Below are 57671 nucleotides of genomic sequence, written 5' to 3'. Positions count from 1 at the left end.
TTACATCTAAGTTAGAAAATCTACTTAATAGTTTTGTGTTATAATAATACAAGCACAGAATTAAAATAGTTCCATACAAACCAATAATGGTTTCCGACAATAATATTCCTCCAATAGCTACAATTCCTGCCATTGGTAATAGACCTTTATTATCAAATTCATAGGTTCTTTTAATTTTATTCACTATCGATTTTGATTTCTGATTGTATAAATTATTAATCCTAGGAGCAATTAAAGATTGTTCATCTACAAAAGCTTCATTCCATATCTTTTCAATTGATTTTTCCATCAAGTAATACTTTTAATTGTTTTTTAATTCTATTAATTCGAACAGCAATATTGTTAGCGCGAGTTCCAATAATTGCAGCAATTTCTTTGTAAGGATTTTCTTCAAGATGCAATAAAATAATAGCTCTATCTACTTCAGAAAGTCTTTTAATAGCATCGTATAGTAAATTTAAATGTTCGTTCTCAAAAGCTTTGTTTCCTTCAGATGGTTCCAAAAAATGATCACTATTTAAATGTTTTCTCTTATTCTTTTTTGTTAAGGTTAAACAAACATTTAAGGTAATTCTGTACACCCAAGTAGACCATTTCGATTTCTCTTGAAATGAACTTCTACTTTTCCAAATTTGTAAACAAGCCTCTTGATAAAAATCTTCAAAATCTTCTTCAGAGTCTGTATAAGCTCTACAGATTTTAATTATGATTCCCGAATGAGGTAAAATTGACGTTATATAAAAATCGTTACTCAAAAAATATATTCTTTATCTGATTAGTATTTTTAGTTTTAAAAATATTACACGAATTCAAAAAAAAATAGAAATTAATATTTAAAAGATAAGAATTGAGTTATTGTATAAAAATCGATAAAACGCTTTTTAATTGAGTGTTTGCAGATATATATTGGTAAAATTGGTAATAGGAAAAAAAACTTTTTTTTGAAGAAAATTTTTAAAATATAAATTAGATAGATGAATAGAATATTAAAAATCGGTATAAAAATTAATAGGTTCTTTATGGTAGTGTCTGGAATTTTATTTTTCTTTTTTATTTTAGATATAAGTTTAGAATTACAAATTCTAGCATTATTGTCTGCTATCGTACTAGGAGGTTACCAAGTACTTTTTACTTTCGTTTTATCCTTGTCAAATAGCGATCTTAAACCTGCAAAGTCGGTGTTTATATTTTACTTTTCTTCCATTATTCTTTACTTTATTTTTTACCTAGCGGCATTAAAAAACTATTTTAGATTCTATAATGATTGTGTTTTTTCGGGAGTTGCAATATTCTTAGCTCTATATTTAACTTGGTTTTTAGAAAAAAGTTACCAGAATAATCAGAATTGAAAATATTTAATTTTCAATAATTTTTGAAAGTTTAGAAAATATCTATATATTTGTCTCATGAAGTTAGAAGACGCAAAAATAAAGTACATACAAACTTGGGGTAGTTTAGCAACAAGTTGGGGAATAAATAAAACTATGGCTCAAGTACATGCGTTATTATTGGCGACAAATAAAGCTTTATCTGCCGATGAGATTATGGAAGCTTTAAAAATTTCCCGCGGAAATGTAAACATGAATGTTCGTGCATTAATCGATTGGGGAATTGTAAGAAAAGAGTTTGTAGTAGGGGAGCGTAAAGAGTTTTTCGTTGCCGATAAAGATATTTGGGAACTATTTAAACAAGTAACCAAAGAACGCAAAAAAAGAGAGATCGAACCTGTATTAAAAGTCTTAGAGGAATTACAAAACGATGTAAGTGAAGATTCTGAAGATGCTGAGGTTTTTAGAAAATTGATGAAGGATATTTTATCAGTAACAGGTATGTTTAACGGTTTATTAGAAAAGGCAATTAAAGCAGACGAGCACTGGTTGCTATCTAATTTTACAAGATTGATTAAAAAATAAAAAAATTTAAAAACAAACTTTCAATAATTTCTGAAACTATGAAACATATAAACAGAATACTAATGTTAGTTTTTACGATTTTATTACTTACTGGTATTTTTGATCGTAACAATTTAGGTTTTGCAGCTTTGTTTGCTATACCACTAGGATTTGTACAATTATTATATTGTATATCACAAGGAATTCAGTGGGAAGTGCTTAAAATTAAGAGTAAATATTTTATAGGGAGTTATTTATTGATAGTAATCACTTATTTTATTTTTTGGTCAGAAGTATATAGTATTATTTCCCAAACCTATTTAGCGAATCCAATTCTCTTTGGATTCCCCATCTTTTTAGCTTACAGTGTAACAGCATTTTTAGAGCTAAAAAAATTTGACTATTAACTTTCAATAATTTTTGAAAATATGAAAACTTTAAATCAACATACATTATTATACGATACCGATTGTCCGTTATGTAATTTGTACACTAGGGCTTTTATTAAGGCTAAAATGTTAGATACAGAAGGAAGAAAATCATTTGAGAAAATCACATCAAAAGAGAAATCATTTGTAGATATAAAACGAGCTGTAAACGAAATAGCTTTAATTGATAGAGAAAATAAACAAGTGACTTATGGTATCGATAGTTTATTAAAAGTAATAGGGAACTCATTTCCAATTGTAGAAAAAATAGGAAACTTCAAGCCTATTAAATACGGATTATCAAAGTTATATTCTTTAATTTCTTACAATAGAAAAGTAATTATCCCTTCAGATAAAAAAGAATCAGAAGAATTGGAATGTATTCCAAGTTTCAATGTGAAATACAGATTATTATTTATTGTTTTAGGAACTTTAATAACTTCAATAACCTTATTTCAGTTTTCACATATAATTCAAGCATTACCAAAAGCAAGTTTTATAAGAGAAATTTGGTTGGCATTAGGTTTAATCATCTCTCAAGTCGTTTTTGTAATCAATAAAGATTCTAAAACCATTTTGAATTACGTCGGAAACATCATTACTGTTTCTTTAATGGGCTGTATTGGGTTGTTCCAACTCATGTTACTAAACAGTATGATCAGTTTTCCACAATGGTTAATCTTATTTGCTTTTTCTGGAGTGGTTGGTTTCATGTTTTTTGAACATAAAAGAAGAATCAAATTATTAGAGTTACCAAGTTATTTAAGTTGGACTTGGATCGGATACAGAGTGATTATTTTATTTTTCATCTTAAACGTATAATCCTATGGATATTGTAACCTACATAGTTTACATCCTCATCTCTGGAATTACCATAGTTTATGTTGGAAATGAATGTTATCAAAACGGAAAAACATACATCACTAATTTTTTTCCAAATGATTTAAACTTCGCAAATGGAATTAATAATGTTTTAAGAACAGCCTATTATGTTTTGAATTTAGGCATCGTAATTTTTACACTGAATTCATTAAATAACATAGAGACAATCCAACAATTAATAGAAGAAATAACAAAGCGATTGAGTTTTATTTTATTACTGATTGCCTTTTTACACGGAATTAATTTAACCACAATTTATATATATCACAAACAATTTAAAAACAAGTCATTATGAGTACAACATTAATATTAATCGCCTACGCTATTTACTTACCAATCAGTACAGGATTAACAACTTTTGTTTCGCAACATTTATTTAAAAACAGTAAAATTTTTATGCTAGATATTTTCAATCAGCAACAAGAAATAGCTATGGCAACCAATAAGTTATTTAAAATTGGTTTCTATTTGGTAAACATTGGTTTTGCGTTAAAAATCATTAAAATTTATTCGCTAACAGATTACAAAGATTTAGTAGAAACATTAAGTGCAAAAATTGGAGGTTTTTCAGTCTATTTAGGTGTAGTAATGATTGTATTTATCATGTTCTTTTTAAAAGGAAGAAAAGCAAGTAAAAGAGAAAATTTAAGAACACAAAATTAGGGTTAGTTATGAAAATCGTTATCGCTGGAGGAGCTGGATATTTGGGGAAGTTGCTTACCGAATACTATAGAAAAAAGAAAGAAAATCAGATTTACATTTTAACTAGAACACAACAATTAAATGTTGAAAATGTAAACTACTTACAATGGGATGGAAAAACAAAAGGTTATTGGACTAACTTTTTAGAAAACACAGATCTATTAATCAACTTAACAGGCAAATCGGTAAATTGTAGATATACAGCTAAAAATAAAGCTGAAATTTACTCAAGCAGATTAGAAAGTACAAAAGTATTATGTGAAGTTATCCAAGAGCTAAAGTTTCCACCTAAAGTTTTTATTCAGTCTTCTTCAGCAACGATTTACAGACATTCAAAGGATAAATTAATGACTGAAGACGAAGGAGAAATAGGAATCGATTTTTCTATGGATGTATGCAAGAAATGGGAACAAGTTTTTAATGCTTTTGAATTACCAAAAACTAAAAAGATAATTACAAGAACATCAATTGTTATTGGAAATAAAGGAGGAGCATTTCCGATAATGAAAAGAATGACAAAATTAGGATTAGGAGGAAAGCAAGGTGATGGAAAACAATTTATCAGTTGGATTTCAGAGCAAGATTATATAAATGCTATAAATTTTTTAATCACTCAAAAATCGGGAGTTTATAATCTGTGTGTTCCAAATCCAATTGAGAATGAAGTATTTCAAAAAGAATTAAGACAAAAATTAAAAGTTCCTCTGGGTTTACCATCACCAAAATGGATGTTAAAATTAGGAGCAAAATTTATTGGAACAGAAACAGAATTATTATTAAAAAGTAGAAATGTGTATCCGAAAAAATTATTGGATTTAGGATTTCAATTTCAAACAGATAATTTTTACGAATTTAAAATATGATGAAATAAGAAAAGAAGTAAATAGAAGTTGAACAATTAAAAATAAAATTATGCCAACAATCATGTTATTCACTAAAATAAAAGCACCGAAACAATTAGTTTTCGATTTATCAAGAAGTATCGAGTTGCATAAAATTTCAACTCAAGAAACAAACGAAAGAGTAGTAGCAGGAAGGAAATCAGGATTAATAGAATTAGGAGAAACTGTTACTTGGCGAGCAAAACATTTAGGAGTTTATCAGAATTTTACATCTAAAATTACAGGATGTGTTCCATCGAGCTATTTTGCAGACAAAATGATAAAAGGAGCTTTTAAAAAATTTAGGCACGAACATTTTTTCTCATACCAAAATAATACTACTTTGTTAGTAGATGTTATGGAGTATATTTCACCTTTGGGAATACTAGGAAAGTTTGTCGATTATCTTTTCATGGAAAAGTATATGACGCGTTTTTTAATAGAAAGAAATCATACAATAAAATCTTATGCTGAGTCTGGAAAATGGAAGGAAATTATAACATAATTTGAAGTATGAATAAAACAATTGTAATAACTACATGGTTAAATAGAGTTTTTATGCTGTTAATTTTTGGTTCATTACTTATTGGACTATTTTTCTCACTGTTTGAATATGCTGTTTGGAGCTTAGTATTAGCTATTCCTTTAGGAATATTTCAAGTTATAGCAGGAATTAATCTTTACTACGTAATCAAAGAAGAAGATCAAAAAAGTTACAAAAGAATCAACTATTACACGAATTCAGTTGGAATATATTTTTTAGTATGTTTTATTCTCTATTTTACAGCAGAATCTATCCCATTTAATATCGATTTTTTAGGATATATTTTAACAGCGATACCTATTATTTTAGCTCTATTTTTCACGTATTTAATAGAGTGTCTTTATAAATTAGAAAAACAAGAAATATGAGTTTTTTAAAAGCAGAATGGCGAAAGTTAGTTATGATTAATTATGCAATTAATCCAGAAATATTAGAACCATATGTACCTAAAGGAACATTGTTAGATTTTTTTGAAGGTAAATGCTATGTAAGTGTAGTTGGTTTTATGTTTTTAAACACGAAATTGTTAGGTATAAAAGTTCCTTTTCATGTTAATTTCGAAGAAGTAAATCTTAGATTCTATGTAAAAAGAGAACACGAAGGAGAAACAAAAAGAGGTGTTGTTTTTATTAAAGAAATTGTACCAAAATCAGCAATTACTTTTGTTGCAAATACAATTTATAATGAACATTACGAGACGTTGCCAATGCAACATCATTGGAATATTACTGAAGAAAAGATAAATGTAGAGTATAAATGGAAAAAACATAAAAAGTGGAATCGTATTGCTGTAAAAACTACAACTGAGCAACAAGAAATTTCACCAAATTCTGAGATAGAATTTATTGCTGAACATTATTGGGGATATTCTGACAAAGGGACAAAAACAACTACAGAATATGAAGTAAAACACCCAACGTGGCAGTTTTATCCGGTAATTAGTTCAGAAATAGAGGTTGATTTTAAAGCAAATTATGGAGATGATTTTGAGTTTCTAAAAGACGAAAAACCAACATCCATATTTTTATTAGAAGGATCAGAAGTTTCTGTGGAAGGAAAACGTTCTATAGTAGACTATATTTAATATATTTGTTTGAGTTTATACTTGAACATGAAAAAAATTCATATTACTGCTACGACAACAGAAGGAACTGTACAACAAATTCAAGAAGTAATTGGAGGAGAAATTACAGAAAGATGGGGAGAATATATCTTAAGTGTCAATAATGATAAAGCTTTTGGTAAAATTACTTTCATAACTTTTGAGTGGGGAGGAAGCCTTTTAGAATATGATATCACTTTCTTTGATGATATTCATTTAATAATGGATACAACCATGTATAACCCTATTCATTTCGTTTATACTTTAGAAGGATATTCCTTACATCGATTCGAGTTGGAAGATATTAAACGAAAAGTAGATCAATTTCAACCAGTAATTATAACAAGTAAAAAAGGAGGATATAATTACGGATACTTTGAAAAAAATGTAAAAGTCTTCATCAATTTAGTTCAAGTAAGTAGAAAAGAATTTATAAAAAAGAGGCTAAATGATGCTTCAATTTTGAATCAAAAACTATATGAAGTTTTTCATGATAAACAACATGAAAACACCTTTGCTTATTTCGGAACATATAATTTAAAGTTGTCTAACCTTGTAAAGAGGCTAAATAAGATAAAGCAAAAAGGAATGATTCGTATCCTAATGAAGGAGGGAATTATTTATCAGATTTTATCTGAGCACATGTTACAGCATAATAAAGATGTTAAAAAGAAAAAAGAGATTGTAACAGATCTTACCAAAAAAGAAATCAAATTAATTCGAAAGTTAGCTGCGAAAATTACAAAAGATGTTTCTGAAGATTATACTGTAGAGCAAATGGCCAATGAAATCGGGCTTACTCAAGTAAAACTTCAAGAAGGATTTAAATTATTATTTTCTAGAACTGTAATTGAATATTTAAGACATGTTCGTTTAGAAAAAGCAAGAGATCTATTAAACAATACAGATTATAATATTTCTCAAGTAGTTTATACCATAGGTTTTAGTAGTAGAAGTTACTTTTCTAAAATTTTTAAACGAAAATACGGTTTAACTCCTAGTCAATTTTTGAAAAATAAAAAAGAGTCTAAAATAAAAATTGCTTAAGTTTTAAAAACTTAAAAAAACACCCAATACAATAAAACCAAGCAAAGCAATTATACCTAATATAATTATAATGTTATTGGCTTTATAATATTTCTGGTTAATAGGTTTAGATCGTTTTCTTCTGATATTTAAAAATTTATTCACTTTTCTCATATTCTATAAATTAATTTCTTTTAAGCTAAAGAATTAAAAGAATACATATGATCACAAAAGAAATTTTTATTAGCTCATATCATTTGTTGTAATGGTTTGATAGCTAGGTTTTTTTGTGTTTATCAAATGAGTTAATAAAGAAATCAAATGAGCAAAGAAGCAAGGAACTCTCTCCCTAATTTTGTAGTGTATTTGTTTAAAAGCATAAATGCAGATGTTAATTAGTAAGCATCTAAAAAGTAAGTTACTACTAACTTAAAAACACATACATTATGAAAAAAGTATTAACAACAGCATTAATTTTTAGTTTAGGATTCTTGTTTGCACAACAAGATGTCATTAAAACAGATTATATCAAAACTGTTGAGGAAGGAAAAACAAAAGTTTATTTAGATGGTGAATGGATTCACAGAAATGTGAAAATAATCACATTAAAAGAAGAAAAAGTAAAGTTTGATCAAAAAGACCGTTACAAATTAAATCAAGATCGAGTTGAAGCACCTATTGAAGTGACAAAGATTGTAATGACAGATAACGATCAAGATCAATATTATGATGATGCATATTTAATTTCTTATAGATTGAATAAAGACAACGCATTATTATCTCAAAGTACTGTGTTACCCACAAGAATTTCGTTAGATACAGATTCATTTAAGAATATTGAAAATTTCACAGGAGAAGTTATACTAACGGATGAAAGAGATTTCAAAATTACAGCTTTAGACGATAGCGAAGAGGAATTCGAATTTATATTAACTTACTAGTGCAAGGGATTAGAAAGCATTCGATTTTCCCCAAATCGTCGGAGTAATCTTACTCCAGAATAGGCTCTGTATTCAGTGCAGAGCCTCATTATAAAGCTAATACAAATCAGCAAAAAGATTATAAGTTGTACGTGTGTTGTTAATTATTTAATCTTTTTGCTGTGAACAGAAAGAAGAGGGATTCAATTAAAATAATTATTTACCAATAAAGATTTTATCAACATAGAAAGTTTGTTTCCCCCGACAATTGGAGTAAATACCATTACTCTATCATAAGCTCTGTACTCAGTGCAGAGCTTTTTCAAAAAGAATTACGAATCAGCAATCATTATTACAATGATCGCTACAAAAACATTTAAGAAATGAATTATTTAACAAGAAATAAAGAAGAAAATTTACTAGTAGCAAAACAATTAAATCAATTGTTAGCAGATTATCATGTGTATTATCAAAAATTAAGAAATTTCCACTGGAATATTGTAGGAGAAAACTTTTTTGAATTACATGAGAAATTTGAAGAAATGTATACTGATGCAAGAGGAAAAATAGATGAAATTGCAGAGCGAATACTAACATTACAGTTTCACCCGGTAAGTAGATATAGTAGATACTTAAAAATATCTTCAATTTCAGAAACATCTCCGTTTCAAACCGATAGAGATATGATTTTAATTTTATTAGAAGATCACAAGAAGTTATTATATCAAATGAATGTAGTAATTAAAAAAGCAGAAAAAGTAAGCGATGAAGGAACAATAGATTTAATTGGAGGCTACGTAAAAGATTTAGAAAAAACAAGTTGGATGTTAAATGCTTGGACAAAAAGTAAAGTATCTCAGTTAAAAGCAGATATCGTATTAGCATAGATTCTAACCACAAAATTTAAAAAATATATGAAATTACTACACATAAAAAGAAAAACTAAGCTAGAAAACAGGTTTTCTCCCAAAATGGGAAGATTACTTACAAAAGTAACATATATAAAAAAGTATTTTCTGTTCCTTCCGATAGCAACGTTGCACAAGTACAGAGAGACATATTATGGAGAGGTGAAAATGTGTGACGATTGCCATTTATATATTTAAAAAGAAAAACTTCACGTTGAAAAGCGTGAAGTTTTTTTATGAAATAAAATTATCTAAATTTTCTTCCCAAGAATATGGAGTGAATTTTATAGTGTATTTAGAAATATCTTTATTTAACTGTGTTTTGTAAATGTTACGAATCCCTTTAAAATTACCAAAATCTTTCAAAAACCATTTGAATAACATGGTCACGTGAACTTCTTTTTTATCATGAAAGAAGATAGTTTCGTTTTCTAAAAACGATTGTGTAGCTAAATCAAGTTGTTCATTTATTTTTTCAGCATTATAAAACGCAATTGGTGGACAGCTTTTTGCACCACAATTCAAAGCAAAGTGAATTCGATAATCAATTATTTTTACAGCTAAAGATTTAATTAATTTAGAAGCAAAGAAATTAGCTAAGAAACCTAAAGAATACTTATACCTATACTTTCTTAAAATACCATGTTCTATGTCATCTAGGCTAAAGTAATGCTCAGCTATTTTAATAATTTTTTCAGTATAAATTTTAGGTTTTGTAATGTGTAGCTCTTTTCTTAAAATTTGGAAATAAGCATTGTAAATATTAATCCAAAATACTTTCTTGTCGGTATCATTTTTTAACTCATTTTTAAATTCTTCGAAAGGAGTAAACGATAGTGTTAATTTTAGTTTTGTAGTATCTTTATTTTCTTTTATTGTCAATAAAAGTTGTTCAGAGATATCAAGTAAAGAAGCATGAGTCATAACTCTAGTTTTAGATCAATTACTTAATTAGACTATATTTTTTTATTTGCTTACAATGATGTACGATTTATTCACCAATACTACCAAGTTCTACACCTTCTGAATATGCCACTTGAATTTTATGATCACTAAAAGCTTTTTTAACCGTTTCATGAGTATCGAAAGTAACTTGCCAAAAATCTTCAGGATGTACATAAGGACGAATAGTTAATTCAATACTATGAGAGTCAAAAGTTTCAATCCCAATTTCAGTTTCAGGCTCTGTTAGTATATTATTTACATTGGCTAAAGCAGTTTTTATAATCTCTTTTACCTTTGGAAAGCTTTCAGCATAAGGCATAGTTACATTAATTTCCAAACGAACCATTCCCTTTTTAGAATAATTAGTAACTACACCATCAGTAATTTTTGCATTAGGAATAATTAATGTTTTATGACCAGGTGAAACAATGGTTGTACTAAAAATCCCAATTTCTTCTACCTTTCCAAATTTTTCTTCAACTTGAATCCAATCTCCAGATTTGTAGGGTTTTAGTGTTAAAATCAATATCCCAGACGCAAAATTTCCTAAACTTCCTTGTAAAGCCATACCAATAGCAAAGCCAATAGCAGCGAGTAATGCAACTAAACTAGAAAGATTTACACCCAAAATAGAAGCTACGATAAGTAATAAAGCTCCTTTTAAAATAAAGCTGAGCATCGATACCAAAAACGGACGAATCGTATCATCAAAGCCAGCTTTCTCAAGAATTTTTGATAGAAAGTTAATTAAACGATTTGCTAACTTCATTCCTATCCATAAAATAAGACCTCCTAAAAGTAATTTAGGAACATACACTATGGCTTTTTCTTGAATAAGTTTTAAGATCTCATCGAAATCAATAGTTTTCATACATTGATTTTTAATAATTACAGATTAGTTTACTGCTAAATTTAATGAAATAAAACTTTTAATTCTTTAGAAATGAATAGATGTTTTTAGAAATCAGTTTATTATGGTTGTTTTAGTTAGCTATTAATAATCCTAACAAAAGTCCCATTCCGATACCACCACCAATAAATCCGAAGTTTTTCCAAAACTGTCTACGTTGAGCACTTTCAATTTGTCTCATACTTAATTCTATCGAAGTATTGGCATTGTCTAGAGATTTTTGAGTTAAGTTTAGTGTTCTATCAGTTTCATCTAATGATTTTTTTAGTTCACTAATAGTCTTTTTAAATAAGTCAGACTGTGCTTTTGATTTTTGTTCTAATTGATCAAATAGCTCATTGTTTTCTTCAACAATTCGTTCATATTTTAAAACAATGTTTTCGATATCTTTTCCGAAATCATTTTTAAATAATTCTTTTCTTAATTCTTCATAATAGTGAAATCGAATCTGATTTACTAAATGAAGTGAGTCAATCTGATTTATGATTACAGTTCCTTTATTAACAGTAATTGGAAGCTTACGAGAACGAGCATATTCTTTACCAATTACAATGGTGTCTTTTACTTTCTTTTGAGCATAAACAGTATTAAAAACAGAGAGTAATATTGTTATGATTAAGGTTAATTTGATGGTGTTTTTCATTATTCAAATTCATTATTTTTTTGACGTAAATATTCTAGTCTGGCAGTAATTTCTTGTTGTTTCTTCTTTATGCTTTGGCGTTCTGCCCAATCTTTAGGAGCCTTTGCTCTTTTATTTAAAACAATTGAATCAATTTCTAGTTGTAAAGCTTCATTTTGAAATTCATATTTTTCTACCACGGTTTTTAAACCTTGTATTTCTTTTTGTGCTTTACTGTTGAGTTGTTGAGCATTCTCTACTTCATCTTGAGCTTTTTGCAAAGATTCTTTAGCATTTTTCAAATGATTATCTAAAGTAAAAACTTTAATAAGATTAGAGACTCCAATAATACAAAGTATAATGAGAAGTATAATATTCGTTTTTTTCATATTAGATAGGAGCTTTGGTCGTTTAAATTGAGGGTTAAATTACTTAAAAAACTTGAAGATGTATACTATAAAACTAAAATTTTAAACTTGTTTTTTTCGATACAAGAGTAATATTAAAATAATTAGAAAAGGAATAAACACACAGATAATTACAGAAGCTTGTATGTAATTTAAACCTATGATTTGAAACCAGTTTAAAAAGTTTACAGATTTTTTAAAAAGATGATCAGAGAATAATTTAAAATTTTTAATAAAAAGTAGAGTTGTAAAAATGAAAACTAAAAAAGATAAAATTATGGTATAATTCTTTACTATTCTACTCAATAAATAAAGAAATAAAGAAGGAATAATGATATAATAAACTATAACGTTGATCTCATTATAGCTAAAGCCTGTAATTTTAGCTAACCATTTTAAAAGCTCATATATCCATTTAAAAATTTTATCCATCAATAATTGGTGCAATAAAAATAAAAAATCCTGAGTAAGATATACTCAGGATTCAATTTTATAAGTTTCTAAAGGTTAGTTGTGTTGTTGTATTATAATGTATTTTGAATTTTATAATTTTCAACATAAGCTTTTAGTGAATAACCCACTCCAAAACCTAATAATAAACCTGTTATACTACCAAGTAAAATACCTACTGAAAGATTTCCAGTTAAAGTTCCGAAATTAACTCCTAAAGAAGTTCCTAAGCCTGTTGCGAAGATTAAACTAAAAATAAAATACGTTTTACTCATTTATGTTTTTATAATTTTGATTACACATATAAGAAGAGTAATAAGTCTTTTTGTTACAGTGTTTTACAAAATATTTTATTTTTAGTTATTCTCTAGGTTTAAATTTTATCAGATTTTACAAGGCTTCCAAATCTATTTTTTGATATACAATTTCTATAGATAATTTTACCCAATTTTCAGTTTCTGTATCAAAATATTCCTTCTCAATATTAGTTTTTATGTTGTCATTTGATAGTATTTCTATATTTTTAATAGTGATAAAATCATTGCTGAAATTTTCCAATTGAATTTTATTGTCTGAAAATTCATATGAAGTTCCAAATCCTTTTTTACAATAATCAATAGAACTATTTTGGTCATTCGGATCATCAAACAATAAAATTTGATGAGGAATTGAAAAAAGAATCAACTTCGCATCAGATTCGGTATAATTATGAGGTCTAATCTCCAAATCATATACTGTATTTTCAAAATAATAAGGAACAATCTCATTCAAAAGATTTGTTGAAGCGATTCCATCTTCATTCAAATCTACAGAAGTATCGGAAGTCATTTGTGAAATTTCGTAATGTCCTTGAAAAGAGAAGTTTTGGTTTTCATCTTCTGAACAAGAATAAAGCAAAATTAGTGCTAAAGCAGCTAAACTGTAATATAGTTTTTCCATAGTATTTGATTGATTTTAATAGACAATTTTGTCAATCAAAAATGATACCAGTAAAGTTTTGAGAATATTCTAATTTTTTATCGATTACAGCAGGAAGTATGTATTCTTCCATCATTTTATCAACATTAGAATGAGCATTTGGAGCATTATATGCCGAAGCAGTAATAACAACAACAAAAGGAATATCTTTAAAAATGAAGATTTTATTTCCGCCTCTACCACTACAATATGAAACTTCATAAGTTTTGTTGTTTACAGTATATGTTTTATTCCAGAATAGAAAACCGTAATATTCATTTTCTAATCCAATATTAGCTAGCGACACTTGTTTAGATAAGGTTTTTTCTACCCACTTTTCATTAAGAATTTGCTTGTCTTTCCAAGTTCCTTTGTTTTTATATAGCTGTCCATATTTCGCAAAGTCAATGGCTCTTAATTGAATTCCTCCAGCTGTATTTCCCACTTTTTGGGGTGTATATTGCCATTTGTAATTAGTAATTTCGAGAGGTTTAAATAATTTTTTGTCAGCATAAGAAACCAATCCCTCAGGAACAGATTTATGAATTACATCTCCTAAAACAACAACTCCAGCAGTAAAATAACTGAAATCAAATCCTATTTTTTTATCTTTTTCCATGGGTAAGTTCAATGTAAAATCAACCCAATTTTTGGTTGGATACATTTTTTCTTCATTTCCTGGACTATTATAATTTGTGTCGTCGCCAAGAAAACCAGAACTCATAGTTAATAACGATTCTAAAGTGACACTGTCTTTCTTTTGAGTATAGTTTTTAAAAGACCTTAAGTTGTAAAAATCTTTTAAAAGAGCTTTTTCATTATTAATATGATTTTCTTGAATTGCAATTCCTAATAGAGTAGAAGCAAAAGATTTCCCCACAGATCTAACATCGTGTAAACTATTTCTATTGGCTCCATTAAAATATTCTTCAATTAAAAGTTCATTGTTTTTTATGACTATAATTCCATTAATTTGATCAAATCTTTTCTCAGCTATTTTTCTGTTTAAAGCTTCAATCTTATTTGTATCGTAGTTAACCTTTGAAATTTTCCAATCGTTAATTGGTTTTATTTTTTGAACAGGGACTAATTGTTCGTTAATTTTAATTCTTGCAACTTCAATTTTTAAAGTTCCTTTAGATAAAATAGGTCCTGTTTTTAATTTTTGATCTTTCAAATACGATCTTACTTCTACAGTCAGCGAATGTTTTCCTTCAGTTAAAATATCTTCTCCACCACTTAATTTCATAAATTTTAACCACATAAACCAACTCCAAAAATCAATTTGTTCAGGATAAATTAAAGGAAGTTTATAGGTAAGTTTATTGGTTTTAGTTTCTAAAGTACCAGCACCTTTATTTAAATTTTCGATATGTACTTTTTTACCATTTACTAAAAAAGTAAATTGAAAATTTCCACTGTTTAATAATTGCTCGTCAGTTAAATGAGGAGCTAATGATTTAAGACTTTTTACAAGTGGTTCTTTTAGCGTAAAGTGAATATTTAAAAAGGGGTCTTTATGTAATGTGAGATCATTTGTATAATTATCGGACGTGATTTTATTGGTTTTGAAATCAACCTTAGAAAAAAACAAGGTGTTTTCTGGTGTTTCTAATTGATTTTTTTTCTGAGAAGAACTTATAGTATTGCAAGCAATAAAGAGATAAACAATACACAGTAAGTTAAAATTTAATTTCATGTTTATTAGTATTTTATTGCTAACAAACATAGATTTAAGAAGGATTTCAAACGCTCCAATTTATAAAATGGAACGTATTTAATACTATTTAGAATTGTTTTCTATGGATTTTTTATACTGCAAAGGAGTAATTCCTTTTATATTTTTAAATACCCGATTAAAAGTCGTTTTTGAATTAAAACCGCATTCAAAAGACAATCCTAATAAAGTAATATGATCGTGATTACCACTCTGTAATTTTTCTACAATTGCATTAACACGATATTCATTAATAAAGTCTGAAAAATTCTTATTTAATCCGTCATTAATTACTTTAGATAACATGTTAGGATGCATATTAAGATTATCGGCAAGAGATTTTAAGGTTAATTCAGAATTTAAGTAAAAACGATTTTTTTTCATTTCTTCTTTTAGCCAAGAAGCTTTTTCAAGAATTTCTTCAGTTGGGTATTCTTTTTTATGGTGAACCTCTTTTTTGTTTGCTTCTAAGAAAACAATTTCAGGTCGTAAAAAAGCTTCAGCGCTAATCCAAATTGTAATTATAGAAAGTGCTATATACATAGGATAATAATCACTAATACCTAACTGAAAATTAAATACTAAATAATCTATAAAAGTATATGGAACCCAAAGTATCCAGATTATAGCGAATATGACGATTAATCGATATAACCATCTTAAATTATATGCATTGTTGTCACTATAATTCTCGTTAAGCCAAGTTTGATAAATTCTGATTTCTTTTAAAGCATAAATACTGTACGAAACAACGGAAATAATAGCAAGGAATTGAATAATTGGAATTATTTGATAAAAAATACCTGTTTCAATACTAGTTTTCTGAGTTGTAAAAGCTTCTCTAATAATAAGAAAATGAACGCTGAGTTCTAAAATTACGGGTAAGAAATGAAGGAGTTCTTTTTTAGAAAAGTGAAAACTAAAATTAGTCATTCGTTTCACATAGAAATATAATAATGGACCAAGAACCAAAGAGTAGTGTAACGGAATTAAATAAAAGTAAGTGAAATAATGAGTGAACTGAAAATCTATACTTACAACCCAAATATTCCATAAAACAATAATAAATACAACTAAGCCAAGAAGGGAATTAGCTTTTCTATTGATACGTTTGGTAAAAATGAGTAATGATCCAAATGTAGTGCCTATAAAAATCGACGCAATTATAACAAGATTAAAGATGTTTAAATTTAGTTCACACATTAATTTATAGGTTTGGATTGCATTTTAGCTCAACAATATAATTTCTTTATAGAAAAAGAGCAGTAAAAACTTAACATTTCTACTGCTCTTTATTTTATATTAGAATAATTGGTTTTGCGTCATTTCGAATTTATTTCGGAATCTCATAAAGCTATTTAAGAAACAGTTTACAATGAGAACCTGAAATTACTGAAATGAATTCAGCACATGCAAGTTTAGGTTGACGTATATAATTATTACATATTTCTTCTGTATTGCCCACCAACTTCAAATAATGCTGAAGTAATCTGACCTAAAGAACAAACTTTAGCAGCTTCCATTAAACATTCAAAAATATTTTCGTTTTGAATAGCAGCTTGCTGTACAATCTTTAATTGATTTTGTACTTCTTGTTTGTTAGCTTCATTTAAGTTTTCCTTTGTTTTGATTTGGAATAATTTTTCCTCTTCTGTTGCACGAATAACTTCTTGTGGAGTAACTGTTGGAGAACCTTTAGAACTTAAGAATGTATTTACACCAATAATTGGGAACTCTCCTGTATGTTTTAAAGTTTCGTAATATAAACTCTCTTCTTGAATTTTAGAACGTTGATACATGGTTTCCATTGCTCCTAAAACTCCACCACGTTCTGTAATTCTATCAAATTCTGTTAGTACAGCTTCCTCAACTAAATCAGTTAATTCTTCAATAATAAATGAACCTTGAATCGGGTTTTCATTCTTAGCTAATCCTAATTCTTTATTGATAATTAATTGAATTGCCATTGCTCTACGTACACTTTCTTCTGTAGGTGTAGTAATCGCTTCATCATAAGCATTTGTATGTAAAGAATTACAGTTGTCGTAAATTGCATATAATGCTTGTAATGTAGTTCTAATATCGTTGAAGTCAATTTCCTGTGCGTGTAAAGAACGTCCAGAAGTTTGAATGTGATACTTCAACATTTGTGCACGTGGATTTGCTCCGTATTTATATTTTAACGCTTTTGCCCAAATCTTACGAGCTACACGTCCGATTACAGCATATTCTGGATCGATACCATTTGAGAAGAAGAACGATAAGTTTGGTCCAAACTTATTAATATCCATCCCTCTAGATAAATAATACTCTACATAGGTAAATCCGTTAGCTAAAGTTAAGGCTAACTGTGTAATTGGATTTGCACCAGCTTCGGCAATATGATATCCAGAAATAGAAACAGAGTAGAAGTTACGTACATTTTTCTCAATAAAATACTCTTGAACATCTCCCATTAAACGTAATGCAAATTCTGTAGAGAAAATACAAGTATTCTGCGCCTGATCTTCTTTTAAAATATCTGCTTGAACTGTACCACGAACTTGTGCTAATGTATTCGCTTTAATTTCTGCATATACGTCTGTTGGTAAAACTTGATCTCCAGTAACACCTAAAAGTAATAAACCTAAACCATCATTTCCTTCTGGTAAATCACCGTTGTATTTTGGTCTAGCGATACCTTTATCGTCGTATAACTCTTTTAATTTAGCTTCTACTTTCGATTCTAAGCCGTGTTCTTTAATATATTTCTCACAGTTTTGATCAATTGCAGCATTCATAAAGAATCCTAATAACATTGGAGCCGGACCATTAATTGTCATCGATACAGAAGTCATAGCATGACTTAAATCGAATCCAGAGTATAATTTCTTAGCGTCATCTAAACAGCAAATAGATACTCCAGCATTTCCAATTTTTCCGTAAATATCAGGTCTATGTCCAGGATCATTTCCGTATAAGGTTACCGAGTCAAAAGCAGTAGATAAACGTTTTGCTGGCATTCCTAAACTTACGTAATGGAAACGTCTGTTTGTACGTTCTGGTCCACCTTCTCCTGCAAACATCCTTGTTGGATCTTCACCAGTTCTTTTGAAAGGATATAATCCAGATGCATAAGGGAATTCTCCAGGAACATTTTCTTGTAAATTCCAACGTAATAAATCACCCCAAGCTTGATATTTAGGTAAAGCTACCTTAGGAATATCAGAATGAGAAAGTGATTTTGTATGCGTTTCAATTTTTATTTCTTTATCACGTACTTTAAACGTGTAAATAGGATCTTTATATTTTTGAACTTTAGTTGCCCAATTTAAAATGACTTCCCAATTATAAGGGTCTAAATTCATTTTAACACGATCAAATTCAGCGATTAATAATTTTAAGAAATCACTGTTTTCGTCTGTTTTTTTAATTGAAGTTTCATCAATTCCTGATTTATCTAAAGCGACAGTTCCTTCAGAAACACTTTCAATGGTTTTGAAGATTCCATATAACTTTTGAGCAACCTTTTCTTGGTCATCTACTTTTTTATCGTAAGCTCTGTTATTTTCTGCAATTTCAGATAAGTAACGTGTTCTAGCTGGTGGAATTACAAATATCTTTTCAGACATTTCTTTAGTAATTTCAAAAGTAGATTTTAAATCAGCTCCTGTTTTTTCAACAACTTTATCCATAATCGCTTTGTATAGCGAGTTCATTCCTGGATCGTTGAATTGAGAAGCAATAGTTCCATACACAGGCATATCATCCATGTGTACATCCCAAAGATTATTATTACGCATGTATTGTTTCTTAACATCGCGTAATGCATCTAATGCACCTCTTTTATCAAATTTGTTAATCGCAACTAAATCAGCAAAATCAAGCATGTCAATTTTCTCTAACTGAGTTGCAGCTCCAAATTCAGGAGTCATAACATATAAAGAAGCATCAGAATGTTCTATGATTTCAGTATCAGATTGTCCGATACCAGAAGTTTCCAAAATAATTAAATCAAATTCAGCAGCTTTTAAAACTTCAACTGCTTCATTTACATATTTAGATAACGCTAAATTAGACTGGCGTGTTGCTAAAGAACGCATATATACACGTTCGTTATTAATAGCATTCATACGAATACGGTCACCCAATAAAGCTCCACCAGTTTTTCTTTTAGACGGATCAACAGAAATTAAACCGATAGTTTTTTCTGGGAAATCAATTAAGAAACGACGAACTAATTCATCTACTAAACTAGATTTACCAGCACCACCAGTTCCTGTGATACCTAATACAGGAGTTTTAGAAGTTTCATTTTTTTTATGAATAATATCCATAGTTTCTTTTGAAACTTCTGGGAAGTTTTCTGCTGAAGAAATGACACGAGCAATACTTCCTATATTTTTTTCGTGTAAATGCTTTACTTCATCGTTTAATTTGTCACCAATAGCAAAATCAGATTGTTGTACAAGATCGTTAATCATACCTTGTAATCCCATTTCACGACCATCGTCTGGAGAATAAATACGCGTAATTCCGTAATCCATTAATTCCTTAATTTCTTCAGGAAGGATTACTCCACCACCACCACCAAAAATTTTGATATGACTAGCTCCTTTTTCTTTAAGCAAGTCGTACATGTATTTAAAGTATTCGTTATGACCACCTTGATAAGAAGTCATAGCAATTGCATTAGCATCTTCTTGAATAGCACAGTTTACTACCTCTTCAACACTTCTATCATGACCTAAATGAATTACCTCTACACCAGTAGACTGGATAATTCTACGCATTATGTTTATTGCAGCATCATGACCATCAAATAATGAAGCAGCAGTTACAATTCTTACTTTATGCTTGGGTTTATAAGGAGCTATTTGTTCCATTCGTAAATTTAGTTGTTATTTTGAATTGCAATTTACGAAAATCTCAAAAAAATTAAGCAATGTTTAAGAAAAGCTTAGGGCTTATAAGTCAATATTTTTGGGTTTATTCCATTGACATAATTGGTAATCATGTCAATGTCTTTTGCAAACTGTGAACCTTGAAATCCTGTAATGTCTTGATGTGTAATGTTTTGATTGTAGAATTCTAGGTAAATTGAAGATAATGGAGCATAAGACCAGTGCCATTTTTCTTCGTTGTATCCAGTTCTTCCGTTATCTTTTGACGTATAAACTAAGTAGAAACCAAAACTGTTTGCGTGTTTCATTAACCATTCATATTCTTTTTTACCTTTTCCTTGTAAAAAATATTCATCTTCTAAATCATTAATATCAACATCAGTTCCCCAGTGATGTCTTGAAGTTCCTGGCATAGAACTGTATTCTAAAATTTTTAAAGCGCGTTTGTCTTCAGGATATTTTTTGTATTTGTCAGTCCATTTATAATCCCAAATTCTTTTTTGGTGTGGAAAATTTCGAGTTGCAGAAACCGCTTTTAATTTGATACCTTCTTTTTCTGCAGCATTTACCATATTAAGGAATTGCTCTAACACTTCTTTTCGTAAATACATTTCACTAGAAGACAAATTCTTTGGGATTTTACCAAAGTCAGGATGTGTTTTATAATCAAATTTCCCTAAGACATATTCTTTTGTTAAATAATTTGGATATTTTGGTGTAGTATCTTTTTTAATTATAGCTACTTCAGCTATTTCGATAACTTCTTCTTTTTTAATTTTCTTTTCAGTTTTGCAGTTAAAGAAAATGCTTAAAAATAGTATTGATGAAAATTTTATAGATGTTTTATAAATGCCCAAAATTTCCTGTTTTTTAAATAATTGATGTCTGTTTCAAATGTGTAAGCTTCTCGTTCAAAGCTTAAATTTCGATAAGCAAGATAACTATTTTTATATTTTAAAAATTTAAAAAACCATTCAATTACATAGAAAATATAAAAAGGAATAACAAGCATTTCTATTTGTTGTCGCAGATGAATTTTCTCATGATTAATGGTGATATTATCATTTTTAATCGAAGAGTTTTTCAGAAAAATAAACGGATATAAAGTAATACCCGTAAAACCTTTAGGAACGATATATTTAGAGATTATAATCAAATCAGTTTTTTAAATTTACAATATTGGGTAAGCTACCGAATAATCTCCATTCGACTTATAAATAATTAATTCTTTATTGTTTTCTTTTTTAGGGAATTTAATTAGTAATGGTTTTTCTTTTAATAATAAAGTTCTTTTTCCTACAGGGATAAGCTTAAAGCGTTCATTATTTATGTTTATAAATGCAGAATTATTTTCTTTTGATAGTAAAACATAATTATTTTCCCAATTATATTGCCTGAAGTATTTAGTGAAATTGTTCAGATTAACAGAGGATTTGATATAGGGTTTTGATTTTAAATAAGCCCAATCGTACGCATCTGGCACGGCTCTTTGTATATAATCTTGAAGTTTTTGAGCATTATCAGAATTAGTCATTAAAACAACAGCTTGTTGTTTTTTTATTGAACCAAGCATAAAGCAATTGAATCCGATATTGCTTCCTGTATGTCTAAATATAATATCTTCATCTCCATTCCAGAGTGTAAACCCTAATTTATCCATTTCTCCTCCCTGATTGAATATTTGATTAGTCATTTTTTGAGACAGTAAAATTTGTTTGCCTTTTACATGGTCGTTGAACAAGGTAATTAAAAATAAACCTAAATCATCAGGTGTAGTCCATATACCGCCAGCGCCTTTAAATGGGTATATTTGATATGGGTATGGCATTTTATTTTTTGAGTATCCAGTAGCTTTTTGTTTTATTAAATCTTTAGGAATAGGTTGCGAAAAAGTGCTGTTTTTCATGCCGCAAGGTTTAAAGATTAAAGAGTCAACGACTTTTTCAAAAGGAATTCCAGTAGCATCTTCAATTAATAGTTCAATAACTTGGTAGCCAGGGTTTGAGTATTTATAAGAAGTATTTGGAATATTTATCATTTTTGTCCTTGGTTGTTTAGGATCTTTTTGATTTAAAATTTCGGCATTTGTATAAAGCTTTTCATTGGGGGAGTAACTCATCCAAAACGAACGATTTAATCCAGATCTATGACCAATTAAACTTCTAAGTGTAACTTTGCTATTCTTTGTGAAATTATTTTCAGGAATTTTCCAGCGCTTCAAAATCTTATTTATATCATCATCTAAACTTAAAATTCCTTTTTCAACTAACTTTAAAGCTGTTACTGTAGTAATTGGTTTGCTCAAAGAAGCCCCACTGAATAGAGTGTTATTACTAACTTTTATCGTATCTTTTATGTTGGCATAACCGTAATTTTTACTCCAACTAATTTTACTGCTATCTACAAAAATAATTCTTGCACCAGTAATATTGTCTTTTTCCATAACTTCTTTTATTGTGGTAATTGGAGTTTGATCTTCTAAATAATAGTATGGAGTTAAGTTATTGGTAATTTTTTCTTGTGGAGTTAGGTTACCTACGTTGTTTTTTATTTGTTTTTTAGATTCTATTTTAGAATTACAAGAAAGTAATATATTCAAACATAAAAAAAGATAGAAAAGGTAGTAGTCTCTAAATTCAAATGATGTATTCATACTATAAAAGCTTTGAGCAAAAATAGAATAATAAAGATTTTTTAAAATTGTAAAAAAACGAACTACTCTATGTGTGATAAGATGTAATTGTCTGGATTAAATTTGCTTGGAGCTATTTTAGAATATTGTTTAAAGTTTTTAATAAAGTGGGATTGATCGTTGTATCCAGATAGATAACTAATAGATGTTAAAGAGTTCTGTAAATTGTTGAAAGTTATGTTGTTTACAGAATTTCTAAACTGAATTATTTTGCAGAGTTTTTTAATTGTTAATCCTGTAGTTTTTTTAAATTTAGCTTGGATCCAACGTTTTGAACAATCATAATTATTTAAAACCTGAGAAACTTTAAGTTCACCAGAATTTAAAATAATAGTATTACATATTTCTTCAATCATATTCTGATTAGGGTTGTCTTTTTCAAGTTTTAAAGAATGTTTTTCTACGGCTTGAATTACTTCTTGTAAAATATTAGAAGATTTAAGATTGATGTTACTATTAAATATTCGATCGTTTGTATGGCTTTCAGAAATAAGATCAATAAAATTATTAAAATTTATATTTTGATAATAGGAAAAGTACCACGGATGTAGTTGAATTAAAATTATTTTTGAGTTTTCTAAAAGTGTAAGATTTATAACTTCTGTAAGTTGCGAACAAAGATATATTCCTTCATTAAAATTAAAACTATTTTTTTTAAAATAGGCTGTAGCTCCTTTACCTATGAGTAAAGCAAAATTAAAACAGCCATTAGGTAAAATATTAAGATTCTCAATTGCTTTTTTTTCGAAATAATTATCTAAAACCCATATTTTATTGACAAATCTAGATTTATGATTTAATTGATGTTCAGAATATAAGTTTAAAGTTTTCATGTAATTTTTATTCGTTATTAATAAATGACTCTACTGCTATTTCGTTTATTAATAAATGTAATATCGGATTTCTATTTTTTTTATTCCAAACAATTGATAAGGTTGTGCGTTGAGATATTTCTGTTAATTCAATAAATTTCACATTAGAATCGTAACCTTGTTGTAATGATTTAGGAACTATAGATAAACCAAATCCGTTTTCAACTAATTTATAGATGGAAGCTGCATGAATTGTATTGTGCGATACGATAGGAGCAAATCCACTTTCATCAAATATTTGTAAAACTTTTTCATAATAAGACGGACTATAAGATGGATCAAACAAAATAAAAGATTCATCTTTTAGCTGTAATAAATTTTTATAATTCGATTCATTTATAGCATGTTCTTTTGGTAATACTAAACAAAAGGGTTCTTTTAAAATCGGTGTAATCGCAATACCTCTCGGAACACGATCTAATCTCACAAAACCAATGTCTATTTCTTGAGAAAGCAAATGTTCAATTTGCTTTTGATTATCCATTTCTTTAAAACCAAATTTCACATCAGAAAGTATTTCTTTAAATCGAACTAAAATATCAGGAATAATACGTTGCATAGCAGAACCTACATAACCAAATCTTAATTCACCTAATTTACCATCTTGTAAGAGTTTTGCATATTTTAAACTATTATCGATGTTTGTTAGGTGTTGTGTAAATTCTCGTTGTAAATAACTCCCAGCTGAAGTTAATGTAACTTTTCTATTATTACGAATAAACAATTGAATTCCTAAATCATCTTCCATTTGCTTGATTTGTCTACTTAACCCAGGTTGAGAAATAAACAAGCGTTCAGCAGCTTTTCTAAAGTGAAGATCTTCAGCAACTGCCAAAAAATATTTGATATGTCGAAATTCTAATTGATAACTCATGGTTATTAATTGTTGATTTAAATGATGTTGTTGGTTATCAAAAGTAAAAATAACTTTGTAAATAGAAAACGATTAGGATGTTTAAATACGGTATAGATAATTTAACAGTAGCTACAGTAATTTCAATAGCAAAGGGCGAATTGAAAGCTGTAATTAACGATGAAGCTCAAGCTAAAGTACAGTCTTGTAGAGCTAAGGTAGAAAAAATGGCAAATTCTGATGTTGCTGTTTATGGAATAAATACAGGATTCGGACCTTTGTGTGATGTACAAATCACACCTGAAGAAACAAGTAAACTTCAAGAGAATTTATTAATAACTCATGCAGTTGGAGTAGGAGAGCCAATAGATGGATTCTTATCTAAAATCATGATGATTTGTAAAGTTCATGCGTTGTGCCAAGGTTTTTCAGGTGTTCGACTAGAATTAATTGAAAGAATTATTTATTTTATTGAGAATGATTTGTTACCTGTAGTTCCAAAACAAGGTTCCGTAGGTGCTTCTGGAGATTTAGCACCACTTTCTCATTTGTTTTTACCATTATTAGGTGAAGGAGAATTTTGGATTAATACTAAAATTAAATCGTCAAAAGAAGTTTTAAAAGCGCACAATTTAGCTCCGCTACAGTTACAGGCTAAAGAAGGTTTAGGATTAATAAACGGGACACAATTTATTTTAGCACATGCCATTTTAGGTTTACAGAAAATGGAATATGTGTTAGATCTAGCCGATTTAGCAGGAGCTATGAGTTTAGAAGGTTTTCAAGGAAGTGCTTCGCCATTTAAAGAGGAATTGCATAAAATTAGACCTTTTAAAGGAAATTTAAAAGTTGCAGAACGTATGCGAATGTTTTTAAAAGATTCGCAAAATGTAGAGAATCATTTCGAGTGCGAACGTGTTCAAGATCCATATTCGATTCGTTGTATTCCTCAAGTACATGGAGCTTCTAGAAATGCATATCAGCATTTAAAAGAATTGGCAGAAATAGAAATGAATTCAGTAACAGATAACCCAATTGTTTTGAGTGAAACTGAAGCAATTTCTGGGGGTAATTTTCACGGGCAACCATTAGCGATGGCTTTAGATTATGCTTCAATTGCAGCTTCGGAGTTAGGAAATATTTCAGATCGTCGTAGTTATTTATTGTTAGAAGGAAAGTATGGGTTACCAAGATTATTAACAGAAGCAGGAGGTTTAAATTCTGGATTTATGATTCCACAGTATACAACAGCTGCTTTGGTAACCGAAAATAAATCATTGTGTTTTCCTCCATCAGCAGATAGTGTTCCAACATCTTTAGGTCAAGAAGATCATGTGTCTATGGGAAGTATTTCGGGAAGAAAATTTAATCAGATTTTAGGAAACGTAGATAAAATTTTAGCTATTGAATTAATGTATGCGGCACAAGCAATGGAGTTTAGAAGACCGAATACATTTTCAGAAATAGTTGAAGAAAACTTTAAGCTAATTAGAGAGAAAGTCGCTAAATTGGAAGAAGATCGTGTATTAAAAGATGATATTAATACATTGGTGAAAATGGTGAAAGCACAACAATTTATAGTGAATTAAAAATAGGAAGATGACATTTAAAGAGCAAATAAAACAAGGTATTCCTTCAGTTTTACCTTCAAAAAAAGAATATGATTTAACTATAAATCACGCACCAAAACGTAAAGAAATTTTATCTGAAGAAGAGCAAAAATTAGCTTTACAAAATGCGTTACGTTATTTTAAAAAAGAGCATCATGCAGAATTACTTCCTGAATTTAAGGAAGAATTAGAAAAATATGGTCGAATATACATGTATCGTTTTCGTCCAGATTATAAGATGTATGCTCGTCCTATTGAAGAATATCCAGGAGAATCTACTCAAGCGAAATCAATTATGTTGATGATTCAGAATAATTTAGATTATGCTGTAGCACAACACCCGCACGAATTAATTACTTACGGTGGAAATGGTGGAGTTTTTCAAAACTGGGCGCAGTATCTGTTGACTATGCAGTATTTATCTGAAATGAATGATGAGCAAACATTGGTAATGTATTCTGGTCATCCAATGGGATTATTTCCATCGAATAAAAACGCACCAAGAGTTGTAGTAACTAATGGAATGATGATACCGAATTATTCGAAACCAGATGATTGGGAAAAGTTTAATGCTTTAGGAGTTACACAATACGGACAAATGACTGCTGGAAGTTATATGTATATTGGTCCGCAAGGTATTGTTCACGGAACTACTATTACGGTTTTAAACGGATTTAGAAAGTTAGGAAAATCACCAAAAGGAAATTTATTTGTTACAGCTGGTTTAGGAGGAATGAGTGGTGCACAGCCTAAAGCTGGTAATATTGCAGGTTGTATCACAGTTTGTGCAGAAGTAAATGAAAAAGCTGTTCATACGCGCCATTCTCAAGGTTGGGTAGATGAAGTTTTTTCTAACTTAGATGAACTTGTAGAAAGAGTTCAAAAAGCAAAAGATAACAAAGAAGTAGTTTCTATCGCATATCTAGGAAATGTTGTTGAGGTTTGGGAAAAATTCGATGAAGCAAATATCCATGTAGATTTAGGTTCAGATCAAACATCGTTGCATAACCCTTGGGCTGGAGGATATTATCCAACTGGATTATCTTTCGAAGAAGCAAATCAAATGATGGCAAATCAGCCTGAAGAATTCAAAGAGAAAGTACAAGAATCTTTACGAAGACACGCTACAGCTGTAAATAAACATACAGCAAAAGGAACATATTTCTTTGATTATGGAAATGCATTCCTGTTAGAATCGAGTAGAGCAGGAGCACATGTTCATAAAAATAACCATAATGAGTTTTGTGCTGTAGATAATTGTAAAAAGGGAGGCGAAGCTTTCGCTTATCCGAGTTATGTACAAGATATTATGGGACCAATGTGTTTTGATTATGGATTTGGACCGTTCCGTTGGGTGTGTACTTCAGGGAAACCGGAAGATTTAAAGAAAACAGATGAAATCGCTTGTAAAGTATTACAAGAAATTATGGAAGATTCTCCTGTAGAAATACAACAGCAAATGGCGGATAATATTCAGTGGATTAAAGGAGCACAAGAAAATAAATTAGTAGTAGGTTCTCAAGCAAGAATTTTGTATGCAGATGCTGAAGGAAGAATTAAAATAGCTAAAGCTTTTAATAAGGCAATTAAGAAAGGAAAAATTGGACCAGTTGTTTTAGGAAGAGATCATCATGATGTATCTGGAACAGATTCTCCATATAGAGAAACTTCTAATATTTATGATGGATCAAGATTTACTGCAGATATGGCAATTCATAACGTAATTGGAGATAGTTTTAGAGGTGCAACTTGGGTTTCAATTCACAATGGAGGAGGAGTTGGATGGGGAGAAGTAATTAATGGTGGATTTGGCATGCTTCTTGATGGAACTAAAGAAGCATCAAAACGTTTGAAGTCAATGCTTTTCTGGGATGTAAATAATGGAATAGCTAGACGTAGCTGGGCAAGAAATAAAGAAGCTATATTTGCAATAGAGCGTGCTATGAAAACTGAGAAAAAATTAAAGGTTACATTGCCTAATATCGTTGATGATGCGCTATTTGATAATATTTAAACGTTTACTATTATGAAGTTAACTAGACTCTTTTTACCACTACTTTTTTTAATTTTTACTTCATGTAATTCTATACGAGTTGTTTCTGATTATGATACAAAAGCAAATTTTGATGACAAAAAAACATTTGCTTTTTACAAGCCAGGTATAGATAAGGCTGAAGTTTCAGATTTAGATAAGAAAAGAATTATGCGAGCTATTGAAGCAGAATTGATAGCTAAAGGAATGCAAAAATCATCAAGTCCAGATGTTTTAATAAGTTTATTTACCAAATCACGTGAACGTGTTAATATAAATGATAACCTTAACTGGGGGTTTGGTTATGGCTGGGGATGGAACCCATGGATGTGGGGCGGAGCAGGTCGATTAAATGTAAATCAATACACAGAAGGAACATTGTTTATCGATGTTATTGATGCTGAAAAAAAAGAATTGATATGGCAAGGTATTGGTTCAGGGGCATTATCGTTAAGAAATGCTGAAAAAAGAGAAGAACGTATTAATAAATTTGTAAAAGATATACTTGCTAAATATCCTCCAGGAAGCAATAAAAAATAATGTTAAATAACCATGAAGGGTGGAACGTCAAATTAAGAATTTTCTTAGTTTGACGTTTTTTTTGTAACAAATTGTCATTTAATTCTACTTATTATAAAAATTATCATAATGAAACTAACCATTAAAAATTTAACTAAGACATATAAAAATGGTGTGAAAGCCATAGATAACTTAAACTTAGAGATAGGTAAAGGAATGTTTGGATTACTAGGTCCTAACGGTGCTGGAAAATCTTCTTTAATGAGAACCATTGCTACTTTACAGAGTCCAGATAGTGGATCTATCACTTTTGACGGTATTAATATTTTAGAGGATAAAATAGCACTACGTAAAGTATTAGGCTATTTACCACAGTCATTTGGTGTGTATCCTAAAATGTCTGCAGAAGAATTACTTGATTATTTTGCTACTTTAAAAGGAGTCGCTTCCAAATCAGATCGTGAAAAGTTAGTGAGAGAAGTTTTAGAAATTACCAATTTATATGAGGTTAGAAAAAAATATGTTGCAGGATATTCAGGAGGTATGAAGCAACGTTTCGGAATAGCTCAATTATTATTGAATAATCCGAAATTAATTATTGTTGATGAACCAACTGCAGGTTTAGATCCAGCTGAAAGACGTCGTTTTTTAAATGTTTTAAGAGAAGTTGGAACAAATAGTACCGTGATTTTTTCTACACATATTGTTGAAGATGTAAAAGAGTTATGTAATGATATGGCTATTTTAAATGGAGGAAAAATATTAAATCATGCTACTCCAGAAAAAGCTACTAGTGCAATAGAAGGTACAATTTGGACTAAAATAGTCGATCGAGATGATTTAGAAACGTATGAAAAAGATTACAATGTGTTGTCATCGAACTTCAATCAAGATAATACATTAAATATTCGTGTACATTCAATAGAAAAACCTTCTGAAGATTTTGAACCAGCAAAAGCACAGTTAGATGATGTATATTTCATCGCGTTAAAAGAAGATGAACCTAAAGTTACTTTAGCTTAATATTTAGAATTATGTTTTATACAATATTTAAGCATGAAGTAAAGTACTGGTTTAAGAAACCAGCTTTTTACATTTATTTAGCTATTTTTTTAATAGCTTCTATTTTCTTTTCTGCCGATAGTGCTGGGATTTTTGATAGTATTTCTGGTATTACTGGAGGAAATGAAATAGTCAATTCTCCTATAGAAGTAAATCGTTGGTTTAACACAATGAGTGTACTTATATTCTTTTTATTACCTTCTATAATAGGAGTTACTATTTTTAGAGATTATAAGAGTGAAATGCACTCTATTTTATATTCTTATCCATTTACAAAAACCAATTATTTATTTGCTAAGTTTTTAAGTGGTTTAACCATTGTGACTTTGATTTTATTTTTTGCAGGTTTAGGAATGGTAATAGGGTTTAGATTACCAGGGACAAATCCAGAGTTGGTTGGAGCATTTCGTTTTAGCTCATATTTGCATGCGTATTTGGTATATGTAATTCCTAATTTGTTATTTTTTGGAGCTATTGTTTTTGCAGTGGTAACTTTTGGTAGAAATATAGCAGCAGGTTTTATTAGTGTGTTGGTAGTTCTTTTTTTTCAAGGATTAATTGCTTCAATGATAGGGCAACAAGAAAATAGAGTTTTAGGAGGTTTATTAGATCCATTTGGAAGTTCAGCATTAAGTTATTATACACGTTATTGGACTATTGCAGAGAAAAACGAATTAACTCTGCCTTTAAAGGATATAATTATTTATAATAGATTAATTTGGTTGGGAGTTTCAAGTTTTATTTTTGGAGTTGTATTCAAGAAATTTTCTTTCAGTCAGAACGGAATAACTTTTAGTTGGTTTAAAAAAGAAAAAGAAATTCGTGCAATAAAAAAGAATTTTGGAGGAATTACCAGAATTAATCTTCCTGAAGTTATTTATAGTTATTCTTCACTACATAATCTAAAAAGTTTATGGAAGCTTTCAAAGATTAATTTTGTATTTGTAGTTAAATCATTACCATTTATTGCAATTGCTTTAGTTGGAATTCTTTTAACAATTTCAGGATTATCGCAAACAGGACGTATTTTTGGTACAGAGACATTACCAGTAACTTGGAAAATGTTACAGACCAGTATGGCGACATTTTCATTATCTATGGTAGTAATTACTTTTTTATATGCGGGTCTGCTAGTACACAGAGGAAGAATGGTAAATGCTAATCATATTGTAGATGTAACACCAATGCCAAATTGGGTGTTTTGGTTATCGAAGTTAACAGCACTTTTAAAGGTACAATTAGTTGTGCTATTTTTAGTAATGTTATCTGGTATTATTTATCAAACCTACAAAGGTTTTTATAATTATGAATTCGGGCATTACTTTTTTGAATTGTTTGTGTTGGAATTTACATATTATGCTTTGTGGGCTATTATGGCATTATTTATTCAAACATTATTTCGAAATCCTTATGTTGGTTTGGTCGTTTTATTGGTATTAAATATAGGTTTTCCACTTTTAGGTATTATTGGAGTGGAACAATCAATTTTTAAATTTAATCAAGGTCCAGGCTTTAATTATTCCGATATGAATGGTTACGGGTCTTCATTAAGAGGTTATTTTACTTATAAAACATACTGGGCTCTTTTCTGTACTATTTTATTAGTCTTAGTAAGCTTATTTTGGGTTCGTGGAATTCCGCATTCATTTAAAGAGCGTTTATCAATATTTAAACAACGATTTAGTTTAAAGAGCGGATTAGTTTTAGCCGTGTCTTTAGTAGCTTTTATAGGTTTAGGAGGAAGAATTTATTATGAAAATAATATAAAGAATGAACGTACTTCTAGTAAAGAAAGAGAAGAATTACGAGTAAAGTGGGAAAAGGATTATAAGCAATATCAAGGAAAAGCTCAACCGAGAATTGTTGCTGTTAACGTAAATATGGATTTATATCCTAGTTCTTATGATTTTAAATCTTCAGGAACATATAAAATGATTAATAAAACAGATGAGGTGATTGATAGCCTGTTTTTAAATCATAATAATTATCCAAGTACTTTTAAATTTAATCGAGATACAGATTTAGTTCTTGAAGATACTATTCAGAATTTTGATATTTATAAGTTAAAAACTCCTTTACAACCAGGAGATAGTTTAGAGTTAAATTTTACCGTGAAAAATAAACCAAATACATTCTGGAGAAAAAATTCACCAGTTCGTGAGAATGGTACCTTTATGAATAGTAGTATTTTCCCATCATTTGGTTATTCGGATGGAGGAGAATTAAGAGATGATAAAACTCGTGAAAAGTACGGTTTACCAAAAAATGATTTAAAACCGCACCCTTCAGATAGTACGGCGCTTGGAGATACTTATATTTCAAAAGATAGTGATTGGATTGATTTTGAAGCTACTGTTTCTACTGCTGAAGATCAAATAGCAATTGCTCCTGGGTATTTACAAAAAGAATGGGTAAAAGATGGCCGTCGTTATTTCCATTATAAAATGGATAGTAAAATTTTAAACTTCTATGCGTTTAATTCTGCGCGTTATGAGGTGAAAAAAGACAAGTGGAAAGATGTAAATCTTGAAATTTATTATCACAAAGGTCATGAGTATAATTTAGATCGTATGTTTGAAGGAATAAAAGCTTCCTTAGATTATAATTCAAAGAGTTTTAGTCCGTATCAGCATAAACAGGTTAGAATTATAGAATTTCCAAAAACAGGAGGAACTTTTGCGCAATCATTCCCAAACACAATTCCATTTTCTGAAGCAATTGGATTCATAGCAGATGTAGATGAAGAAGATGAAGGAGTGAATTATCCTTTTTCTGTAACAGTTCATGAATTGGCACATCAATGGTGGGCACATCAAGTAATTGGAGCAGATGTGTTAGGTGCAACAATGCTTTCTGAAAGTTTATCTGAATATGTTTCATTAAAAGTATTAGAACATAAAACAGGAAAAACAGAGATGCGTAAGTTCTTAAAAGATGCTTTAGATGGATATTTAACGCAAAGAACTTTTGAAAGAAAAAGAGAAAAACCGTTAATGTATAACGACGGTCAAGGTTATATCCACTATCAAAAAGGATCTTTAGTGTTTTATGCATTAAGCGACTATATCGGTGAAGAGAACTTAAATAGTGCTTTACAAGCATACGTAGAAAAAGTGAAGTTTCAAGATGCTCCGTATACAACATCTTTAGAAATGGTAGATTATATCAATCAAAAAACACCAGATAGTTTAAAGTATGTAATTAAAGACATGTTTGAAACGATTACATTGTATAGAAACAAAATAGTCGAAGCTTCATCAAAAGAGTTAGATAATGGAAAATATCAAGTAGATATTACATTTAACGTTAGTAAGTATCGAAACGATGATTTAGGTAAACGTTATTATGGAGAAAAAGCTGGAGATACGATTTCATATCAATCTGAAAAAATGAAAAAACCAGTACTTTCCGTTCCATTAGCGGATTACATCGACGTTGGGATTTTTGCGGAAGAAGAAGTAGATGGAAAAAACAAAAAAGTAGAATTGTATTTAAAGAAACATAAGATTACACAAATACATAATACTGTTTCTATAATTGTTGACAAAAAACCAGTAGAAGTTGGTATAGATCCATACAATAAACTGATTGATACTAAGTCAGATGACAATCGAAGAAAGTTATAAAGCATAAAAAAACCTCCTTTTTAGGAGGTTTTTTTATGAAGAAATACCGCCTTTTCTGCGAATCAAAATAATATATTTGTAATATGACGAAGATTTTAAAACCAGAGCCGCATGAGTATTATACAAATGAACAAGGATATCGAGTTTTTAAGGAAGAATATCATTTAAGAAGAGGTTATTGTTGTAAAAGCGGATGTAAGCATTGTCCTTACGGATATGATAGAAATACAGATAGCTTTAAAAAGTAGTGACTTTACAGAAAATACAGGTTCTAATAGAGAAATAAATAAATTCAATAGATATGATTAAAAGACTTTTAATAGTATGTATCGCGTTACAATTTGTAGGATGCGATGAATTACAAAAAATAGCAAGTCAGTTACCACAAGGAGGAGCATTAACCCAAGCGCAAATTGGTGAAGGTTTAAGACAAGCTTTAGATAATGGAATTCAACATCAGGTAACAAAACTTACAGCTAAAGATGGTTTTTACAGAAATGAACTGGTAAAAATACTATTGCCAAAAGAACTTAAGTCAGTAGATAGCGGACTAAGAAAGATCGGGTTGAGTAAATTAGCAGACGAAGGAATAAAAGCTTTAAATAGAGCAGCAGAAGATGCAGTAAAAACATCGACTCCAATTTTTGTAAATGCAGTAAAAGGAATTACTTTTAATGATGCTAAAAATATTTTATTAGGAAATGATAATGCAGCTACAAGTTATTTAGAAGGAAGAACAAAAACTGCTTTATATTCTAAATTCAATCCAGTAATTAAAAGATCTTTTGGAAAGGTAGGAGCTGATAAAATATGGGCGAATTTAATTTCGAAATATAATGCTATTCCTTTCGTAAATAAGGTAAATCCAGATTTAACAGATTATGTCACTACAGAAGCATTACAAGGAGTGTTTACAATGATTGCTGTTGAAGAGAAAGGAATCAGAAATAAAATAGGATTGCGTAATACAGATTTGTTAAGAAAAGTATTTGCTTTACAAGATAATAGATAGTGTTAAATATTTGTTTTTCAGTTTTTTATTATTATATTTAATGGAAATATGAAGAGCCATGTCACGTTTAAATCAACTATCACGTTATAAAAAACATCTAGAAGAACGCTATCGAAAATTGATAGAACAATCTAATGATTATAAGTATGTTGATGAACCTAAAAGTGACATGGCTTTTTATAAAGCTATGAAAGTTTTAGAAAAAATTAATCGAGTGAATTATTTAGACAATTCTTTGGTGTAATTTTTTAAAATAATCGAAAGATTTTAAAAGTCTGCTACCGTACCAAGAAAACAACTCTCCGTCTACAAATACAGTTTTCGCATGGTGTGTAAATCTTCCAATTTCAAAAGCGTGTTCTTCCTTAAAAGGATAAGGTTCAGATGATAAAAAAACTAAGTCAGGATCTCCTTCTAATCGTATTTTTTTAAGCTCAATTTCTGGATATCGATCTTTATTTTTGTAAATGTTTTCAAATTTATTTAGTTCTAAAATATGATTGATAAAAGTATGATTTCCAGCAGTCATCCATGGATTTCTCCAAATAAAATAGGCTACTTTTTTTGGTGTTACATCTTTAATAAACTCTTTGAAGTCAGAAATTTTGAATTCTAATTTCTGAATAATTTTTTGGGTTTCAGTTCTGCAAGAAAATAATGTACCGTATTGATGCATCAATTCTATAGTATCATTTAAATTAAAGATATTTGAAACATGAACAGGTGCTATTTTTTCACATGCTTCAACGATTTCTTGTGTGTTTTCCTCTTTGTTACACAAAATAATGTCTGGAGCTAATTCCTTAATTCGTTCTAGCTTTACATTTTTTGTTCCACCAACAATAGTTTTAGATTGCTTTAAGTGATAAGGATGCACACAGAATTTGGTGATGCCAACAATATATTCTTCTAAACCTAAATCAAACAGCAATTCAGTTTGACTTGGTACTAATGATATAATTCGTTTTGGCTTCTTATCCAGTATTATACTTCTATGAAGCTGATCGGTTACCTCAAGTTTCATTAGATCGAAATTAACAAATAATTTATATTATTTAATTCCTATTAATTCTTGAAACTCTTTTTTGTATCCTTTACTTACTCTAAAAGTAGTTTTTACTCCTGTGATTTTTACATCAGTTTCACCATAATTAGAAACTATAATTTCTTCAATAAAATCAGAGTTAATAATAGTTGATCTATGTATACGCATAAACTTAGGCGAGTTCAATCTTCGTATTAAACTAGATAATGATTCCCTCAATAAATGCATTTTATTATCAGTTGTAAAAATTTCAACATAGTAACCAGACGCAGAAATATGTTTTATAGTATCTGTTTCTATAAACAAAATCTTATTTCCAGATTTAATATTGATTTTTTTATTTTCAGAAATCTCTTTTTGCTGAATCAATGACAAGATATCTTTTATACTAGATTGAATGTTTAGTAATTCATCTTTTTTCTTGTGATTGATAATGTTATTAATAGATTGGTGTATTCTATTGTCACTGAATGGTTTAACGATATAATCGAAAGCTAAATAATCAAAAGCTTTATGAGCAAAGCCTCCATCCTCAGTTATAAAAACAAATAAAGGTCTTGTACTTGGGGAAGTACGCTCAATAATATCAAAACCCGACATGTCTTCAACCTGTATGTCTAAAAAAACAACATCTGGATTTAAATAATTGATATGATCTATAGCTTCTGCACCATTAGAAAAACTTCCAACAGACTGAAAAGAGTGATAATTATTCAATAATTTCTCTATTCTAGTTCTAGCAACTTTTTGATTATCAACTGTTATGTACTTTATGTCCATTTTAACTTCATAATATTGGAGTTGATTGACTAGCGAAGTTAAAAAAAGTTAATGAAGTATCACTTGTAAAGGCGTATTCTTTAACATTGAAATAACTAGATTTTAACATTTGAGATTTTTATGTGTTAAAAAGGATTGCTTACATCAAAAAAAGGGTGTTTTACTTCAAATGAATCTTAACAAACATAGATACGGAATAACTTTAGCCCCCTAATCAATTAAATTAAATAATTTTATGAAATTTCGTTTTAAAAGTGCAATGTATTTGCTGTTGTTTTTGAGCGTCATCTTTAAAGTGAACGCACAAGACATAACAGTAAAAGGTGTTGTATCAGATGATGTTGGTCCTTTACCAGGGGTTAACGTAATAGTTAAAAATACCTCTAAAGGTACAGAAACAGACGGAGAGGGTAGATATTCTATCAAAGTAAAACAAGGAGAAATCTTAGTTTTTAGTTTTGTTGGGATGAAAACTGTGGAAAGAGTAGTTGGTATTTCTAATACTATTAATCTGACTATGGAAAGTGACAGTATTCTTGATGAAGTAGTGGTAGTAGCTTATGGTACAACAAAAAAGGAAGCTTTTACAGGTTCTGCAAGTGTTGTAGGTTCTAGTGATTTAGAAATTAGAAATGTTACTTCTCCTATTGCTGCAATTGAAGGTAAGGCTACTGGTGTACAGTTTACTTCTACTAACGGTCAACCAGGTTCTTCGCCAAACATCGTAATTCGTGGTGTTGGTACTTTAAACGGTAGTACAGATCCTATGTATATTGTTGATGGAGTACAGTATTTAGGTCCAATAAATGCGATAAGTCAAGATGATATTGCATCTTTAACTGTTTTAAAAGATGCTGCTTCAACATCTTTATACGGAGCCAGAGCTGCAAATGGAGTAGTAATCATCACAACTAAAAGCGGTAGTAAAGGTGATATCAAAGTAAGTGCTTCTGTACAAAGTGGTGTTATTACAAGAGCAAATCCTTTATATGATCAAGTTTCTCCAGAGCAATATTATGAGGTAATGTGGGAAGCATTAAAAAACTCTAGTGCAGCAGGTGGAGATCCAAATTTTGCATCAGCAAACATTTACAATCAATTAGGTTACAATCCTTTTAACGTTCCTAACGATCAAATTGTTGGAGTAGATGGTAAAATTAACCCGAATGCAAGAGTTATCTATCAATCTTTAGATTGGTTCGACTTTATGGAAAGAGTAGGATTTAGACAAAATTATAGTTTAAATGTTTCTGGTGGTGGAGAAAATCATAAAGTATTTTTCTCAGCTTCATATTTAGAAGAAGAAGGGTATATCCAAAGAGCTAATTTTGATAGACTTACAACTAGAATTAATGCCGATTTTGATGTTAGTGATTATATTAAGATAGGAGGTAGTGCAAATATTGCTATTTCTGAAGGTGTTGGGCCAAGTTCCGCTGGTGAAGATTCTATAGCAAACCCTTTTGGTTTTGCAGCAAGGATAGGATCTATTTATCCTGTATTTGTTAATGACAGAAATGGAAATATAGTTCGTGATAATGTTGGAAATCCAGTTTTTGATAGTGGAGAAGGATTCCCACAATACAACATTGGATCTAGACCAAGAAATCAAGGACGTCATGCTTTACAAGAATTATTATTAAATGATGAAAGAGATAAAAACAATACATATGGTTTCAGATTCTATGGAGATTTCAAAATAATTGATGGTTTACGTCTTAGATTAAACTATGGTACAGATATCGTTGAAGGTCTTCGTAAACGATATGAAAATGCTATTATTGGTGATGCACAGCCTGACGGAAGATACAGTGAGCGAAGATTTAGAAGAGATGTTAAAAACTTTAACCAAGTATTAACATACAACAAAAGTTTTGGAAAACACAATGTAGAATTAACTTTAGGTCATGAAAGTTTTGAAGATGACTATTCTGAAAATAGTGGACTTGCTACAGTACAATCTACAACAGGTATTTTTGAATTTGATAACTTTTCAAATGTAGTAAGTTTAGAAGGTTTTTCATCTAAGAAAACAATAGAAGGTTATTTTTCAAGATTAAACTATAACTTTGATAATAAATACTTTTTAAGTGGGTCATTCAGAAGAGATGCTTCTTCAGTTTTTGCTCCTGAATCAAGATGGGGTAATTTCTACTCTGTAGGTGCTTCATGGAATATCCACAAAGAAGCATTCATGGAAAGTGTATCTTTTATAGATAGACTTAAAGTAAGATCTTCTTGGGGAGAAGTAGGAAACGATAATCTTTTTGATAGGTTCTTATACCAAGCAAGATTTGGAATTACTTCAAATGCAGCAGACGGAGCATTTGTTATTTCTGATTTAGGAAATAGAGATCTTAAATGGGAAACAATTGAAAATTTTGATGTAGCTTTAGAGTTCACATTATTTGATAATTTATTAGATGGATCTTTTGAATACTATAAGCGTAATTCTACTGATTTATTATTTGATGTGCCAATATCTCCAAGTTTAGGTATTAATGTTCGTCCAGAGAACACTGGAGATATGTTTAATAAAGGTTTAGAAATGTCTTTAACTGCTCACTTATTTAGAAAGGGAGATTTTAATTGGGATATAACTTTACAAGCATCTACACTAGAGAATGAAATTACTTCAATTCCTAATCCATTTGTTAATGGAACAAAGAGATGGGCTGAAGGAAGATCTAGATTTGACTTTTATTTATTAAAAACTGCGGGTGTTGACCCAGCCAATGGAGATCAGTTGTTCTACAAGTACGAGTTAGATGCAAATGGAGAAAGCGTACCAGTATTAGACACAAATGGAAATATTGAAACAACTAACGATTGGGAAGATACTGAAAGAGTATATACTGGGGATTCATCTATTCCTGACTTATTAGGGTCTGTTTCTAACAGCTTAAGTTATAAAGGAATTTCATTAAGCTTTTTAGTGAATTATGGAATCGGTGGAAGTATTTTAGATGGTGGATATTCAGCCTTGGTAAATGCATCTGATTACGGAGGAGCAATTCATCCAGATATATTAAATGCTTGGAAACAAACAGGTGACATTACCAATGTTCCAAGAATAGAGAGTGGAAACCCTAATTTAGTAAGAGGTAATTCAGATAGATTCTTAACTGACGGATCTTTCTGGTCATTACGTAATGTAAACTTAGGATATAGTTTTGATAGCGAAATGATTAGTAAGTATGGTTTAGATAACTTAAGATTATCTATTACTGGAGAGAACTTATACTTAAGCAGTAAACGTAGAGGATTAGATCCACAGTTTAACTTAGCAGGTACGCAAAATGGTAATGCGTTTAGTCCAGCGAGAACTATTTCTTTAGGTTTAAATGTTTCATTTTAAAAAAAACAGATAATATTATGTTCAAAAAAATTAAAGCATTATTAATAGTAATTCCATCATTAGTTATTGTTACTTCATGTAGTGATGACTTTTTAGAAACTACTCCGACTAATGCAGTTACACCTTCAGTTGCTTTATCTTCTGCAGAAGATATGCAAAAAGTATTAAATGGAGTTCACAGAAGTTTGTTTTCACAATTAACTAATATATTTCCAGGAGGACGTACTGAAAGAGCAGGAAACCATTATTGGGTGCCATTAGGAGATAATTTAGCAGGATATTTAATTCATTCTGCTAATGCTAATAACTTAGGATGGAGAACAGAGATGCAATGGAATTCTCATACATTACCAACATCTTTAACCAATCAACTTTTATGGTACCATCGTTACAATACGATTTTACATGCCAATTCTATCATTGAAAAGCTTAATGAAGGTACAATTCCTGTAACACCAGAGTTAAAGGCAATTGAAGGTCAAGCATATACTTATAGAGCCTATGCATATTTATCTCTAGTACAGCATTATTCTAAAGGATATTTAATTGGTGCACCATCAACTGATCCAGGTGTTCCAGTTTTATTAAAATCTACTTTAACTGTTGCTGAAACAAAACCAAGAGGAACTGTACAAGATGTATACAATCAAATTGAAAGAGATTTAGATGCAGCAATCACTGCTTTTGGTAGTGCTTCTCCAAGGCCAAGTGGAAACGCTAAAGATAAATCTCAATTAAATATTAATGTAGCGCATGGTTTAAAAGCTCGTTGGGCATTATCAAAAGGAGATTGGGCTACAGCCGCTTCAGAGGCAGCCTTAGCAAGACAAGGGTTCCCTTTAATGAATGAAGCTGACTGGAAATCAGGGTTTAACACTACTACATTATCAGAGGTAATCTGGGGAAGTAATGTAATCGCTACAGAAACTACTTTCTTCCGTTCTTATTTTTATTTAATGAGTAATACATTTAATGGTTCTCAAATTAGAAATAACCCAAAGATTGCTGATAGAAGATTAGTTGATGCAATTCCAAGTACAGACTACAGGAAAGATGTCTTTATTGTAGATGCACCGAATACAAACAGTTCTGCAGCGAATGGTCAAGGAGGTTTTGGAAACGATCCAAATTATACTACTCAAGCTGCATTTGATGCTAGAAGAGCAGAGATTAATACTACATACGGTATTACTAATTCATTTAATCAGCATCCATACATGCATTTTAAAATGAAGAATAAAAATCCTGGAAGTATTGATCCAGATGATATCATTTACATGAGATCTTCTGAAATGTATTTAATTGAAGCTGAAGCTAGAGCAATGTTAGGTGATGTTGGTGGAGCACAGGCTGCTTTAAGACCTTTAGGTGAAGAAAGAGATAGTGCTTATGATGTAACTGTTTTCAACGATCAAGCAAGTTTAATGGATCACATCAAATTCCAAAGAAGATTAGAGCTTTGGGGTGAAGGTTTTGGATATACTGATAAAATCCGTTGGGATGAAGGTATAGATCATGCTGCAAACGGAGGTTCAGGAGCTTCTCAAGTTTTATATCAAGATGCTTATCAGGTAGATAGGCCATCAGTAAATAATGCTTGGATCTTCAAAATTCCTCAAGCTGAGATTGATGCAAATCCAGAAATTACACCAGCTGACCAAAATTAAAATTATACAGAAGTTAAATAAATTTGTTTTATAAATTTTAGTATTAATTAGTAATGGATTGAAGCTACCCTTTTACAGGGTAGCTTTAATTTTTTAAACAAAATTGATTTCTTTCCATTTAGTTCAAAAATCAAGCAATTTGCATCAAAACTATGTTGTAGAGATCAATAAGTATTTACTTTTGAAGCAAGCAACTGTTTAAAAGTATAGTTGTTTGAATTAATCAATCAAATAAAGTCAAGGAGTTGTTTACCTTGACTTTTTCATTTAAATATACGCAATATTTAGATAAATCAATATTTCTTAAAAGTTATATTAACTTAAAAAGTATTTAAAAGAAATAATTAAAATTCATGTTTTAAAAAAAGGTCTTAAGTTTTACGCTTAAGACCTTTTTATTGATAATTTTACATTCAATTATAAAATTATACTCATTTGCGATTGTAATTCTTCCGCTTTTTTTGCTGCTTCTTTAGCAAAGTTTTCATCATTTCCTGCATAAATAATTCCTCTAGAAGAGTTGATTAATAAACCAACAGAAGAGTTCATACCATATTTGCAAACTTCTTGTAAATTTCCACCTTGAGCACCAACTCCAGGAACTAATAAGAAACTTTCAGGTATAATTTCACGAATATCTTTTAAATATTCTGCTTTTGTAGCGCCAACTACGTACATTAAGTTATGTGCATTTTTCCATGTTTTAGATGTATTTAAAACATGTTTGTAAACTTCTTTTTCATCTACTTTTTGAGTTTGAAAATCAAAAGCACCAGCATTAGAAGTTAAAGCTAATAAAATGGTGTGTTTGTCTTCAAAAGCTAAAAAAGGTTCAACAGAATCTTTTCCCATATAAGGAGCAACTGTAACTGAATCAAAAGATAAATCTTCAAAAAAAGCTTTAGCATACATTGTTGAAGTGTTTCCAATATCTCCTCTCTTGGCATCAGCAATAGTAAAAATATTAGGGTGATTTTCGTTTATGTATTGTATTGTTTTTTCTAAAGATTTCCATCCTTTAATACCATAAGCTTCATAAAAAGCAGTATTCGGTTTGTAGGCGACACAAAGATGGTGAGTAGCATCTATAATTGCTTTGTTAAATTCAAAAATAGGATCTTCTAACGCTAATAAATGTTTGGGTATTTTATTTAAATCTACATCTAACCCAATACACAAAAACGATTTTTTTTGTCGTATTTCAGCTACTAATTGTTCAGTTGTCATTGTTTGTTGTTAAAAAGTTAGGCAAAAGTAACTATTTTAAAGTTTCTGTTATCTTTGTTTTCAAATGTTTCAGTATATAACAACTAAGATTTTTTATGGTTTTCTAACACTTTTAGGAGTAGTAACCGTTGTTTTCTTTCTTTTTAATATTTTACCTGGTGATCCAGCTCGAATGTTAATGGGACAAAGAGAAGATAGTGAACAACTTGAGATTATTAGAAAAAAGTATGGTTTCGATCAATCAGTTGGAACTCAATATTTATATTATTTGAATGATTTGTCACCTTTGTCTTTTCATAGCAAAAATGAAAATCATTATACTTCATTGGCTTCAGAAAAATATACATTTAAAAATATTTTTTCTGTTGGTGATTTAAGTGTAGTTGTAAAATATCCTTATTTAAGGGAATCTTTTCAAAAAAATGGAAAATCTGTAACTTCAGTTATTAAAGAAACATTACCTAATACTATAGTTCTTGCAAGTTTTGCTATCACAATGGCTATTGTTTTAGGAATTCTATTAGGAGTATTTTCTGCGGTTTATAAAAATTCTACTTTAGATAAATTTATAGCTGTTTTAAGTACATTAGGAATGAGTTTACCTTCCTTTTTCTCAGCAATTTTATTCGCTTGGTTTTTCGGGTTTGTTCTACATGAATTTACAGGACTTGAAATGACAGGAAGTTTATTTGTTGTAGATGATTTTGGTGAAGGAATTTACATACAATGGAAAAATTTAATATTGCCAGCTATTGTTTTAGGAATACGACCGTTAACTGTTGTAAGTCAATTAATGAGAAATTCCTTATTAGAAACTTTAAATCAAGATTATATAAGAACAGCCCGAGCAAAAGGATTATCTAATTTCAAAGTAATTAAAAATCATGCTTTAAAGAATTCATTAAATCCTGTTGTTACTGCAATTTCAGGTTGGTTTGCTTCTATGTTGGCAGGAGCAGTTTTTATTGAATATATTTTTAATTGGAATGGTTTAGGAAAAGAGATTGTTAATGCTTTAGATACTTTAGATTTACCAGTTATTATGGGAAGTGTATTAGTGATTTCAAGTATATTTATAATAATCAATATTTTGGTAGACATTATTTATGTTTGGTTGGATCCAAGAGTAAAATTGAATTAAATGAAATATTTTTATTTGGTAATTATAGTTTTCTTAGCAAGTTGTGCTTCACCGAAAGTGTTTTCAGAGTCTGCATTAAATGAGAAAATTCAAACTTTAGATCGAGAAACAATAACATTTAAAGAAGTTTTAGAGCGTAACAAAGGGAAAAAGATTTTTGCTCAAATCTTCGCTAGTTATTGTCCTGTAAGTCAAGATAGTTTTGATGATGTGTTAAAGTTTCAAAAAGAAAATCCTGAATTCAGCTTTGTTTTTTTATCGGTAGATCATTCCTATTACGATTGGAAGCGAGGTTTAGCGTATGTAAAGCCTAAAGGACAATTTTATTATATTCCTGAAAAAGGAGAAGGAAGTTTAGGGAAATTTCTAAAATTAAAAAGTATTCCTAGATTTCTAAAAATAGATGAGCAAGGAAACATAGAAGTTTTTAAAACATCCAAAGTATCAGATAAATTGAAATAAATGAAGTTACTTTCTTTATTATTTATTTTGATGGTGTTTTTAAGCTGTAAGCCAAGAATAGAAACTTCGTTTTCTGAAAAGGCTTTGCAAGATCAATTGGTAACATTATCAAATGATATGATTACTTTCAAGAATGTTTTAAATCATTATAAAGGGAAAAAGATTTTAATTGATGTTTGGGCTTCTTGGTGTTCAGATTGTATCAAGTCAATACCTAAAGTTTCACAACTTCAAAAAAATCATCCAGATGTGGTTTTTTTATTTTTATCCATAAATGATTCATTAACTGATTTACAGAACGGAATAAGTAAATATGGAATCAAAGGAGAACATTATTTATTACCTTCTAGTTGGGATGGAGATTTAGGTGAATTTTTAGATTTGTCATGGATACCAAGATATTTAGTGATAGATGAAATAGGAGGTATCGAAGTCTTTAATGCCACCAGAATTAATGATTCTAGAATTTTAAATGCCCTCAAATAATTATTACGTTTTCGTAAAAAAACTAAAGCTTAATCTTTAAACTTCGTTATTAAAAAACTAGTTTTGTGTGATTGCACTACAAAGTTTTTTAAAATAAATGTGCTAGTAAACTAATAATAATCAACCTTCAATAACAGAAGTATTTATAACAAAACCAATGAGACAAAAAATTGTAGCAGGTAACTGGAAAATGAACAACACTTTAAATGAAACTAAAGAGTTACTTAAAGGGTTAAAAAAAGAATTAAAAGGAGTAAAATTAGATAATACTCGTGTAATTATTGCTCCAACGTTTGTGAATCTACAACATGCTGTAAAGAAAACCGCAAAGAGTGTTCTAGAAGTTTCTGCTCAAAATTTACACCAAGCTAAAAATGGAGCCTTTACAGGTGAGATTTCTGCTGATATGTTGTTAGATATTGGAGTAAATGTTGTTATTTTGGGGCATTCGGAAAGAAGAGCTTATTTTAATGAAACAGATGAGGCTTTAGCTCAAAAAGTAAATACAGCAGTAGCAAAAGGTTTAGATGTTATTTTTTGTTTTGGAGAACAATTAGAAGACAGACAAAATGAAAATCATTTCTCAGTTGTAGAAAGCCAATTAAAAGAAGCTCTTTTCGGATTACAGGCAGAAGCATTTAAAAATATCATTTTAGCTTATGAGCCTGTATGGGCAATAGGAACAGGACAAACAGCTACAGCAGATCAAGCCCAAGAAATGCATGAGTTTATTAGAGGTTTATTGGCTAAAGCTTACGATGCTAAATTGGCTGATAGTGTTTCTATTCTTTATGGAGGTAGTGTAAAACCAAATAATGCAGAAGAAATTTTTTCTAAACCAGATGTTGATGGAGGTTTAATTGGAGGAGCTTCATTAAAAGAAAAAGATTTTTCTGCTATTGTAAAATCAATTTAATTGGATAATATATATATAGAGTATTCTTTTGTAGTAGAACCTAAGCAACCAGCAATTGAAATTTTAATAGCTGAATTAGGTGAGAAAAATTTTGAAAGTTTTGTTGAAAATGAAACGGGATTGTTAGCTTACATTCAAAAGAAAGATTGGAAAGAAGATGTTTTAGAAGAAATCTTTATACTTGAATCAACAGAATTTGAAATAACTTACGAGTTCAAAGAAGTTGAACAAACAAATTGGAATGAAGAATGGGAAAAACATTTTAATCCAATTCAAGTAGAAGACAAAGTGAGTATTCGAGCTCCTTTTCATGAAAATCCAAACTTAGAATACGATATAGTTATTGAACCTAAGATGAGTTTCGGAACAGGTCATCATGAAACAACATACATGATGATACAACATCTTATAGGTTTAAATCTACACGATAAAAAAGTATTAGATATGGGGTGTGGTACTGGAGTTTTAGCAATTTTTGCTGAAATGAAAGGTGCAAACCCTATAGATGCTATAGATATTGATAATTGGTGTTACGTAAATTCTTTAGAGAATGTAGAACGAAATTCTTGTAAAAATATTACTGTTTTAGAAGGAGACGCAGAGCTGTTAATTAATAGAAAATACGATGTCATTATCGCAAATATTAATAGAAATATTCTTTTAAAAGATATGAATGCTTATATGAGTTGTATAAGTGAGAAAGGAATATTACTTTTAAGTGGATTTTATAAGGAAGATATTCCAATTATAGATAAAGAAGTATCTAAATACGGAATGACCTTAGATGTAGTTATTGAAAGAAATAACTGGGTGTCATTAAAGTATATTAAGTAAAATTGAAGATGAGTACGATAGAAAAAATACAAGAAGAATTAGATGTACTAGTACAAGAAACTAGTCAACATGAAATTATTTTGTATAATGATGATGTAAATACATTTGACTTTGTAATAGATAGTTTAATTGATGTTTGCGACCATACTTTAGAGCAAGCAGAGCAATGTACAATACTTGTACATTATAAAGGAAAGTGTGCTGTTAAAACAGGAGAATATAAAGATTTAGAGCCAAGATGTTCTAGATTATTAGAATTAGGTTTATCAGCAGAAATAGTATAGTATGGAGAATGTATTGAAGTACTACGATTTTTCAGATTTTTCTGAAGATCAATCAAACACCTTTTCCGGAAATGAAATAGCTTTCACAGAATTAAATAGCGAACATTTTTTAATTTTTGAAAAAAAAGTAGATAGCTATAATTTATATGTTTCCAAATTCTTGTCAAAAAATGAAGTAGGCGTAAAGCCCCCAGAAATACTAGAGTTATTGGTAGAAAACTACGATAAATCGATACCTGAACATAGAATAATTTTAAGAAAATATCTTCACTGAAAACTCAATTAAATTGAGTTTTTTCTTTTTGTAGTGACCAATCAAAAAAAGATGTGTCTTATTTAATGTAACAGTGTAATAACTGTTTTAAAATTAGATAAGTTCATTGAAAATATATAGTAATTCCCAAATTACAATTTTATAATCCCTAGTTATAGAGATATAACGACACATAAAGTATAATAGTTAGTAGTAGTTAAAAATAGTAGTAGTTAGTTTTTATACTAAGTTTGGTTAGACAAGGAGATTTAAAATATTTTATTTCGAATCTCCTTTTTTTTGTGACCAATTAAAAAAAAGTGTGTCAAATAAATGTAACAGTATAACAACTGTTTTCAAGATTAGATAAGTTCATTGAAAATATATAGTAATTCCCAAATTACAATTTTATAATCCCTAGTTATAGAGATATAACGACACATAAAGTGTAATAGTTAGTAGTAGTTAAAAATAGTAGTAGTTAGTTTTTATACTAAGTTTGGTTAGACAAGGAGATTTAAAATATTTTATTTCGAATCTCCTTTTTTTGTGACCAATTAAAAAAAGATGTGTCAAATAAATGTAGCAGTTAAATACTGTTTTAAAAAATTAGATAAGTTCATTAAAAATATATAGTAATTCCCAAATTGCAATTAATAATCCCTAGTTATAGCGATATAACAACACATAAAGTGTATAAATAGTTAGTAATAGTTAAAAATAGTAGTAGTTAGTTTTTATACTAAGTTTGGTTAAACAAAGGGGCTTTGATTTTTAAAGTCCCTTTTTTAAATCCTAAAAAAGCAAATTTTAAGAATATTAAAGTATATCATAATAAAAATAGTAGTAGTTAGTTTTTATACTAAGTTTGGTTAGACAAGGAGGCTTCAAGTTATTTGAAGTCTCTTTTTTTGTTTTAATGATATGTTAATATAAATTTAAAGGAAGAATATAGTCTTGTTGCGGTTGAGATAGTAAACTAACTAGTATTTAATTCAGAATTTATTATTGTTGACTAAGGTCAAACTTATATTTTATAGCTTCTTTGAAGGTGTTTATATGTTAATTAAGTTTTATTTTTAGTATATTTTTCTATTAGTAAGTTGTAAATTGAAAGTTAAAAGTTATATTTTAACTATAAAAATAGGAGACAATCTATTTAAATTGTTTTTGTTTTTTTTAAGTTAAAATGTTAAATTTTTAAACATAATGTTGTTTTATTAACATTTAATTTAATTCTGTATTAAAACTTAAAAAATGTTAAAGTGGTTAAATAAAAGTTATAATTTAGTTAAAAATTTATTATAAACCATTAAAAAACATTTTAATTATGAAAAAAATGAAATTCTCCCGAATTGCATTATTACTAGTTGGAGCTAGTTTTTTCGCTTGTCAATCAGAAGACAACAATCAGCCAGAAGCTGGAGCTGATAACGGTGTTTCTGCAGAAATTATATCAAAGCTAGCTGACTTTGATGTAAATACAAACAATGTGAAAAAAGTAGACTTCGTATTACCTAATGGAGATGTAACTCCTATGTATCAAGCAGAAGGTGATCTCCACTTTACAGAAGATAAGATCAATGATCTCCCAAATCTACAAGATCTTTCTGAAAGAAATTATTATACAAATAATTTAGTTGCTCAAAACACAGTAATCGATATTATTGGTTTCACAGGTGGTGGAGGTTTTGGGTTATCAAACAAAGCGCAAACAGCTCTTAGGTGGGCCGTTAATAATTATAACAGGTTAAATTTAACTATTAGATTTAATTTAACTTTTGGTACAGATTATCAATCAAGAGATATGGTAGTTTACAATAACCCAAATCAAAATGGCTCAGGTGGTTCTGCTGGATTCCCAACCAATGGAAACCCATTTAAGTTTGTACAAATTTTTGGATTAGAAGGTTTTTCAACAAATGTAAATGAGCATGTAATTACTCATGAAATTGGACATTCTGTTGGTTTCCGTCATACAGATTACCAAACAAGACAAAGTTGTGGACAAAATACTAATGAAGGTACTGCTGGTGTAGGAGCTAACCCAGTTCCTGGAACTCCTGCTGGTTACGATCCAACTTCAGTTATGATTGCTTGTTTCAACGCGAATGACGACGGTGAGTTTGGTCCTAATGATATTACTGCTTTACGTTTCTTATACTAAATAGCAGTTTTTATTTAACTAAAAAAAAATCCTGAGATTTTATGAATCTCAGGATTTTAATTTTTAATAAAATACCTTTTGTGAATAATCCACTATTCGTAAGAGCTTATCTAGTAACTTAACATTTATTTGTGGATACTTTGTATCATTATATTCGTTTTTTATAGTCAAACTTATATCTTCTGGTACTACTTGTTTTTCTTCTCCATTGAACTTTAAATAGTATTTACCTTCTCTTAAGGCTAACTCTGCCGTTTCTACTACTAATTCGTTTTTATTTTCATCAACGAGTTCAACTTTAATAAATTCAATTTTATCTACTTCGTATATGTCTACACTTATTTTGTATTCTGTATCTGTTTTTTCAACAAAAGAATAGAATATAGAACCTTCTCTATTTTGAGAAAATAAAGAAGTAGAAATTAAAAGTAAACAAATGATTAAAGTAATTTTTTTCATTTTAAATTGATTTGTTATGTGTTGCAAATTTATAAAAGATATTAATACATCAGTTTTTCTAACGTTAAAAAACTATAAGCTAACTTCATGCCAAATCTATATTTAAAAAGGAAAAATAAAAAAGTCTTACGATATCGTAAGACTTTTGGGGTATATAAAAGTAGTTTTTAATCTATCTAACAGCTTTTAAGGCATCTATATTACCGTATCCGAAATTTGAGTTTCTATTAGGGTAAAATTCTCCAGCTCTCTTCATTTTATCTAAAACTTGTGCTCTAGTCCAAGTTGGATTTTTAGACCATACTAAAGCAGCAATTCCAGCTGTAGTAGCAGTTGCTACAGAAGATCCACCAACATATCTAGCAGCACCATTATAAGAACTTAATACTGGTACAAAGTTTCCTGAATTTCTTTCCATTTCAATAGTAAAATCTATTTTAGAACCAGAATGACAATTTCCACATCTAACATATCTTCCTTCTTTAAGTCCTGTAACAGCAACAGTTTCATTCATATTTGCTGGGAATATAACTCCAAACCAAGTAGTAAATGAAGTAGAAGTTCCACCTGCTGCAATAATCATTTTACCTCTATTGTAAGCATATTTAATTGCATCACGAACTCTAGAAATTCCAAAAGGAGAACCAATAGACATTGAAATAACTTTAACATCGCTTCTATTTCCTAAAGCTGTTAAAGCTTCTGCAACACCTCTTTTTTCATGATAATCATCGATTAATACATTTTGCACAGCTCTATATGTTACTAAGTTAGCATTATAAGCTACACCAACAGGTAAATTATTTCCATTTCTAGGAGCCGTAGCAACAGAAGCCATATTTGTTCCATGACCACACTTGTCATTTACACCATCGTAATTATTAGACCATGGCCAAATAGAATCTATATAAGTACCAAATTTCTGAACTGTTCTACCAGATGATTGTCCTGTATTAAAATTTTGATTCATTAATCTTTGTTCAGGAGATAAACCAGAGTCAATAACAGCTACGGTAACTCCTCTACCTGTACTATAATTCCATGCAGCTGGAATATTGTGAATATCAAAGTTCCAAGGTACTCTTGCTGCTGGTGATACTGTTCTATAATCAGAAGAAGCAATATTTTGTGATCTAAAACCACAACCAAAACCTTCTCCAGATCTAGCGGCAAGCCCTTCGTTAGTATCTAATGTGTAAGATGCAGGCTCAAGATAACGAACAGTATTATTTGATAATAAAGCTTCTATTGTAGCAATATTTTCAACTTTAATATCTATAACATTAATATTTTCATCAACATATAAATTATCTGTAGCTCTTCCTGAAAGTGTACTGTCGTTAGATTCCATAGATCTAACTAAGTTTATCAAGTTATCTTTTATGTTAGAAGAAGCCGCATTTCTTTGAAATTGACCAGGATCACCGCCATATCCAATAGTAAGAAGATTGTCTCCATGTTGAATAGCACTCCAAATAGTTTGAGCGTTTGTATCCATCCAGTTGAAATCTCCACTAGACTCTAATGATTCTTTAATTAGATTATTTATTTGACTTTTTGATAATAATTCTGTTTGCTGCTCAGGTACGATTTGATCTGTAGTTTCGTCATTTGTAGAGCAAGATACGATAGCCCCAGCTACCGCAAGGGTAAGTAATAATTTTTTCATTCTTTGAAGGGTTTTTTAATTTGTTGATACGAATATATTAAAAAAAATATTAAATTTTTAAGATATATGTATTTGTTGGTTTGATTTTTGTGTTTATTGATGATAAAGTATTGTTTTTTGCTTTTTTTAATGTTTTTTGATGAGAAAGAATAGTATTATGATTAAAAAAAAACAAATTCAATAAAAAAAGCATATCTATTTTGTTAGAAATGCTTTCTGAAGTATTTAAATTAAGAATATGATATTTATTCTTCTAGTTTTATTCTAGTTGGTGTGTCTTTACCATTAATAATAGATGTTGTTCCAACAAAAACAGCCTTAATTGTTTCAGTCAGAATAGAAACATCGAGGGTTTTAGCTTCATCTGAGACTTTATGATAATCTTTATCTAAATCTATTGGAGTGGTACAAAAAGTATGTGAAGGAACTCCTAAGCGCGCTAAAGAAGCGTTATCTGATCGAAAGAATAATCTGTATTTTTTGTAAGGATCTGGATAGAGTTTGTAACCTGTACCTTTTAAATTTTCTTGAATAATTTTACCAAAATTAGACCTTTCAAAACCGGTTAACCACGCAGTTTTTGGACCTGTTCTAGGTTCTTTACCTATAAGTTCAAGATTTATACCAGCTATAAATTTCTCAGGGTCAATTTGTTTTCCAAAATATTTTGAACCAATTAAGCCTATTTCTTCAGCTGTAAAACATACAAATAATATACTTCTTTCGTTATTATTTTGTTCAGCAAAGTATTTCGCTAAAGTTAAAACACCAACTACACCAGATGCATCATCATTAGCACCATTGTATATACGATCACCATTACCGCTTTTTTTGGTACCTAAATGATCGTAATGGGCAGAAACAATTACAATCTCATCTTTTTTGCTTTTTCCTTCCAAAAGACCAATGACATTAAACATTTTTATCCCTTTATCCTCGAAGTTTTGTCTGTAAGTTTCTAAGTTTTGAAATGTTTTTAAGCCAATTTTTCTGTATTCATTTTCTATATATTGAGCAGCTTTTTCAATTCCAGGAGTTCCAGTTGCTCTTCCTTCCATTTCATCTGAAGCTAAGGTATATAAATGTTTTCTTACTAAAGTAGTATCAATATTGGGAGTAGTGGTGAGTTGCTTGTTTTGTTTTTGAATTGAAGGTTTTTTGGTTGAGTTTAATTTTTTTAAGTCTTTGCCATCGATTCCATTTTTACCAATTTCACCATTTGTTGCACTAATTCCGTTGGTTCCATCTACACCGTCTGCAGCTTTTATATTAATAGCACAGCTAACTAAAGTTAATGAAAATACAAGTGCTAGTCTTATAAAGATATATTTCATAAGTAAATAAATTAAAAGCTAAAGATAGCTAATATTATTCCTTAAATTTGCCAAAATTTTGATGATGGATTTAAACCTTATACCTAAAATAAAACACACGAATTCTAATAATTTCTTTTTACTGGCAGGTCCTTGTGCAATAGAAGGAGAAGATATGGCTTTAAAAATAGCGGAGAAAATAGTTGCTATTACAGATCGATTAGAAATTCCTTATGTTTTTAAGGGGAGTTTTAAAAAAGCGAACAGAAGTAGAATTGATAGCTTTACGGGTATAGGTGATGATAAAGCTTTAAAGGTTTTAAGAAAAGTTTCTGAAACTTTTGATGTACCAACGGTTACAGATATTCATGAAATTTCAGATGCTGAAAAAGCTGCTGAATATGTAGATGTATTACAAATTCCTGCATTTTTAGTTCGTCAAACAGATTTAGTAGTCGCTGCTGCAAAAACAGGTAAAGTAGTAAACTTAAAGAAAGGACAATTTATGAGTCCTGAAGCTATGGAGCATGCTGTTAGAAAAGTAAAAGATTCTGGAAGTGAAAAAGCTTGGATTACTGAAAGAGGAACAATGTTTGGCTATCAAGATTTACTAGTAGATTTTAGAGGAATTCCTACAATGAAAAAGTTTGCTCCAACTGTACTAGATGTAACTCATTCATTACAACAACCAAATCAAAGTTCTGGAGTTACAGGTGGTAGACCAGATATGATTGAAACTATTGCTAGAGCAGGAGTTGTAAATAATGTTGATGGGTTATTTATTGAAACGCATTTTGATCCTACTAATGCAAAATCTGATGGAGCTAACATGTTACACTTAGATTATTTAGAACAATTACTTTCTAATTTAGTCGCTATAAAAAAACTTGTAAATACTTTTTAATTTTATTTAAATCGAACAAAAACTGGTTTTTCAAAATAATAACTTGGCGTATAAATAGGTGTATTTGAAGAAAACCTATACCAAGGAGAGATATCTGAATCTTCAAAGTTTCTTAGTAAACAAACGCTTTGTGCAGGTGTGTTTCCTTGGGCTAATAAAAAAAGCTTTTCACCTTTTTCATTACTCACTTCATCTACAATAATTTCGATATGCCCTGGAAATCCAGGTTTTACCAACATATCTCCAATTCTAATATCTTTAATTTTTACTTTCTTAAGCTCATTATGTAAAGAAGCTGTTCCAGCGTAGGTGTAAATTAAATTTAAATATTTATAAAAGTTAGTTTTAGAATAATCTGGTTTTGCAGTTTTATGAAAGCTTACCTTGTTACCTTTTATCTTAGGTCGATAACCAAGAGCGTATTTTTTCCATGAACAATAATGACCAGAAGTAAATTTAAAACCAATTTCATCTTTTCTATTTTGGTTCCATAAATATTCAGATCTAATTCGCATTAAAGCATCGGCACATTGTTGTAAACCATTTTTTGGGACCGGCACTTCCAAAATTGCGTCATGCCAATCTTGAGCAAAGTATTTTGAACCATCGTAGTTAATGATTTCACTACCATGTTTCTTTAATTTGTAATTTCTCAAATAATATTCAAAAGAGTTATTTTTAATTGTATTTCGCTTGTAACCTTTTGGAGATTTTATACGATCTTTAATTGTACTTCCTTCTTTATTGATAAGGTTTTCTTTTGGAGAAGAAATTAAAGCTTCAATTTGATTTGTATATTGTTTTCCTTTCGGATTCATTCGCATTAAAAGAAATATGATCAGTATTGATGCGACAACTAAAAGGATATTTTTTTTCATAGCTTGTTAAGATTCGTGTTTGTTGTTCACTAAATTAAAAGAATTTATATAATTAACCTATTCGTAATTCTTAAAGTTAATGACTTCAGAATAGGAGTTTCTGAAGGTTTAAAAAGTCTTTGTACTATTTTTTATTAGCGAAAAAATAAATAGGTGCTGGAGTTGAAAAAGTTTATATAAATAAATTGTGTTATTGTGTAGAGGAAGCATATAAGTGAAAAAGGCTTTGGAAGAAGGGACAGTTTTTCTTTGTATTTTTATCGAAGATATTGTTAAAGGTATAATTATTGATTAATGAAGTTTATGATGAGATTATTTACAATTATTTTTTTTTCAATTTTAGTTGCTAAAGCCCAAGATTTTTCTGGAATAAAACAAATAACGGATGGATATTCTGGTTTAATAACAGTTGAAAAACTGGCGAAGAATATTAATCGAGATTTTAATACGGATGAAGATAAAACTAAAGCTTTATATGCTTGGTTAACAAAAAACGTTCGTTACGATTTGAAAGAATTTTACAATCCAAATAGGCAAACAAAAACTTCATTCAGATACAGAACAGAAGAAGAGAAACAACAGAAAATTAAAGCGATAAACGAGAAGATAGTTAGGAAAACACTACGAACACGTAAAGCAGTTTGTGAAGGTTATGCAAGAACATTTGCAGAGGTGTGTTCACTTTTAAATATCGAAAATGAGGTTGTTGCTGGTCATGTTAGAAATTCTGCTCAAGAAATAGGAAATTCATCATTAAGTGCAAATCATGCTTGGAATGCTGTTAAGCTAAATGGAAAGTGGATTTATATAGACGCAACTTGGGGCGCAGGAGCAGAGACTAATGGAAGATGGATAAGAAGATTTAATCCGTATTATTATAACATACCTAAAAAGAAGTATTTTAAAACTCATTTTCCAGAAAAAAGTATATGGAGATTAAGAGTTGGTAGAATAACAAAAGAACAATATTACAATCAGCCTGTTTTTAGTAACGATTTTTTAAAGACGAATGTAACTTTAAAATCTCCAAACGCTGGAATTTTAAAAAGAGGCAAAGGAAATGTTGTTACAATAAAATTAGGTAATGCCAAACAGAGAGAATTTTTCGTTGGCTTTTTAGGAAGTAGTAGGGCAGTAAAACCTGAAAAAGTTGTAAGTAAATCTACAACTACAGTTCGATTTGTTCCGCCTCCAGGAACCAAACAATGTTTCTTATTAATGGATAGAGAAGTTGCAATAGAATTCTTGATAGATTAAATAAAAAATCCCCTTGATCAATCAAGGGGATTTTTGTTGTTATTTCTTCGCAATAAAATCTTCTTTACTAAGTAATTTTATTTGCTTTTTGTCAGCTTTCAATTTACGTTTTTCGAATTTTGAAATCTCTTTATTTTTAATTTTTTCAAAATCCTTTTTAGCTTTTTGTAATCGAGTTTCTAATACTTCTTTGTTCTCAAGCTGAGATAAAGAAGGTTTTTCAAACTGATTAGCAACTTCAGCATATAAATTAGAAAGTTTTTCTCTTAATTCTGGTTCAGCTTCACCAACATAATTATCACCCGTCGTAACTACTAAAGTTTCTTTTAATGGTTGTAGTAAATTAATCACTTTAGTTGCAGTTTTCTTTAATTTAGGATCAGCTTTAATTGCAGCATTAGCATCTTTAATATGTGTATCAATCTGATATACTAAATACGCTAAATCTTCCATGTCGTCATATAATTCTAGCGTAGTTTTACGCTGTGCGATTCTATCATCATTAGAAATTAAAGATTTAGGATCGTTTTTTACCTCAATAGTATTTACATACTCTTTTCTACCTTTTTTAAGTACAACTTTATAACTTCCTGCAGGTACACGAGGTGCTGTGAAACCACCAAAAGTAAAGTTTTTACCAGCGGCAACTTTAGGGTTTTTCTGTCTGAACCCCCAGTTTACCACATTTATACCTTTAGATTTTCCTGGAGTTAACGTGATTAATTCTTTATCATTTTGATCTTTTATAGTTAATGTCATTTTTCCAAATGTATGACGCTTTTTCAAGTAGTAAATGATTTTAGCAGTTGTGCTCGGATTATTACCAACAAACTGTAATTCTGTACTTCCGCCACCAAAACCACCTTGTTCTTTAATTACAGCCGGTTTTGAGTTAAAGAAATGTACATTTTTAGCTAACATTTGCTGATTAACTTCACGTAAAGGAGAAATATCATCAATAATAATAACTCCACGACCATGTGTTCCTAAAACTAAATCGTTTGTTTGTTTTTGAAGATCAATATAATGTACAGCTGTAGCAGGCATATTATTTGTAAAACGAGACCAGTTTTTACCACCATCAATAGTAATAAATAAACCAAATTCAGTCCCTAAGAATAATAAATCTTTGTTTACATAATCTTCTTGAATATTTCTAGCGAATCCAACAATATCTTTAGTAACGATAGATTTCCAAGTTTTACCAAAATCAGTTGTTTTGTATACATACGTATTCATGTCACCAGAAGTATGTCCATCAAAAACGGCATAAGCAGTACCTTTATCATGAGAACTTGCTTCTATATGGTACACCCAAGTGTTTTTAGGTAAACCAGAAATATTTGCTATTGTATTTTCCCAAGTTTTACCACCGTCTTTTGTAATTTGAACATTTCCATCATCGGTACCTACCCAAATTACTTTTTCATCTAAAGGAGATTCAGCAATAGTAAAAATAGTAGTGTGTGTTTCTGCACCAGATTTATCAACAGAAATTCCACCTGATTCTTTATCTTGTTTCTTAGGATCGTTTGTAGTTAAATCTGGAGAAATTTTAGTCCAATTATCTCCCATATCTTCACTAACATGTAAAAATTGACTTCCCATGTAAAAACGATCTGGTTGATGAGCACTCACTGCCATTGGAGCATTCCAGTTAAAACGTAAATCTGCTTCACCTTTAATTGGTAACGGTTGAATATTTCTGTTATAGTTTTTATCAACATCATATCTCCAAACTTGTTGCGCACCTTGCATTTCAGAATAAATAATATTCTTAGTAGGATGTTTTAATACTCTAAATCCGTCTCCAACACCAACACGTTTCCAGTCTCTAGCTTCAACTCCACCAGGAGAAGAAGAAGGTCCGTACCAAGAACCATTATCTTGTAATCCTCCATAAATATTATACGGCTCTTCATTATCAACACTAATTTGATAAAATTGAGAAAGCGGAAGATTATCTACCATATCTAAAGTAGCTCCACCATCCCAGCTTCTGTATACACCACCATCTGTTCCTACGAACATTGCATCAGGATTTTTGATATCAAATACAATGTCATGAATATCAGAATGCATTTGACCTAGATTTTTAAATGTTTTACCTCCATCTC

At 29.6% G+C, this 57671-nt stretch carries 56 protein-coding genes (2 of these 56 only partly in view); 33 read left to right on the top strand and 23 right to left on the bottom strand.

All coding sequences use genetic code 11. The features are described from left to right. Together AQ1685_RS15180 and AQ1685_RS15175 are read right to left on the bottom strand one after the other, a co-directional pair. On the bottom strand, nt 1-289 hold the beginning of the coding sequence (locus tag AQ1685_RS15180) for a hypothetical protein (protein WP_095073545.1). 332 nt of this gene lie to the left of the window's left edge; 289 of the gene's 621 nt are visible here — the first part of the coding sequence; it begins with the start codon at nt 287-289; its stop codon lies beyond the left edge, outside the window. Continuing rightward, the gene (locus AQ1685_RS15175) at nt 273-755 is read right to left on the bottom strand and encodes an RNA polymerase sigma factor (RefSeq protein ID WP_095073543.1); all 483 of its coding nucleotides are present in this window, start codon (nt 753-755) and stop codon (nt 273-275) included. The genes AQ1685_RS15180 and AQ1685_RS15175 overlap by 17 nt, the downstream gene beginning before the upstream one ends. 651 nt (nt 756-1406) lie before the next feature. Here AQ1685_RS15175 and AQ1685_RS15170 point away from each other — a divergent pair. From AQ1685_RS15170 to AQ1685_RS20535, 13 genes are all read left to right on the top strand, one after another. Next, nucleotides 1407-1913, top strand: coding sequence for a GbsR/MarR family transcriptional regulator (locus AQ1685_RS15170; RefSeq protein ID WP_095073539.1), 507 nt, complete (start codon nt 1407-1409; stop codon nt 1911-1913). Nucleotides 1914-1951: 38 nt separating this feature from the next. Continuing rightward, nucleotides 1952-2299 carry a hypothetical protein gene (locus AQ1685_RS15165; protein ID WP_095073537.1) on the top strand — a complete coding sequence of 116 codons (348 nt, stop codon included), beginning with the start codon at nt 1952-1954 and terminating at the stop codon, nt 2297-2299. Between the two features lie 21 nt (nt 2300-2320). Then, nucleotides 2321-3142 carry a thiol-disulfide oxidoreductase DCC family protein gene (locus tag AQ1685_RS15160; protein ID WP_095073535.1) on the top strand — a complete coding sequence of 274 codons (822 nt, stop codon included), beginning with the start codon at nt 2321-2323 and terminating at the stop codon, nt 3140-3142. A gap of 4 nt (nt 3143-3146) precedes the next feature. After that, nucleotides 3147-3497 (top strand): hypothetical protein, encoded by a 351-nt coding sequence (locus AQ1685_RS15155; protein WP_095073533.1) that lies wholly within the window; start codon nt 3147-3149, stop codon nt 3495-3497. Further along, a complete protein-coding gene (locus AQ1685_RS15150; RefSeq protein ID WP_095073531.1) occupies nt 3494-3865 on the top strand; it encodes a hypothetical protein in 372 nt (123 codons plus the stop codon). The genes AQ1685_RS15155 and AQ1685_RS15150 overlap by 4 nt, the downstream gene beginning before the upstream one ends. An 8-nt stretch (nt 3866-3873) precedes the next feature. After that, nucleotides 3874-4767 (top strand): TIGR01777 family oxidoreductase, encoded by an 894-nt coding sequence (locus AQ1685_RS15145; protein ID WP_095073529.1) that lies wholly within the window; start codon nt 3874-3876, stop codon nt 4765-4767. Between the two features lie 49 nt (nt 4768-4816). Next, entirely contained in the window at nt 4817-5290 is a 474-nt protein-coding gene (locus AQ1685_RS15140; protein WP_095073527.1) for an SRPBCC family protein, read from the top strand. An 8-nt stretch (nt 5291-5298) separates the two neighbouring features. Continuing rightward, the gene (locus AQ1685_RS15135) at nt 5299-5697 is read left to right on the top strand and encodes a hypothetical protein (RefSeq protein WP_095073525.1); all 399 of its coding nucleotides are present in this window, start codon (nt 5299-5301) and stop codon (nt 5695-5697) included. After that, on the top strand, nt 5694-6413 hold the full coding sequence (locus AQ1685_RS15130) for a YqjF family protein (RefSeq protein WP_095073523.1): 720 nt from the start codon (nt 5694-5696) through the stop codon (nt 6411-6413). The genes AQ1685_RS15135 and AQ1685_RS15130 overlap by 4 nt, the downstream gene beginning before the upstream one ends. Before the next feature lie 27 nt (nt 6414-6440). Beyond that, complete coding sequence (locus AQ1685_RS15125) at nt 6441-7478, top strand: helix-turn-helix domain-containing protein (RefSeq protein ID WP_095073521.1); 1038 nt, start codon at nt 6441-6443, stop codon at nt 7476-7478. 425 nt (nt 7479-7903) lie between these two features. Then, nucleotides 7904-8398, top strand: coding sequence for a hypothetical protein (locus tag AQ1685_RS15120; RefSeq protein ID WP_095073519.1), 495 nt, complete (start codon nt 7904-7906; stop codon nt 8396-8398). Between the two features lie 362 nt (nt 8399-8760). Further along, a complete protein-coding gene (locus tag AQ1685_RS15115; RefSeq protein ID WP_095073518.1) occupies nt 8761-9264 on the top strand; it encodes a Dps family protein in 504 nt (167 codons plus the stop codon). 27 nt (nt 9265-9291) lie between these two features. Further along, nucleotides 9292-9483: a hypothetical protein gene (locus AQ1685_RS20535; RefSeq protein WP_095073516.1), complete on the top strand. Its 192-nt coding sequence runs from the start codon at nt 9292-9294 to the stop codon at nt 9481-9483. Between the two features lie 36 nt (nt 9484-9519). Here the strand turns inward: AQ1685_RS20535 and AQ1685_RS15110 are convergent, their stop codons facing one another. The 13 genes from AQ1685_RS15110 to AQ1685_RS15050 form a co-directional block, all read right to left on the bottom strand. Further along, a complete protein-coding gene (locus AQ1685_RS15110) occupies nt 9520-10209 on the bottom strand; it encodes a DUF547 domain-containing protein (RefSeq protein WP_095073514.1) in 690 nt (229 codons plus the stop codon). A gap of 67 nt (nt 10210-10276) precedes the next feature. Continuing rightward, nucleotides 10277-11101: a mechanosensitive ion channel family protein gene (locus tag AQ1685_RS15105; protein ID WP_231970205.1), complete on the bottom strand. Its 825-nt coding sequence runs from the start codon at nt 11099-11101 to the stop codon at nt 10277-10279. Between the two features lie 112 nt (nt 11102-11213). After that, the gene (locus AQ1685_RS15100) at nt 11214-11783 is read right to left on the bottom strand and encodes a hypothetical protein (protein WP_095073512.1); all 570 of its coding nucleotides are present in this window, start codon (nt 11781-11783) and stop codon (nt 11214-11216) included. Further along, nucleotides 11783-12151: a hypothetical protein gene (locus tag AQ1685_RS15095; RefSeq protein ID WP_095073510.1), complete on the bottom strand. Its 369-nt coding sequence runs from the start codon at nt 12149-12151 to the stop codon at nt 11783-11785. The genes AQ1685_RS15100 and AQ1685_RS15095 overlap by 1 nt, the downstream gene beginning before the upstream one ends. A gap of 542 nt (nt 12152-12693) precedes the next feature. Then, a complete protein-coding gene (locus AQ1685_RS15090; protein WP_095073506.1) occupies nt 12694-12894 on the bottom strand; it encodes a hypothetical protein in 201 nt (66 codons plus the stop codon). Between the two features lie 115 nt (nt 12895-13009). After that, nucleotides 13010-13558 carry a hypothetical protein gene (locus AQ1685_RS15085; protein ID WP_095073504.1) on the bottom strand — a complete coding sequence of 183 codons (549 nt, stop codon included), beginning with the start codon at nt 13556-13558 and terminating at the stop codon, nt 13010-13012. A gap of 31 nt (nt 13559-13589) precedes the next feature. After that, a complete protein-coding gene (locus tag AQ1685_RS15080) occupies nt 13590-15275 on the bottom strand; it encodes a serine hydrolase domain-containing protein (RefSeq protein WP_095073503.1) in 1686 nt (561 codons plus the stop codon). Nucleotides 15276-15359: 84 nt separating this feature from the next. After that, nucleotides 15360-16496, bottom strand: a complete 1137-nt coding sequence (locus AQ1685_RS15075) for a helix-turn-helix domain-containing protein (protein ID WP_095073502.1) — start codon at nt 16494-16496, stop codon at nt 15360-15362. Between the two features lie 236 nt (nt 16497-16732). Then, nucleotides 16733-20158 (bottom strand): methylmalonyl-CoA mutase family protein, encoded by a 3426-nt coding sequence (locus AQ1685_RS15070; RefSeq protein WP_095073500.1) that lies wholly within the window; start codon nt 20156-20158, stop codon nt 16733-16735. Nucleotides 20159-20232: 74 nt separating this feature from the next. Then, nucleotides 20233-21033, bottom strand: a complete 801-nt coding sequence (locus AQ1685_RS15065) for a M15 family metallopeptidase (RefSeq protein WP_231970204.1) — start codon at nt 21031-21033, stop codon at nt 20233-20235. Nucleotides 21034-21347: 314 nt separating this feature from the next. Next, entirely contained in the window at nt 21348-22829 is a 1482-nt protein-coding gene (locus tag AQ1685_RS15060; protein WP_095073497.1) for a serine hydrolase domain-containing protein, read from the bottom strand. 62 nt (nt 22830-22891) lie between these two features. Then, the gene (locus tag AQ1685_RS15055) at nt 22892-23701 is read right to left on the bottom strand and encodes a helix-turn-helix transcriptional regulator (protein ID WP_095073496.1); all 810 of its coding nucleotides are present in this window, start codon (nt 23699-23701) and stop codon (nt 22892-22894) included. Nucleotides 23702-23708: 7 nt separating this feature from the next. Next, on the bottom strand, nt 23709-24614 hold the full coding sequence (locus AQ1685_RS15050) for a LysR family transcriptional regulator (RefSeq protein WP_095073493.1): 906 nt from the start codon (nt 24612-24614) through the stop codon (nt 23709-23711). Between the two features lie 77 nt (nt 24615-24691). Here AQ1685_RS15050 and hutH point away from each other — a divergent pair, with 77 nt between their 5' ends. The 8 genes from hutH (at nt 24692) to AQ1685_RS15015 (ending at nt 34698) form a co-directional block, all read left to right on the top strand. Further along, nucleotides 24692-26182 (top strand): histidine ammonia-lyase, encoded by a 1491-nt coding sequence (gene hutH / locus AQ1685_RS15045; protein ID WP_095073492.1) that lies wholly within the window; start codon nt 24692-24694, stop codon nt 26180-26182. Between the two features lie 10 nt (nt 26183-26192). Beyond that, nucleotides 26193-28217 (top strand): urocanate hydratase, encoded by a 2025-nt coding sequence (locus AQ1685_RS15040; protein ID WP_095073490.1) that lies wholly within the window; start codon nt 26193-26195, stop codon nt 28215-28217. 12 nt (nt 28218-28229) lie between these two features. Beyond that, nucleotides 28230-28775 (top strand): DUF4136 domain-containing protein, encoded by a 546-nt coding sequence (locus AQ1685_RS15035; protein WP_095073489.1) that lies wholly within the window; start codon nt 28230-28232, stop codon nt 28773-28775. A gap of 108 nt (nt 28776-28883) precedes the next feature. Beyond that, on the top strand, nt 28884-29777 hold the full coding sequence (locus AQ1685_RS15030) for an ATP-binding cassette domain-containing protein (protein ID WP_095073487.1): 894 nt from the start codon (nt 28884-28886) through the stop codon (nt 29775-29777). An 11-nt stretch (nt 29778-29788) separates the two neighbouring features. Further along, on the top strand, nt 29789-33442 hold the full coding sequence (locus AQ1685_RS15025) for a M1 family aminopeptidase (protein ID WP_095073486.1): 3654 nt from the start codon (nt 29789-29791) through the stop codon (nt 33440-33442). Nucleotides 33443-33525: 83 nt separating this feature from the next. Continuing rightward, nucleotides 33526-33690, top strand: a complete 165-nt coding sequence (locus AQ1685_RS20365; RefSeq protein WP_162288582.1) for a DUF5522 domain-containing protein — start codon at nt 33526-33528, stop codon at nt 33688-33690. A 53-nt stretch (nt 33691-33743) separates the two neighbouring features. Further along, nucleotides 33744-34454, top strand: a complete 711-nt coding sequence (locus AQ1685_RS15020; protein ID WP_095073484.1) for a DUF4197 domain-containing protein — start codon at nt 33744-33746, stop codon at nt 34452-34454. Nucleotides 34455-34512: 58 nt separating this feature from the next. Next, nucleotides 34513-34698 (top strand): Lacal_2735 family protein, encoded by a 186-nt coding sequence (locus tag AQ1685_RS15015; protein ID WP_095073483.1) that lies wholly within the window; start codon nt 34513-34515, stop codon nt 34696-34698. Here the strand turns inward: AQ1685_RS15015 and AQ1685_RS15010 are convergent. Next, nucleotides 34678-35478, bottom strand: a complete 801-nt coding sequence (locus tag AQ1685_RS15010; protein WP_095073481.1) for an ABC transporter substrate-binding protein — start codon at nt 35476-35478, stop codon at nt 34678-34680. The two genes, AQ1685_RS15015 and AQ1685_RS15010, sit on opposite strands and share 21 nt — an antisense overlap. A 27-nt stretch (nt 35479-35505) precedes the next feature. Beyond that, entirely contained in the window at nt 35506-36279 is a 774-nt protein-coding gene (locus tag AQ1685_RS15005; RefSeq protein ID WP_095073480.1) for a LytR/AlgR family response regulator transcription factor, read from the bottom strand. Nucleotides 36280-36514: 235 nt separating this feature from the next. On the opposite strand from AQ1685_RS15005, the gene AQ1685_RS15000 reads away from it, so the two are divergent. Both AQ1685_RS15000 and AQ1685_RS14995 read left to right on the top strand, forming a co-directional pair. Then, the gene (locus tag AQ1685_RS15000; RefSeq protein WP_095073479.1) at nt 36515-39637 is read left to right on the top strand and encodes a SusC/RagA family TonB-linked outer membrane protein; all 3123 of its coding nucleotides are present in this window, start codon (nt 36515-36517) and stop codon (nt 39635-39637) included. Nucleotides 39638-39654: 17 nt separating this feature from the next. After that, nucleotides 39655-41304: a RagB/SusD family nutrient uptake outer membrane protein gene (locus AQ1685_RS14995; protein WP_095073477.1), complete on the top strand. Its 1650-nt coding sequence runs from the start codon at nt 39655-39657 to the stop codon at nt 41302-41304. Between the two features lie 417 nt (nt 41305-41721). On the opposite strand, the gene pyrF is transcribed toward AQ1685_RS14995, so the two are convergent. Further along, nucleotides 41722-42531 carry an orotidine-5'-phosphate decarboxylase gene (pyrF, locus tag AQ1685_RS14990; protein WP_095073475.1) on the bottom strand — a complete coding sequence of 270 codons (810 nt, stop codon included), beginning with the start codon at nt 42529-42531 and terminating at the stop codon, nt 41722-41724. Nucleotides 42532-42595: 64 nt separating this feature from the next. Here pyrF and AQ1685_RS14985 point away from each other — a divergent pair, with 64 nt between their 5' ends. The 8 genes from AQ1685_RS14985 (at nt 42596) to AQ1685_RS14950 (ending at nt 49074) form a co-directional block, all read left to right on the top strand. Further along, complete coding sequence (locus tag AQ1685_RS14985) at nt 42596-43672, top strand: ABC transporter permease (protein WP_095073473.1); 1077 nt, start codon at nt 42596-42598, stop codon at nt 43670-43672. Next, nucleotides 43673-44134: a TlpA family protein disulfide reductase gene (locus tag AQ1685_RS14980; RefSeq protein ID WP_095073472.1), complete on the top strand. Its 462-nt coding sequence runs from the start codon at nt 43673-43675 to the stop codon at nt 44132-44134. Next, nucleotides 44135-44620: a TlpA family protein disulfide reductase gene (locus AQ1685_RS14975; protein ID WP_095073468.1), complete on the top strand. Its 486-nt coding sequence runs from the start codon at nt 44135-44137 to the stop codon at nt 44618-44620. 157 nt (nt 44621-44777) lie between these two features. Further along, nucleotides 44778-45536: a triose-phosphate isomerase gene (gene tpiA, locus AQ1685_RS14970; RefSeq protein WP_095073466.1), complete on the top strand. Its 759-nt coding sequence runs from the start codon at nt 44778-44780 to the stop codon at nt 45534-45536. Beyond that, a complete protein-coding gene (gene prmA / locus AQ1685_RS14965; protein ID WP_095073464.1) occupies nt 45537-46370 on the top strand; it encodes a 50S ribosomal protein L11 methyltransferase in 834 nt (277 codons plus the stop codon). Nucleotides 46371-46378: 8 nt separating this feature from the next. Beyond that, on the top strand, nt 46379-46654 hold the full coding sequence (locus AQ1685_RS14960; protein WP_095073462.1) for an ATP-dependent Clp protease adaptor ClpS: 276 nt from the start codon (nt 46379-46381) through the stop codon (nt 46652-46654). 1 nt (nt 46655) lies between these two features. Further along, nucleotides 46656-46928, top strand: coding sequence for a hypothetical protein (locus tag AQ1685_RS14955; RefSeq protein ID WP_095073460.1), 273 nt, complete (start codon nt 46656-46658; stop codon nt 46926-46928). A gap of 1309 nt (nt 46929-48237) precedes the next feature. Beyond that, the gene (locus AQ1685_RS14950; RefSeq protein WP_095073459.1) at nt 48238-49074 is read left to right on the top strand and encodes a M57 family metalloprotease; all 837 of its coding nucleotides are present in this window, start codon (nt 48238-48240) and stop codon (nt 49072-49074) included. 63 nt (nt 49075-49137) lie between these two features. Here AQ1685_RS14950 and AQ1685_RS14945 read toward each other — a convergent pair whose 3' ends face one another. The 3 genes from AQ1685_RS14945 to AQ1685_RS14935 form a co-directional block, all read right to left on the bottom strand. After that, complete coding sequence (locus tag AQ1685_RS14945; protein ID WP_095073457.1) at nt 49138-49533, bottom strand: hypothetical protein; 396 nt, start codon at nt 49531-49533, stop codon at nt 49138-49140. A 172-nt stretch (nt 49534-49705) separates the two neighbouring features. Next, nucleotides 49706-51202 carry a S8 family peptidase gene (locus AQ1685_RS14940; protein ID WP_095073455.1) on the bottom strand — a complete coding sequence of 499 codons (1497 nt, stop codon included), beginning with the start codon at nt 51200-51202 and terminating at the stop codon, nt 49706-49708. Between the two features lie 245 nt (nt 51203-51447). Beyond that, entirely contained in the window at nt 51448-52536 is a 1089-nt protein-coding gene (locus AQ1685_RS14935; RefSeq protein WP_095073453.1) for a M20/M25/M40 family metallo-hydrolase, read from the bottom strand. Nucleotides 52537-52600: 64 nt separating this feature from the next. Between AQ1685_RS14935 and kdsA the strand changes: the two genes are divergently transcribed. Continuing rightward, the gene (kdsA, locus tag AQ1685_RS14930; protein ID WP_095073452.1) at nt 52601-53419 is read left to right on the top strand and encodes a 3-deoxy-8-phosphooctulonate synthase; all 819 of its coding nucleotides are present in this window, start codon (nt 52601-52603) and stop codon (nt 53417-53419) included. A gap of 2 nt (nt 53420-53421) precedes the next feature. On the opposite strand, the gene AQ1685_RS14925 is transcribed toward kdsA, so the two are convergent. After that, on the bottom strand, nt 53422-54297 hold the full coding sequence (locus AQ1685_RS14925; protein WP_095073450.1) for a DUF4846 domain-containing protein: 876 nt from the start codon (nt 54295-54297) through the stop codon (nt 53422-53424). Between the two features lie 306 nt (nt 54298-54603). Here AQ1685_RS14925 and AQ1685_RS14920 point away from each other — a divergent pair, with 306 nt between their 5' ends. Beyond that, nucleotides 54604-55554 carry a transglutaminase domain-containing protein gene (locus AQ1685_RS14920; protein ID WP_157730243.1) on the top strand — a complete coding sequence of 317 codons (951 nt, stop codon included), beginning with the start codon at nt 54604-54606 and terminating at the stop codon, nt 55552-55554. 39 nt (nt 55555-55593) lie between these two features. Here the strand turns inward: AQ1685_RS14920 and AQ1685_RS14915 are convergent, their stop codons facing one another. Further along, on the bottom strand, nt 55594-57671 hold the 3' portion of the coding sequence (locus AQ1685_RS14915) for a hypothetical protein (protein WP_095073446.1). It continues 997 nt past the right edge of the window; only the last 2078 of its 3075 coding nucleotides appear in the window; the start codon falls outside the window, past its right edge — the gene reads right to left on this strand; the stop codon is at nt 55594-55596.

The organism is Tenacibaculum jejuense (genome assembly GCF_900198195.1).
GTDB classification, from domain to species: Bacteria; Bacteroidota; Bacteroidia; order Flavobacteriales; family Flavobacteriaceae; genus Polaribacter; species Polaribacter jejuensis.
Note: the sequence above shows the minus strand (reverse complement) of the source record. Positions and strands in the feature narration are given on the sequence as shown.

Excerpts from the sequence above, each read along its gene's own strand:
- AQ1685_RS14920 (WP_157730243.1), top strand. The coding sequence starts at position 54,604 with ATGAGATTATTTACAATTATTTTTTTTTCAATTTTAGTTGCTAAAGCC.
- AQ1685_RS15115 (WP_095073518.1), top strand. The coding sequence starts at position 8,761 with ATGAATTATTTAACAAGAAATAAAGAAGAAAATTTACTAGTAGCAAAA.
- AQ1685_RS15040 (WP_095073490.1), top strand. The coding sequence starts at position 26,193 with ATGACATTTAAAGAGCAAATAAAACAAGGTATTCCTTCAGTTTTACCT.
- AQ1685_RS15030 (WP_095073487.1), top strand. The coding sequence starts at position 28,884 with ATGAAACTAACCATTAAAAATTTAACTAAGACATATAAAAATGGTGTG.
- AQ1685_RS15145 (WP_095073529.1), top strand. The coding sequence starts at position 3,874 with ATGAAAATCGTTATCGCTGGAGGAGCTGGATATTTGGGGAAGTTGCTT.
- AQ1685_RS15110 (WP_095073514.1), bottom strand. The coding sequence starts at position 10,209 with ATGACTCATGCTTCTTTACTTGATATCTCTGAACAACTTTTATTGACA.
- AQ1685_RS14925 (WP_095073450.1), bottom strand. The coding sequence starts at position 54,297 with ATGAAAAAAAATATCCTTTTAGTTGTCGCATCAATACTGATCATATTT.
- AQ1685_RS15005 (WP_095073480.1), bottom strand. The coding sequence starts at position 36,279 with ATGGACATAAAGTACATAACAGTTGATAATCAAAAAGTTGCTAGAACT.
- AQ1685_RS14980 (WP_095073472.1), top strand. The coding sequence starts at position 43,673 with ATGAAATATTTTTATTTGGTAATTATAGTTTTCTTAGCAAGTTGTGCT.
- AQ1685_RS15025 (WP_095073486.1), top strand. The coding sequence starts at position 29,789 with ATGTTTTATACAATATTTAAGCATGAAGTAAAGTACTGGTTTAAGAAA.
- tpiA (WP_095073466.1), top strand. The coding sequence starts at position 44,778 with ATGAGACAAAAAATTGTAGCAGGTAACTGGAAAATGAACAACACTTTA.
- AQ1685_RS15155 (WP_095073533.1), top strand. The coding sequence starts at position 3,147 with ATGGATATTGTAACCTACATAGTTTACATCCTCATCTCTGGAATTACC.
- AQ1685_RS15165 (WP_095073537.1), top strand. The coding sequence starts at position 1,952 with ATGAAACATATAAACAGAATACTAATGTTAGTTTTTACGATTTTATTA.
- AQ1685_RS15070 (WP_095073500.1), bottom strand. The coding sequence starts at position 20,158 with ATGGAACAAATAGCTCCTTATAAACCCAAGCATAAAGTAAGAATTGTA.
- AQ1685_RS14960 (WP_095073462.1), top strand. The coding sequence starts at position 46,379 with ATGAGTACGATAGAAAAAATACAAGAAGAATTAGATGTACTAGTACAA.
- AQ1685_RS14975 (WP_095073468.1), top strand. The coding sequence starts at position 44,135 with ATGAAGTTACTTTCTTTATTATTTATTTTGATGGTGTTTTTAAGCTGT.
- AQ1685_RS15060 (WP_095073497.1), bottom strand. The coding sequence starts at position 22,829 with ATGAATACATCATTTGAATTTAGAGACTACTACCTTTTCTATCTTTTT.
- AQ1685_RS15100 (WP_095073512.1), bottom strand. The coding sequence starts at position 11,783 with ATGAAAAACACCATCAAATTAACCTTAATCATAACAATATTACTCTCT.
- AQ1685_RS15135 (WP_095073525.1), top strand. The coding sequence starts at position 5,299 with ATGAATAAAACAATTGTAATAACTACATGGTTAAATAGAGTTTTTATG.
- AQ1685_RS20535 (WP_095073516.1), top strand. The coding sequence starts at position 9,292 with ATGAAATTACTACACATAAAAAGAAAAACTAAGCTAGAAAACAGGTTT.
- AQ1685_RS15150 (WP_095073531.1), top strand. The coding sequence starts at position 3,494 with ATGAGTACAACATTAATATTAATCGCCTACGCTATTTACTTACCAATC.
- AQ1685_RS15050 (WP_095073493.1), bottom strand. The coding sequence starts at position 24,614 with ATGAGTTATCAATTAGAATTTCGACATATCAAATATTTTTTGGCAGTT.
- AQ1685_RS15015 (WP_095073483.1), top strand. The coding sequence starts at position 34,513 with ATGTCACGTTTAAATCAACTATCACGTTATAAAAAACATCTAGAAGAA.
- AQ1685_RS14995 (WP_095073477.1), top strand. The coding sequence starts at position 39,655 with ATGTTCAAAAAAATTAAAGCATTATTAATAGTAATTCCATCATTAGTT.
- AQ1685_RS14950 (WP_095073459.1), top strand. The coding sequence starts at position 48,238 with ATGAAAAAAATGAAATTCTCCCGAATTGCATTATTACTAGTTGGAGCT.
- AQ1685_RS20365 (WP_162288582.1), top strand. The coding sequence starts at position 33,526 with ATGACGAAGATTTTAAAACCAGAGCCGCATGAGTATTATACAAATGAA.
- AQ1685_RS15125 (WP_095073521.1), top strand. The coding sequence starts at position 6,441 with ATGAAAAAAATTCATATTACTGCTACGACAACAGAAGGAACTGTACAA.
- AQ1685_RS15035 (WP_095073489.1), top strand. The coding sequence starts at position 28,230 with ATGAAGTTAACTAGACTCTTTTTACCACTACTTTTTTTAATTTTTACT.
- AQ1685_RS15055 (WP_095073496.1), bottom strand. The coding sequence starts at position 23,701 with ATGAAAACTTTAAACTTATATTCTGAACATCAATTAAATCATAAATCT.
- AQ1685_RS15020 (WP_095073484.1), top strand. The coding sequence starts at position 33,744 with ATGATTAAAAGACTTTTAATAGTATGTATCGCGTTACAATTTGTAGGA.
- AQ1685_RS15130 (WP_095073523.1), top strand. The coding sequence starts at position 5,694 with ATGAGTTTTTTAAAAGCAGAATGGCGAAAGTTAGTTATGATTAATTAT.
- AQ1685_RS15090 (WP_095073506.1), bottom strand. The coding sequence starts at position 12,894 with ATGAGTAAAACGTATTTTATTTTTAGTTTAATCTTCGCAACAGGCTTA.
- AQ1685_RS14940 (WP_095073455.1), bottom strand. The coding sequence starts at position 51,202 with ATGAAAAAATTATTACTTACCCTTGCGGTAGCTGGGGCTATCGTATCT.
- AQ1685_RS15095 (WP_095073510.1), bottom strand. The coding sequence starts at position 12,151 with ATGAAAAAAACGAATATTATACTTCTCATTATACTTTGTATTATTGGA.
- AQ1685_RS15105 (WP_231970205.1), bottom strand. The coding sequence starts at position 11,101 with ATGAAAACTATTGATTTCGATGAGATCTTAAAACTTATTCAAGAAAAA.
- AQ1685_RS14935 (WP_095073453.1), bottom strand. The coding sequence starts at position 52,536 with ATGAAATATATCTTTATAAGACTAGCACTTGTATTTTCATTAACTTTA.
- AQ1685_RS15170 (WP_095073539.1), top strand. The coding sequence starts at position 1,407 with ATGAAGTTAGAAGACGCAAAAATAAAGTACATACAAACTTGGGGTAGT.
- hutH (WP_095073492.1), top strand. The coding sequence starts at position 24,692 with ATGTTTAAATACGGTATAGATAATTTAACAGTAGCTACAGTAATTTCA.
- AQ1685_RS14985 (WP_095073473.1), top strand. The coding sequence starts at position 42,596 with ATGTTTCAGTATATAACAACTAAGATTTTTTATGGTTTTCTAACACTT.
- AQ1685_RS14945 (WP_095073457.1), bottom strand. The coding sequence starts at position 49,533 with ATGAAAAAAATTACTTTAATCATTTGTTTACTTTTAATTTCTACTTCT.
- AQ1685_RS15120 (WP_095073519.1), top strand. The coding sequence starts at position 7,904 with ATGAAAAAAGTATTAACAACAGCATTAATTTTTAGTTTAGGATTCTTG.
- AQ1685_RS15160 (WP_095073535.1), top strand. The coding sequence starts at position 2,321 with ATGAAAACTTTAAATCAACATACATTATTATACGATACCGATTGTCCG.
- AQ1685_RS15010 (WP_095073481.1), bottom strand. The coding sequence starts at position 35,478 with ATGAAACTTGAGGTAACCGATCAGCTTCATAGAAGTATAATACTGGAT.
- AQ1685_RS15080 (WP_095073503.1), bottom strand. The coding sequence starts at position 15,275 with ATGAAATTAAATTTTAACTTACTGTGTATTGTTTATCTCTTTATTGCT.
- AQ1685_RS15000 (WP_095073479.1), top strand. The coding sequence starts at position 36,515 with ATGAAATTTCGTTTTAAAAGTGCAATGTATTTGCTGTTGTTTTTGAGC.
- AQ1685_RS15075 (WP_095073502.1), bottom strand. The coding sequence starts at position 16,496 with ATGTGTGAACTAAATTTAAACATCTTTAATCTTGTTATAATTGCGTCG.
- pyrF (WP_095073475.1), bottom strand. The coding sequence starts at position 42,531 with ATGACAACTGAACAATTAGTAGCTGAAATACGACAAAAAAAATCGTTT.
- AQ1685_RS15140 (WP_095073527.1), top strand. The coding sequence starts at position 4,817 with ATGCCAACAATCATGTTATTCACTAAAATAAAAGCACCGAAACAATTA.
- AQ1685_RS14955 (WP_095073460.1), top strand. The coding sequence starts at position 46,656 with ATGGAGAATGTATTGAAGTACTACGATTTTTCAGATTTTTCTGAAGAT.
- AQ1685_RS15085 (WP_095073504.1), bottom strand. The coding sequence starts at position 13,558 with ATGGAAAAACTATATTACAGTTTAGCTGCTTTAGCACTAATTTTGCTT.
- kdsA (WP_095073452.1), top strand. The coding sequence starts at position 52,601 with ATGGATTTAAACCTTATACCTAAAATAAAACACACGAATTCTAATAAT.